Annotated in this window: 50 protein-coding genes and 1 pseudogene (2 of these 51 running past the window's edge); 30 read left to right on the forward strand and 21 right to left on the reverse strand. The window is 41.8% G+C overall.

The window, feature by feature from the left end; genetic code table 11:
* The 6 genes from QT327_RS08745 to QT327_RS08770 form a co-directional block, all read left to right on the forward strand.
* A protein-coding gene (locus QT327_RS08745) for an FAD-dependent monooxygenase (RefSeq protein ID WP_130857219.1) crosses the window boundary here: on the forward strand, nt 1-208 show its final stretch. Its footprint begins 938 nt before the window's first position; only the last 208 of its 1,146 coding nucleotides appear in the window; its start codon lies off the left edge, out of view; its stop codon occupies nt 206-208.
* Nucleotides 209-387: 179 nt separating this feature from the next.
* Nucleotides 388-1,119, forward strand: a complete 732-nt coding sequence (locus QT327_RS08750) for a class I SAM-dependent methyltransferase (protein ID WP_130857220.1) — start codon at nt 388-390, stop codon at nt 1,117-1,119.
* A gap of 37 nt (nt 1,120-1,156) precedes the next feature.
* Complete coding sequence (locus QT327_RS08755) at nt 1,157-1,540, forward strand: (deoxy)nucleoside triphosphate pyrophosphohydrolase (protein WP_130857221.1); 384 nt, start codon at nt 1,157-1,159, stop codon at nt 1,538-1,540.
* A gap of 202 nt (nt 1,541-1,742) precedes the next feature.
* Nucleotides 1,743-2,903 carry a COG1470 family protein gene (locus QT327_RS08760; protein ID WP_130857222.1) on the forward strand — a complete coding sequence of 387 codons (1,161 nt, stop codon included), beginning with the start codon at nt 1,743-1,745 and terminating at the stop codon, nt 2,901-2,903.
* Nucleotides 2,904-2,906: 3 nt separating this feature from the next.
* Nucleotides 2,907-3,863: an ABC transporter ATP-binding protein gene (locus QT327_RS08765; protein WP_130857223.1), complete on the forward strand. Its 957-nt coding sequence runs from the start codon at nt 2,907-2,909 to the stop codon at nt 3,861-3,863.
* Complete coding sequence (locus tag QT327_RS08770) at nt 3,838-4,860, forward strand: ABC transporter permease (protein ID WP_289552612.1); 1,023 nt, start codon at nt 3,838-3,840, stop codon at nt 4,858-4,860. The genes QT327_RS08765 and QT327_RS08770 overlap by 26 nt, the downstream gene beginning before the upstream one ends.
* A gap of 53 nt (nt 4,861-4,913) precedes the next feature.
* Here the strand turns inward: QT327_RS08770 and QT327_RS08775 are convergent, their stop codons facing one another.
* The 4 genes from QT327_RS08775 to QT327_RS08790 form a co-directional block, all read right to left on the reverse strand.
* Nucleotides 4,914-5,360: a pyridoxamine 5'-phosphate oxidase family protein gene (locus tag QT327_RS08775; protein ID WP_130857225.1), complete on the reverse strand. Its 447-nt coding sequence runs from the start codon at nt 5,358-5,360 to the stop codon at nt 4,914-4,916.
* 81 nt (nt 5,361-5,441) lie between these two features.
* Nucleotides 5,442-8,765: a c-type cytochrome biogenesis protein CcsB gene (ccsB, locus tag QT327_RS08780; RefSeq protein WP_289552613.1), complete on the reverse strand. Its 3,324-nt coding sequence runs from the start codon at nt 8,763-8,765 to the stop codon at nt 5,442-5,444.
* A 135-nt stretch (nt 8,766-8,900) separates the two neighbouring features.
* Entirely contained in the window at nt 8,901-9,803 is a 903-nt protein-coding gene (locus QT327_RS08785; RefSeq protein WP_130857227.1) for a hypothetical protein, read from the reverse strand.
* A gap of 107 nt (nt 9,804-9,910) precedes the next feature.
* Nucleotides 9,911-10,255 carry a hypothetical protein gene (locus QT327_RS08790; protein ID WP_130857228.1) on the reverse strand — a complete coding sequence of 115 codons (345 nt, stop codon included), beginning with the start codon at nt 10,253-10,255 and terminating at the stop codon, nt 9,911-9,913.
* Between the two features lie 23 nt (nt 10,256-10,278).
* On the opposite strand from QT327_RS08790, the gene QT327_RS08795 reads away from it, so the two are divergent.
* The gene (locus tag QT327_RS08795) at nt 10,279-10,887 is read left to right on the forward strand and encodes a DNA-3-methyladenine glycosylase (protein WP_130857229.1); all 609 of its coding nucleotides are present in this window, start codon (nt 10,279-10,281) and stop codon (nt 10,885-10,887) included.
* A gap of 21 nt (nt 10,888-10,908) precedes the next feature.
* Here QT327_RS08795 and QT327_RS08800 read toward each other — a convergent pair whose 3' ends face one another.
* A complete protein-coding gene (locus QT327_RS08800; protein ID WP_130857230.1) occupies nt 10,909-12,801 on the reverse strand; it encodes an AAA domain-containing protein in 1,893 nt (630 codons plus the stop codon).
* Between the two features lie 160 nt (nt 12,802-12,961).
* The gene (locus QT327_RS08805; protein WP_289552614.1) at nt 12,962-13,435 is read right to left on the reverse strand and encodes a Crp/Fnr family transcriptional regulator; all 474 of its coding nucleotides are present in this window, start codon (nt 13,433-13,435) and stop codon (nt 12,962-12,964) included.
* Between the two features lie 39 nt (nt 13,436-13,474).
* Between QT327_RS08805 and QT327_RS08810 the strand changes: the two genes are divergently transcribed.
* From QT327_RS08810 to QT327_RS08865, 12 genes are all read left to right on the forward strand, one after another.
* Nucleotides 13,475-14,116, forward strand: coding sequence for an NADPH-dependent FMN reductase (locus QT327_RS08810; protein ID WP_289552615.1), 642 nt, complete (start codon nt 13,475-13,477; stop codon nt 14,114-14,116).
* Between the two features lie 182 nt (nt 14,117-14,298).
* The gene (locus QT327_RS08815) at nt 14,299-15,072 is read left to right on the forward strand and encodes a DeoR/GlpR family DNA-binding transcription regulator (RefSeq protein ID WP_149105503.1); all 774 of its coding nucleotides are present in this window, start codon (nt 14,299-14,301) and stop codon (nt 15,070-15,072) included.
* Nucleotides 15,073-15,105: 33 nt separating this feature from the next.
* Nucleotides 15,106-16,524 carry an L-fucose/L-arabinose isomerase family protein gene (locus QT327_RS08820; RefSeq protein WP_149105504.1) on the forward strand — a complete coding sequence of 473 codons (1,419 nt, stop codon included), beginning with the start codon at nt 15,106-15,108 and terminating at the stop codon, nt 16,522-16,524.
* 11 nt (nt 16,525-16,535) lie between these two features.
* Nucleotides 16,536-17,345 (forward strand): transketolase, encoded by an 810-nt coding sequence (locus tag QT327_RS08825; RefSeq protein ID WP_130857132.1) that lies wholly within the window; start codon nt 16,536-16,538, stop codon nt 17,343-17,345.
* 5 nt (nt 17,346-17,350) lie between these two features.
* Complete coding sequence (locus QT327_RS08830; protein WP_013665888.1) at nt 17,351-18,325, forward strand: transketolase family protein; 975 nt, start codon at nt 17,351-17,353, stop codon at nt 18,323-18,325.
* 46 nt (nt 18,326-18,371) lie between these two features.
* The gene (locus QT327_RS08835) at nt 18,372-19,313 is read left to right on the forward strand and encodes a D-ribose ABC transporter substrate-binding protein (protein ID WP_149105505.1); all 942 of its coding nucleotides are present in this window, start codon (nt 18,372-18,374) and stop codon (nt 19,311-19,313) included.
* On the forward strand, nt 19,294-19,968 hold the full coding sequence (locus QT327_RS08840) for a DUF2291 family protein (protein ID WP_130857134.1): 675 nt from the start codon (nt 19,294-19,296) through the stop codon (nt 19,966-19,968). Before QT327_RS08835 ends, QT327_RS08840 begins: the two co-directional genes overlap by 20 nt.
* Nucleotides 19,952-20,641, forward strand: a complete 690-nt coding sequence (locus QT327_RS08845) for an ATP-binding cassette domain-containing protein (RefSeq protein WP_289552617.1) — start codon at nt 19,952-19,954, stop codon at nt 20,639-20,641. Before QT327_RS08840 ends, QT327_RS08845 begins: the two co-directional genes overlap by 17 nt.
* An 8-nt stretch (nt 20,642-20,649) precedes the next feature.
* Complete coding sequence (locus QT327_RS08850) at nt 20,650-21,456, forward strand: ATP-binding cassette domain-containing protein (protein WP_289552619.1); 807 nt, start codon at nt 20,650-20,652, stop codon at nt 21,454-21,456.
* A 15-nt stretch (nt 21,457-21,471) separates the two neighbouring features.
* Nucleotides 21,472-22,440 (forward strand): ABC transporter permease, encoded by a 969-nt coding sequence (locus tag QT327_RS08855; RefSeq protein WP_013665892.1) that lies wholly within the window; start codon nt 21,472-21,474, stop codon nt 22,438-22,440.
* A 1-nt stretch (nt 22,441) separates the two neighbouring features.
* Nucleotides 22,442-23,935 (forward strand): FGGY family carbohydrate kinase, encoded by a 1,494-nt coding sequence (locus QT327_RS08860; protein ID WP_130857136.1) that lies wholly within the window; start codon nt 22,442-22,444, stop codon nt 23,933-23,935.
* Between the two features lie 100 nt (nt 23,936-24,035).
* Entirely contained in the window at nt 24,036-24,821 is a 786-nt protein-coding gene (locus QT327_RS08865; protein ID WP_130857137.1) for a DUF1223 domain-containing protein, read from the forward strand.
* Between the two features lie 103 nt (nt 24,822-24,924).
* Here the strand turns inward: QT327_RS08865 and QT327_RS08870 are convergent, their stop codons facing one another.
* Nucleotides 24,925-25,521: an FMN-dependent NADH-azoreductase gene (locus QT327_RS08870; protein WP_130857138.1), complete on the reverse strand. Its 597-nt coding sequence runs from the start codon at nt 25,519-25,521 to the stop codon at nt 24,925-24,927.
* A 46-nt stretch (nt 25,522-25,567) separates the two neighbouring features.
* Here QT327_RS08870 and QT327_RS08875 point away from each other — a divergent pair, with 46 nt between their 5' ends.
* On the forward strand, nt 25,568-26,008 hold the full coding sequence (locus tag QT327_RS08875; protein WP_130857139.1) for a winged helix-turn-helix transcriptional regulator: 441 nt from the start codon (nt 25,568-25,570) through the stop codon (nt 26,006-26,008).
* Here QT327_RS08875 and QT327_RS08880 read toward each other — a convergent pair.
* The 10 genes and pseudogenes from QT327_RS08880 to QT327_RS08930 all read right to left on the reverse strand — a co-directional run bounded on the left by QT327_RS08880 (nt 26,005) and on the right by QT327_RS08930 (nt 38,474).
* A complete protein-coding gene (locus QT327_RS08880; protein ID WP_130857140.1) occupies nt 26,005-27,234 on the reverse strand; it encodes an MFS transporter in 1,230 nt (409 codons plus the stop codon). The genes QT327_RS08875 and QT327_RS08880 overlap by 4 nt on opposite strands.
* A gap of 5 nt (nt 27,235-27,239) precedes the next feature.
* Nucleotides 27,240-27,479, reverse strand: a complete 240-nt coding sequence (locus tag QT327_RS08885) for a hypothetical protein (RefSeq protein ID WP_130857141.1) — start codon at nt 27,477-27,479, stop codon at nt 27,240-27,242.
* An 11-nt stretch (nt 27,480-27,490) separates the two neighbouring features.
* The gene (locus tag QT327_RS08890) at nt 27,491-28,081 is read right to left on the reverse strand and encodes a TetR/AcrR family transcriptional regulator (protein WP_013665899.1); all 591 of its coding nucleotides are present in this window, start codon (nt 28,079-28,081) and stop codon (nt 27,491-27,493) included.
* Between the two features lie 152 nt (nt 28,082-28,233).
* The gene (locus QT327_RS08895; RefSeq protein WP_130857143.1) at nt 28,234-29,910 is read right to left on the reverse strand and encodes a RagB/SusD family nutrient uptake outer membrane protein; all 1,677 of its coding nucleotides are present in this window, start codon (nt 29,908-29,910) and stop codon (nt 28,234-28,236) included.
* A gap of 4 nt (nt 29,911-29,914) precedes the next feature.
* On the reverse strand, nt 29,915-33,013 hold the full coding sequence (locus tag QT327_RS08900) for a SusC/RagA family TonB-linked outer membrane protein (protein WP_149105506.1): 3,099 nt from the start codon (nt 33,011-33,013) through the stop codon (nt 29,915-29,917).
* A gap of 634 nt (nt 33,014-33,647) precedes the next feature.
* Nucleotides 33,648-34,327: pseudogene (locus QT327_RS08910) on the reverse strand (DUF6620 family protein).
* Between the two features lie 44 nt (nt 34,328-34,371).
* The gene (locus tag QT327_RS08915; protein WP_130857146.1) at nt 34,372-35,181 is read right to left on the reverse strand and encodes a hypothetical protein; all 810 of its coding nucleotides are present in this window, start codon (nt 35,179-35,181) and stop codon (nt 34,372-34,374) included.
* An 11-nt stretch (nt 35,182-35,192) separates the two neighbouring features.
* A complete protein-coding gene (locus QT327_RS08920) occupies nt 35,193-35,423 on the reverse strand; it encodes a hypothetical protein (RefSeq protein ID WP_130857147.1) in 231 nt (76 codons plus the stop codon).
* Nucleotides 35,424-35,436: 13 nt separating this feature from the next.
* On the reverse strand, nt 35,437-36,447 hold the full coding sequence (locus tag QT327_RS08925; RefSeq protein WP_013665905.1) for an SPFH domain-containing protein: 1,011 nt from the start codon (nt 36,445-36,447) through the stop codon (nt 35,437-35,439).
* 230 nt (nt 36,448-36,677) lie between these two features.
* Entirely contained in the window at nt 36,678-38,474 is a 1,797-nt protein-coding gene (locus tag QT327_RS08930; RefSeq protein WP_289552628.1) for a helix-turn-helix transcriptional regulator, read from the reverse strand.
* A 373-nt stretch (nt 38,475-38,847) separates the two neighbouring features.
* Here QT327_RS08930 and QT327_RS08935 point away from each other — a divergent pair, with 373 nt between their 5' ends.
* The 9 genes from QT327_RS08935 to QT327_RS08975 all read left to right on the forward strand — a co-directional run bounded on the left by QT327_RS08935 (nt 38,848) and on the right by QT327_RS08975 (nt 50,993).
* Nucleotides 38,848-39,750, forward strand: coding sequence for an alpha/beta hydrolase family protein (locus QT327_RS08935; RefSeq protein WP_013665907.1), 903 nt, complete (start codon nt 38,848-38,850; stop codon nt 39,748-39,750).
* Between the two features lie 390 nt (nt 39,751-40,140).
* The gene (locus QT327_RS08940; protein WP_130857150.1) at nt 40,141-41,247 is read left to right on the forward strand and encodes a bile acid:sodium symporter family protein; all 1,107 of its coding nucleotides are present in this window, start codon (nt 40,141-40,143) and stop codon (nt 41,245-41,247) included.
* A gap of 23 nt (nt 41,248-41,270) precedes the next feature.
* Nucleotides 41,271-42,224 (forward strand): RraA family protein, encoded by a 954-nt coding sequence (locus QT327_RS08945; protein ID WP_130857151.1) that lies wholly within the window; start codon nt 41,271-41,273, stop codon nt 42,222-42,224.
* 30 nt (nt 42,225-42,254) lie between these two features.
* On the forward strand, nt 42,255-42,935 hold the full coding sequence (locus QT327_RS08950; RefSeq protein ID WP_289552630.1) for an enolase-like domain-containing protein: 681 nt from the start codon (nt 42,255-42,257) through the stop codon (nt 42,933-42,935).
* Nucleotides 42,920-43,534: a mandelate racemase/muconate lactonizing enzyme family protein gene (locus QT327_RS08955; RefSeq protein ID WP_289552631.1), complete on the forward strand. Its 615-nt coding sequence runs from the start codon at nt 42,920-42,922 to the stop codon at nt 43,532-43,534. Before QT327_RS08950 ends, QT327_RS08955 begins: the two co-directional genes overlap by 16 nt.
* 21 nt (nt 43,535-43,555) lie before the next feature.
* Nucleotides 43,556-45,067 (forward strand): aldehyde dehydrogenase (NADP(+)), encoded by a 1,512-nt coding sequence (locus QT327_RS08960; protein WP_289552633.1) that lies wholly within the window; start codon nt 43,556-43,558, stop codon nt 45,065-45,067.
* 130 nt (nt 45,068-45,197) lie between these two features.
* On the forward strand, nt 45,198-46,052 hold the full coding sequence (locus tag QT327_RS08965; RefSeq protein ID WP_013665912.1) for a fumarylacetoacetate hydrolase family protein: 855 nt from the start codon (nt 45,198-45,200) through the stop codon (nt 46,050-46,052).
* A gap of 196 nt (nt 46,053-46,248) precedes the next feature.
* Nucleotides 46,249-49,449, forward strand: coding sequence for a SusC/RagA family TonB-linked outer membrane protein (locus QT327_RS08970; RefSeq protein WP_149105509.1), 3,201 nt, complete (start codon nt 46,249-46,251; stop codon nt 49,447-49,449).
* Between the two features lie 5 nt (nt 49,450-49,454).
* Nucleotides 49,455-50,993: a SusD/RagB family nutrient-binding outer membrane lipoprotein gene (locus QT327_RS08975; RefSeq protein ID WP_013665914.1), complete on the forward strand. Its 1,539-nt coding sequence runs from the start codon at nt 49,455-49,457 to the stop codon at nt 50,991-50,993.
* A gap of 54 nt (nt 50,994-51,047) precedes the next feature.
* Here QT327_RS08975 and QT327_RS08980 read toward each other — a convergent pair whose 3' ends face one another.
* From QT327_RS08980 to QT327_RS08995, 4 genes are read right to left on the reverse strand one after another with little or no spacing between them, the layout of a single operon-like run.
* On the reverse strand, nt 51,048-51,353 hold the full coding sequence (locus tag QT327_RS08980; RefSeq protein ID WP_289552635.1) for a helix-turn-helix transcriptional regulator: 306 nt from the start codon (nt 51,351-51,353) through the stop codon (nt 51,048-51,050).
* Between the two features lie 5 nt (nt 51,354-51,358).
* Nucleotides 51,359-52,147 (reverse strand): ATP-binding response regulator, encoded by a 789-nt coding sequence (locus QT327_RS08985; RefSeq protein ID WP_289552637.1) that lies wholly within the window; start codon nt 52,145-52,147, stop codon nt 51,359-51,361.
* Nucleotides 52,147-54,120 (reverse strand): sensor histidine kinase, encoded by a 1,974-nt coding sequence (locus QT327_RS08990; RefSeq protein ID WP_289552638.1) that lies wholly within the window; start codon nt 54,118-54,120, stop codon nt 52,147-52,149. The genes QT327_RS08985 and QT327_RS08990 overlap by 1 nt, the downstream gene beginning before the upstream one ends.
* Nucleotides 54,101-55,096 carry a ligand-binding sensor domain-containing protein gene (locus QT327_RS08995; RefSeq protein ID WP_289552639.1) on the reverse strand — a complete coding sequence of 332 codons (996 nt, stop codon included), beginning with the start codon at nt 55,094-55,096 and terminating at the stop codon, nt 54,101-54,103. The genes QT327_RS08990 and QT327_RS08995 overlap by 20 nt, the downstream gene beginning before the upstream one ends.
* Nucleotides 55,097-55,758: 662 nt before the next feature.
* Between QT327_RS08995 and QT327_RS09000 the strand changes: the two genes are divergently transcribed.
* On the forward strand, nt 55,759-57,671 hold the 5' portion of the coding sequence (locus QT327_RS09000; RefSeq protein WP_289552640.1) for a beta-galactosidase. Its footprint extends 178 nt past the window's final position; 1,913 of the gene's 2,091 nt are visible here — the first part of the coding sequence; the start codon lies at nt 55,759-55,761; its stop codon lies beyond the right edge, outside the window.

A 57,671-nucleotide genomic window follows, 5' to 3' on the forward strand; every position in this document is an offset into this window, starting at 1 on the left:
GCAAAGCGACCTCGCCACAGCACTTAAGCAATATGAAAAACGAAGAGTTAAAAGAACTAAACGCATCATATGGCAATCGAGGCTACTTGGCTGGATGGCGCATTGGGAAAGCCCATTTTGGTGTAGGTTTCGTAATGGTATATTACGGTCTGTGCCTAAGATTGTTACAAAAAAGCAGATTGCCTGGTTATTCAAAGTTGATTTCTAAAAAGCGCTTGACAAAATTATTACAACGCTTTCCTCTTAACTCAAATGTCAGCTTTTAGCTGAGCGGATGCGATCGCTTGCATTTTGTCTAATATCTTAAATCGCATAAATGTATTTTAGAATGGTTATAATTGCAAACATAAGCGCTCATTTTTACTTTTACAATACGGACGATTTACCATGAAAGAAAATAAGTATGATGATCCTAACTTCTTTGCGAGCTACGGTTTGATGCCACGTTCTACAGCCGGTCTTGAAGCTGCGGGTGAGTGGCCTGCTTTCCGAGCCTTGTTGCCGGATTTGGCTGACAAAACTGTGCTAGACTTAGGTTGTGGTTATGGATGGCACTGCCGCTATGCAATGGAACAGAAAGCGAAGCGGGTCACCGGAATAGATCTGTCTAAGAAAATGCTGGAAAAAGCGAAAGAACTGACGCAAGATCAGAATATCCAATACGAGTGCGTAGCCATTGAGGACATAACATTTAGCGAGGCTACCTTTGATGTCGTCATTAGTTCGCTCGCACTTCATTATGTGAGCGATTTTCAACAGGTTTGCGAGCATGTTTATCATTGTTTAGTACCTAGCGGTACTTTTGTTTTCTCTGTCGAACATCCTGTTTTTACTGCCATGGCTTCTCAAGATTGGTTTTACGATGAGCAGAAAAATCGGATGCACTGGCCCATCGATCATTACTTTAGTGAAGGGCTCAGGAAGACTAGGTTTTTAAATGAAGATGTTATAAAATACCATCGGACTGTTGAGACCTATTTATCAAATTTATTGGATGCTGGTTTTACAATTAATAGACTTTGCGAACCAAAACCATCAGTATCCGTGTTAAAAAATTATCCAGATATGGTTCACGAATTGAGGCGTCCGATTTTTCTTTTATTTTCGGTGTCTAAATAAAAATGCCTTAAGTTTTTACAATGGTTGAAATAGGGAGATGAAACATTATAAAGTTGTTGCGGCGGTCATAGAGCATAAAGGAGCTATTCTTTGCACGCAAAAAGGTGAACACAATTACCCTTATCTAAGCTATAAATATGAATTTCCCGGTGGAAAAGTAGAGCGCGGTGAGCGGGACGAAGATGCGCTGATTAGAGAAATAGATGAGGAGTTGGCATTATGTATTACGGTAAATAGAAAAATAGCTGTTGTTAATCATCAATATCCCGATTTTATGATCACACTAACTGCTTTTCACTGTAATTCAACTTCACGTGAGGTTACATTGGTGGAACACCTGCATGCAATATGGTTACCAAAAGAAAAACTAAAGACGTTAGCTTGGGCGGCTGCTGATCAGCCCATCTTGCAATATTTGTAGTGTCATTGGTACTATTTTCTTCAGCATTATAATTTTTTTATTTCAATTTATGAAAAATGTATCTTTTTAATAAATTAGCTGCCGCATTTCAAATCTGACTCATTTGGCAAGCTCGGCTAAATGGTTGGTCTAGCTCGGAGCCCACGATTTGAAAGCCTAACCACTTTGTACTGTTAGTGTTAAAAATTATAAATTTTTTTTTATGTTAGCGCGTGCAAAACGATTGTATTCATTTTTTACCATTTTATTTTTCCTGTTGGGGCTATTGCCTTATAGTTTTTATGAAAATTGCCTGGCCCAAGGTCTTTCATTGTATACGCCGTATCCGAAAATTTCAGTACCACCCGGAGAATCGATCGATTATTCGATTGATTTAATTAACAACAGCAATGCAATAAAAACCAGTGATATTTCAGTTGTCGGCTTGCCAAAAGATTGGAGCTATGAACTGAAATCCGGCAATTGGGATGTGGCGCAACTTTCTGTTCTTCCGAAGGAAAAGAAAAGCTTTAACTTAAAGGTTAATGTTCCGGTGAAGGTTAACAAAGGCGCTTTCCAATTTCGGGTGCAAGCTAAAGGATATGCTTCTTTGCCATTGACTGTGCTGGTATCGGAGCAGGGAGGCTATAAGACCGGGTTTTCGTCTGATCAAAGAAATATGGAGGGGGCAGCCAATTCAATGTTTACCTTTAATGCGACCTTAAGAAATCAAACCGCAGATAATCAAGTTTATGCCTTAACGGCGCAAGCACTTCCGGGATGGAATGTGTCCTTTAAGGCGAATGGCAAACAGGTTTCTTCGGTAGATATGGTAGCTAACCAAACCCAAAACATTACGGTTGAAATAGATCCGCCTGATGAAACGAAGGCAGGTTCCTACAAAGTGCCTGTTTTGGCGACTACAGCGAATACATCAGCTAATTTGGAATTCGAAGTAGTGATCAAGGGATCTTATAAAATGGAACTGACCACACCGACCGGCTTACTAAGCACCGATGTTACAGCCGGTGAAAGTAAAAGGGTGCAGCTCGCACTAAAAAACAGCGGTTCGGCTGATTTAAAAAATGTCGAAATGAAGTTTTCTGCTCCGGCAAACTGGGATGTCGTTTTCGAACCCGCAAAAATTCCTTTGCTAAGACCTGGGGCAACCGTAGACGTCTTCGCAACGATTAAAGCGGATAAGAAGGCCATTGCGGGTGATTATGTGACGGAATTGGAAGCAAAAACACCGGAGATATCTTCGAAAGCCTCGTTTCGTATATCCGTCGAAACTTCTTTACTGTGGGGATGGTTGGGCATTATGATCATTTTAGCGGCTATTGCTTGTGTATATTACCTAATTCGTAAGTACGGAAGGAGATAGGCGGTGGAAGAAGTTATCGAATTAAAAGGTGTTACAAAATGTTACGGTTCATTGAAGGCCGTTGATAACTTGGATCTCGCGGTTCGAAAGGGAGAAATATATGGCCTTTTAGGACCAAATGGTGCCGGTAAGTCGACGACAATTTTAATGATGCTGGGACTGACTGAGCCAAAGACAGGAACGATTAAAGTTTGCAATATCGATTCCACTGTCAATCCCATTGAAGTAAAAAGACGAGTCGGTTATCTACCGGATAATGTCGGGTTTTATGATAATCAAACCGGATTGGAGAATCTGATTTTCACCGCTAAACTTAATCGCGCAACGTGGACTGAAGCAAGAGACAGAGCTTTAGATCTGTTGAATCGAGTAGGGTTGATAGATGCGGCTAATAAAAAAGTTGGAACTTACTCTAGAGGAATGCGTCAGCGACTTGGCTTGGCAGATGTTTTGATTAAAAGACCGGAAGTAATTATTTTGGATGAACCGACACTCGGTATTGATCCGAGTGGTGTCAAAGCATTTTTAGACTTGATTGTTCAGTTAAGTAGAGAACAGGGACTTACTGTTTTGCTCTCATCTCATCACTTACATCAAGTACAACAGGTATGTGATCGGGTAGGGATCTTTGTTAATGGCAAATTGATTGCCAATGGCACTATACCCGAACTTTCAAAACAACTTTTTAGTAGCGAAGTGTTTACGGTAGAGGCAGGTATCGCTTGGCACGAGTTGGAAAAACCACATCAATTGATGAACGACCTGGGGAAGATCGATGGAATTAATAGCGTTAAGTATGAGCAAAATCGATTATTGATTGGGTGCTCAACGGATAAAACAGCTGCTATAGCACGTACAATTGTCCGTTCAGATATTGATCTGACACACTTGTATCAGCGACAATATGGTTTAGACGAAATTTATCAGCGTTATTTTGAAGGAGAACAGAAGTATGTATAAATTATTGAATTTGAACCTTATTTCTCCGAATCGGGAAGAGAGAAGACCTGCTCACCCTTTCAGAGTTTTGGTAGCCAAAGAGGTCAGTGACCATATTAGAAGTTGGCGCTTTATCATTTTACTTTCGCTTATTCTATTAACCTGTGTTAGTTCGTTATATACATCTATGAGCGGTATCAGTAAGGCTGTTGCTAAACCGGGTGACCCGGAAAGCGCCTTTCTGTTTTTAAAATTGTTCACACTTTCTGATGGATCTTTACCTCCCTTTCATGTATTTGTTGGTTTTTTGGGCCCTCTTTTGGGGATTAGTCTGGGTTTTGATGCCATTAATTCTGAACAGAATGCCGGCACTTTGAGTCGAGTTATGGCCCAGCCGATTCATCGCGATTATCTAATTAACGCGAAGTTTGCAGGGGCTTTGATCGTAATCAGTACACTTTTTTTTGCATTGGGTCTGGGAGTTATGGGCTTAGGGATCATTATTATTGGTATTCCGCCAACTCCTCAGGAACTCCTCAGAATCTTTCTTTTTCTTTTTCTCAGTATACTTTATGTGGCTTTTTGGCTAAATCTGGCCATATTTTTTTCCATACGATTTAGACAAGCTGCAACATCTGCATTGACCGCCATTGCCGTTTGGTTATTCTTCACTGTTTTTTATCAAATAATTATTAGTCTTATCGCTAAGGCAATTATACCTACCGCGGCAGCCGACACTTATCAAAGCCTAAGCTATCAAAAGCTGATCAGCGATTTACTGCGCATAGTACCTAGCCAACTCTACAGCGATGCAACAACGACGCTTTTGATGCCTTCTGTTCGGAGTTTGGGTCCATTAACAATGGAACAGGTTTACGGTGCAATACCAAGTCCCTTGCCGATCGGTGAAAGCCTCGCCATTGTGTGGCCACAACTTACCGGTTTAGTAGCTGTCACTATATTATGTTTTGCAGGTTCCTATTATTTATTTATGAGAAGGGAAATAAGATCGCGCTAATGCCAGATAGAGAAAATGAATACCCTTGTATTATTTCTTCTCAAGGTTGAATTTTAAAGCTTGTATGCTTTTATGGCGCTTTTTATTTGCTCTTCCTCTGTTGTGCCAGGATATAGGATGTAGCTGGGAGCGAATATCGGCTTAGTCTTTTCTATTTGGACAGAGATAATATTGTTTATTGGGAACTTTCCTTTGGTCATTTGAGTTAAGGGTTGCAGCAACAAATTAAAATGTAGATGACCTGAATCAATAATTGTGGCCTTTCCCTTTAATTGCCATCCCTTCTGTATCAAAATGTCAATAAAGCTGATGCAGACATTATCGTTTTCCATAATGTTTTTAATAGATTGGGGAGATGCAATATCAGCAATTAGCAGGTTTTGCCCATAATGAGTAAAGATCTCTTTCGGGGAAACATTAGGAACTCCTTCTCGTGAAGCCGTGGCAAGCCAACATAGGACGCTTTTATCAATATAGCGTTTTATTTCATCTGTAAGCATACGGTAAAGCTAACTATTTTTAACAATAAAGAGACCAACTAACGTTATAACAACTAAATACGACATGTGATATTGCTCTTGTCAGGCACGTTCAAACGCCGTTTTCCTTCCAACAGGGTGGCTTTCGTTGCTGCTTTTTCCAAATTGTTTATATCGAAAATAAGAAATGAAGGCAATCGCAAAAATTGATGTTACCGTGATGTATACCCACGATGGGATGGGAACGGGATCTCCTTTTGCATACGAATGTAAGCCCGAAAGGTAATAGTTAACCCCAAAATAGGTCATGATCACGCTCGAAAAGCTTAGCAAAGAGAGCAAATTAAACAAAAATTTACTTTTCAATCCAGGAATTAAACGAACATGCAAAACAAAAGCATATAATATAATGGAAATAAAAGCCCAAGTTTCCTTCGGGTCCCAGCTCCAATAGCGGCCCCAACTTTCATTTGCCCATATGCCGCCCAGGAATGTGCCTATAGTTAATAAGAACAGTCCGACAGTGAGGGACATTTCGTTTACAATTGTTAGTTCATTTAGAGATGCACTGACCTTCAAAGCTATTTTTTTGTTTTTTATAATATGCAAAATGAGCGTCACAAGACCAATTAGCGCGCTTAGGCCGAAAAATCCATAACTGGAAGTAATGATAGCGACATGTATCATTAGCCAATAGGATTTTAGAACGGGTACTAATGGTGTAATCTGAGGATTCATCTGTGAACCGCCGTGTGCAAAGCCCATTAATATCACAGCTATAAGACATCCCGCTGCCGGGATAAAGGCATTACTATTGCGATATAAGATAAGGCCGGAAAGTATCCCAATCCAACTAATAAACATAACCGCCTCGTAGCCATTACTCCAGGGCTCATGACCGGAGATGTACCATCGGATGCCTAGACCAAGTGCCTGTAAACTGGCCGCAATTGTTACAACGACGAGTAGAAAAGAAATTAATCGACTCACAAATCTGGCCTCCGAGAAAAGCTTAACAAAGGCTAACGCAAGAATTAGACTTCCCAATAAGGCGTAAGCAATCATAAGCTTAAAGAAGATATTCCATGAATTGTATCGGATTTCCCAGTTAATTTTTGCTTCCGATGGAATAATTTCTTTGCCTATTTCTTTTTGCAACGACTTTAATTTTTCTAACTGTTGATCGGCTTGCTGCCAATTTTGTGTGGTTTGTGTATAGATGACTTCTTTAAGATAGGCGGCGAAAGGATTTTTAACATCGGTATTATGATTTGCATGTTCACTACCCCAAGCAACCCAAGTATTGTTTGGATCATTCGGGATAGGTAACACCCGTAGATATTGCCCACTGATCAGATACTGCATAACCTGTAATTTATCATTCAGTTCAATAAGCTCTTTGTCATAGCTGTTTTGATCAGCAGGCTTTTTCGCGAATGCTTGTTGGTATTCATCTTCTAGAATGAAGGTCGCTTTATTATCCTTGAGCGTGATTAAGTTAAGTAGCGATGTATACCCCTTAGGGTCCGCTTTTACACGATTTAACAGCTCCGGCCCACCTTTTGCATTTACTTTAATTAACGGGACTTGTGCCCAATCAAAAGGTTGTGTTGATACAGACAAAAGGAATTGATTGGCATCTAATTCGTAAAACTGATCTTTGTGATGAAGTTTCCGCAAGATTTCCAGTGCCAAGGTATTGATGGGTTCTATTCTTCCGTCAAAATTTTGTACTAGAAGGCTTCCGAAATTAGCTGCATGTGATTTGCTTAGTTTTACTGACGCTGCGAATTGAGCAGGGTCTTGTATTTTGCTAGGTACAGGCATTGAAAGATCGGGCCGGTTTTCTGATTGGACAGCCGAATCATGCGTATGTACATGGTTATGCTGATGTTGATGCCCCTGTTCGTCGCTTTTCAATAGCTGATCTCCCCTGGACGGACCATGCATGTCTATTTCCTGTGCATAACTTGCGCCAAATGGCATAAACAAAAGGAGTAAAAGCGACGCCTTTTGCTTCGATAAAGCGCTTAACTGCTCATTTAGCTTAGAGAAGCGAGTTCCCTTCCAAAACAAAGTAACAAACATGGCTAGAAATAGAAATGTGTAACCTATATAGGTGGTGGTAGTGCCCCAAAAATCATGATTAACTGACAAAACGGTGCCTTTTTCGTCCGGGTCAAAACTTGATTGAAAGAAACGGTAACCTTGGTGATCCAACACATGGTTCATATAGATGGTATATGGTGTCTCTGACTGTTTTTCTACAATTGCTAAATCGGAGGAATAGGAGGCAGGACTATTACTTCCGGGGTATTTTTCCATTTTGAATTTGCGAAGTTTAAGTTCAAAGGGTGTGTAATATATTTTTGAGCCGTAGCCTATGGACACGGTTAGACCACCTATTTCTGACTGATGTTGAAAACTGGTGATACCTTTTCCTCCATAAAATGATACGGTATCGGTGGCATTATTGGTTGAGAGTTCCAGTTTAACCAGGTCAGCCTCGTTTTCATGCGTACGCTTATCGCCCTCAAAATGAATAATCTCACCTTTGGATGGTGCTTGAGGTATAACAAAAGTTAAACTTCCTAGCGTGTACAAACTACGAAGATGAAAAGGTTGTTTCCGTTCTGCTTGGAGTTCACCCTTTTCCTGTGACGCCATAATCATATAGCCACCACCTACCGGCGAATTGATAACTAGATTTCCAGCTTCTTCTTGAATGTTTACTGCCCCCGGTGTTTCCTTGTTATAACTGACTAGCATATTCTGGATCAGTTGTACACTACCCGAAGGGATATATTTGTTCTCTCTTTTACCTTCGATCAAGGTCACGAGATGTAGTATGTTCTTGCCTGTTGACGACGCTACCAGCGAATCTTGGGCTCTCGGTATGTAATCCAAGACACGCATTTTTAAACGTTGTCCCATAAAATCGTACTCTGCAGCATATTCCTTTTGAAAAGGCTTTAAGTAAAAGGGAACCTGACGAGATGTTAGAATGACCGGTACATCTTTATAGGCTAAGGCTTCTTCACCATTTGTAATTTGTACCTTAAAAAATGAAGCATCGGAAATAATTTCATTATTGGACTCCCCCTCACGGATATGCATAGAACCTTCAAAGCTGATATAACGGGTAATCGCTCCGCCGACGAAGATTAATATGAATGCCAGGTGGAAAACTAATAATGGCCACTTTTTCCGCTGGATTAATTGATAGCGTTTTATGTTTCCGATGAAATTAAGCACGAGTATGACCATAATCAACTCGAACCACCAACTGTTGTAAATGAGGGCTTTTGCCACAGGCGTGCCGTAATCATTTTCGACAAATGTAGCTACCGCCATCGAGAAAGCGTATAACAACAACATAAAACCCATGGTTCGGGTAGAGAAAAGTATCTTTCCGACGAAATTCATTAACAAATATTTATAGGTGAGTAGCAGACACTAAAAAATAATTCCTTATGGGGATTTGCGGCAAATATCTTGCTTTTTAGAGGGAGAAAAGTAAAACCAATATAATTTTTTTGTAAAAAAAGAATAGTGATTGGCCTAGAGCCATGGCTCGTTATAAATTTCTCCATAGTTGTTGGTTTCAATCAAGTTGATACCGATTCCTCGTAAAAATTGAATCTTACCAAGATTTCGGTCGTCCGGTTTTTCGTTTTTAGGAGCAATATACCAGGCCTTTTTTCTTCTGCCGGGAAATTTTCGGTAGTATTTTGCGCGTTCTATTAAAAGCCATCGGATGAAAATTTCATTTTCTTCCAACCCTAAACCGAAAATACATAACTGCTTATTAAAGAAGACTTGGAGCCATGTATTACCTCCACTCCAAATCTTTTGACTGTTATTGTTAAAGAGACTGCCTGTGCGACTTTTATAGATGTAATTTCTTGCTTTTTCAATGGATCCCATATAATGAGAAAGACCTAGACGAATGCTTCTATGGTAGCTGACAAGTCCATTAATAAACCATATTCCGAAACCTTTCAACGGATCTTTTAACTCGTGATCCGAGAAATAGGTTGACCAAGGATAAAAGTCAGTGAAAGACGTCGTTTTAAAACGGTATTGCTGCATGAAGGGCAGTGAAGATAATGTAAGATCAAAATTGGTGGTAAGAATAGGTGCTTCATGCTGCCTGGCCCACTGTACGAATGAAACATGATGATCGAACGGCTGCCAACCGCTCAGTAGACGACTTACTTCTTTCTGAATTTGAAATGGGCTGTTAGCGGTTTCTATGCTAGCTAAGTCTAGCAAATCATAAAATTCGGTGGTTGTAATGCCTTTCGGGACGAAGTTAAAGACGTCTGGAGAAAACTTATGCCATAGCTTAAGAAGTAATTCCTCCCAAGATAACGCTTTTGGATTGTTAGGATATCGATTGATGCCGTTGCCGATTACAAAGGCGATATCTTGTTCCTGTCGGATTAACTCCCTGAATTTCATCGTATATACTCAATGATGAGCGGAATATTTAGAGGGCAAGCTACAAAAAATATAACAAAAAGTGGATAGCAAACTAATGTTTAGCAAGTTGTATGCGCGTATTAATACTATAGGTCGCCAATAAAATCAACCCGATCCTGAAAAAACTCGATGAAAATGCCTTCGTTGTAATAATAGTAGGATACAATAAATACATCCCCATTGTAATATGAATCCCGATCGTCGGGTGGTCCCCAATATCGCTCAACCATATCTATTCGGTGCCCTACCTGGGGCCAATAGTTTTCAGGATTGTAATTATCTTTTTCGCAACTGAAAAAGGTGAAACTAATAACTATCAATAATAGGATCGCCAGACTAGCTCGTATAATGGAGTGAAATAAAAAAGCTCTGCTCTGCATAGAAATCAAAATTTGGTAACGCGCGGACAAATGTATAATTTTATCTTCCATTTTTCGATCGATATTGACTTTGGGTGAAGAACAATAAGCAATTACCAAAATATTTTTATCTGCAAGACGACGTGCAGTGGGTTGCGCAGCAACTCTTGGGAAAGGTTATCTACACTAATATTAATGGCCTTGTAACCGGTGGGATTATCGTAGAGACAGAAGCCTATAATGGTATAACAGATAAGGCCTCCCATGCTTATGGCAGACGTTTTACCGAAAGAACAAAAGTAATGTATGGGGAGGGAGGGGTATCGTATGTATATCTTTGTTATGGGATCCATTATCTCTTTAATGTTGTAACCGGTCCAATCGATGTTCCACAAGCTGTTTTAGTGAGAGGTATTGAGCCAATTGTGGGGCTCGATTATATGTTAAAGAGACGTAATATGGAGGTACTGACTCCACGGCTTTCTGCAGGCCCGGGAACGCTGACGCAAGCTTTAGGCATTGCAGGAAATTTCAACGGAAAAAGCTTATCCGGTGACGATATTTGGATAGAGGACGTTGGGATCTCGTTGGATGAGCAAGATATTGTTGTTTCGACAAGGATTGGTGTAGAATATGCAAAGGAAGATGCTTTATTGCCCTGGCGCTATTATATAAAGGGAAATCGTTTTGTAAGTCGAAAGTGAAAACATAGCAAGCCTGCTATGTTAATTGTTCAAATATTCCCAAGCGCTGTAGTAAGCATGTTCTTTTTCTGAATAGGTAATTAAATCGGCATAGAAAGGTAGCTTTGATAGGGTAAGGCTATCACCTACCATCACTAATTTCTTTTTTGCCCTTGTCATCGCGACATTCATGCGCCTAATATCGCTTAAGAAACCAATTTTTCTTTCTTGGTTACTTCGTGTAAGGCTGATAATAACAATGTCTCTTTCTTGACCTTGAAAGCCGTCGATGGTATTGATCGTAACTTTATCTTTATATATAGAAAGAGATCTGGCTTCCAATAACGCTTTGAGCTTATCGACTTGCGAAGCATAGGGAGAAATAATAGCGATACGAGGATAATTTTCGGGTGAATAATGTTGGCTAAGCGATGTACTCAACATTGAAAGGTAATGTAAAACAAAGGAAGCTTCTTCTAAATTGTATATGCTACCTTCATCGTCTCTTTCATCAAACCCACAGCCCACCGTATCGATAAATTGCAAGGGCTGATCATTAGGAAACAACAGGGTATTTGCAACGGAACTGTGTGCAATTAGCGAGCTTTGGTAAAATTTTTGGGAGGAAAAGGACATGATGGATGTATGCATTCGATACTGTTCCTGAAGCATAACACCTGATTGCGGATATAAATGAATGCATTTTTCCAGTAATGTTTCCTTAAGTCCCTGATTAGCGGCAGAAACGGATTTGATCGTTGGAGGCAACTGCTGATGATCGCCTGCTAATATTAATTTCTTTGCTTTTAATATGGGAATCCAACATGCGGGTTCTAGAGCCTGTGCGGCTTCATCGATTATGACTGCCTCAAAGCAAATGTTTTTTATTGAGTAATGGCCGGCTCCCACCAATGTTGCTGTAATTACCTGCGCATTTTTGATGACAGACTCTGTGGCATACTGCTCTAAAGCATCGGCTTCCTTTATAAGCTTTGCTGCTTCGGCAAATAATGTTTGTCGCTGGATTCGCTCTTCTTTGCCAAAGTTACGTTTATACTTTCGTGCCATTTCACGAAATTGATTTGCTCGCTTTCTGATTTTTTTTACTTCTTTTATTGACGAAGTTTGGCTGATCTGCTCATCTAATGTCGCATGTAGTAACTCAGGTGTTACACGAGAGGGGCTTCCGATTCGTGTAACATTGATTTGTGCTTTGAGAAGTTGATCTGTAAGAAGATCTACTGCAGTGTTGCTCGGTGCAACCACCAGTAACTGACAGTTTCTTTCTTTCAGTAAAACCTTGCAAGCTTCGATGATGGTTGTAGTTTTGCCGGTGCCCGGGGGACCATGAATGATGGCTATATCATTCGCAGATCGAATTTTTTCGATGGCTAGCTGCTGATTGGCATTCAACCTATCTAATGAAATAGGGGTAGCAGAAGAAAAGAATACAGGTTGCCTTTCTCCTATTAACACTTGAATAAGAGGATTTTTATTTGATTTCGAAGCTTCTAGCAGCGCATTTTGCATTTGCTTATAGCTATACTCATCAAATAATAAATCGATGCCAAGTTTACCATTGTGAATCCAGTCGGGAAGCTCATCAAGATGCAGCATAACTTTCATTTTGTTTTCAACAAGGTAGGACACTTGTCCCACAATGCGGTGATTAACCGAATCAAGATTAGAGAAAAGAGCAACTGACGCCCCGGATTTAAAATGATGTATTGTTTCTTGATCGTTTGAACGTTCAATTTCCAGAGCGATGTAGTCGCCTCTTTCGATAGTTATTTTTTTTATATGTATAGGAAACCAGGTGTTCCCATTTTTTTTTCGCTGTGTAATGGACAGGGTAGTTAGCGAGGTTTGAAAGGAATTCCTATCTTCTATTTGTTCTAATTTTAATAACGCTAACAAATTGCCAAAATAATCCATGCGGCAAAGATAAGAAGCATTTTAATTAAATTTTTTTTGTTATAAGGACGGGATGGCTGCGTAGTTAAGTATGCATAAGTAATAAAATAGGTAGATTAGTGTTGCCTGTGTGTGGGAGGAAAAAAAAACGGTTTGATTTCCAGTTTGTTGTAAAAAAAAGCTATTGTCCGGGGCGCGAAACATTTGGGGGAACGGGGGAAATTCGTACCTTTGCCATCCCGTTCGGGAGGCGGGCACTCCGCAAACGAAGGGATGCGGTTGTTTTTTGAGGTACGGAGGTGAACGGCAGGGAGGAGGGTCGGTGATTGAAATTTTTGGTAACAATCACTACCTGTGTCTCTTCCAACACATCAATGTTGAATGCTGCCGGCTCATGAAAATAAAAACTATTGCGATCACCAAGCCACCAATCTTCAGGAGCAAATTGGATCGTATGTTCCTTGCCCTGGCTGTCGAGCGTGTAGGCCCGAAGCAATCCACTGCATACAAAATAGCCAAGGCCTGTTGATTCCCCTTCCCTTAAAAGAATTTTTCCTTTTTGATAGGTTTTTTCTTTTAATTCCTGCTTCAAAACGCTAATTTGTTCTCCTGTTAGAGGCGTATGGCGTTTGAGATAATTTTCGAAAGCTTGCATGTGCCAATTTAGTAATTTTATACATCATCGAAAAAAGCCATGGCAAAAATTGTTCTCCTCTCAGCCAGTATCAGACAAGGTCGAAATAGTCACCGGGTTGCCCTCTATTTTAAAAATTATATCGAAAGCAATCAGTTGGCAGATGTAGAGATGGTCGATCTTGATATTTATGATTTTCCGCTGTTTGAAGAGCGTTTACGCTTCTTAAAGAATCCGTCCGAAAAGATTTTGGATTTTGCAGCAAAAATAAGGGAAGCAGAGGGCGTTTTGCTGGTTACTCCGGAGTATAATGGAGGATATCCGGCTAGTCTAAAGAACGTAATCGATCTGCTATATGATGAATGGCGTAAAAAACCTATTGCGCTAGCTACGGCATCGGCCGGTAATTTCGGCGGTGCACAGGTCATGACATCCCTGGTGTTCAGTCTATGGAAGATCGGCTCCATACTTGTACCAGCTATGTTTCCGGTTGCCAAAGTGCAGGAAGCTTTTAATGAACAGGGTGAACCGTTGGACAAAGCGCAAACAGATAAAAGAGCGCATACTTTCGTGAGCGAATTGCTGTGGTTTATCGAAGCAAAAAAAGAATGCATAACTAAGGAAGCGGAAAACATAAATCGCTTATTACAAGGTAAGATAAACTTTGCTTGCTACAAGCAGGCAAGGTTTTATTGTTATTAATGAAGTGTAGTTGTCCAATTGCTGCACTAGTATTGGCCATGACCTATAACCTATAACTGAAAGCCTACAACTCAAGCAATCTTTCGTTTTCGAAAATAAAAGCCTTTCAATTTTTATTATGATTTTTTATAATCTTTGTTTATTTTTGATTTCGAAAATAAAACAAAAATAAACGAAAGCATATGTCAGAAACGGTAATGCCTAACCAACGAAGGGAAAAGATAATCGAGTTGCTTAAGGAAGACGGTTTTGCCAAAGTGATTAATCTGGCAAAAATCTTCAAAGTAACCGAAGTTACGATTCGGCAGGATTTGGAGAAGCTTGAAAAAGAGGGCGCTCTGGTTCGGGAACATGGAGGGGCTTATTTGAAAAATATAGAAGATAAAGTAAGAACCTTATCACTTAGTAACCAAGACAACCTAGATAAAAAGGAAAAGATAGCGAGTAAATGTATTGAATATATTGAGAGTGGTGACAGCATTATTCTTGATTCCGGTTCAACCACAACGGAAATTGCCAAGAAGTTGAAGGGTTTTAAGAACCTTACCGTTATTACCAATGCCCTGAACATAGCCATGATGCTCGGGACCGAACCGGGTATTGACTTAATTGTTACAGGAGGTGAATTTAAACCACCTACCTTGTCGCTTACCGGACAAAAGGCGGCTGATTTTTTTCAGGGTATTTATGTGCAGAAACTTTTTCTTGCTACAGCCGGACTCTCGTTGAAGGCTGGTTTGACCTATCCCAGTATCAGCGATATTGTAGTGAAAAAAGCAATGATTGATGCCGCGGAAATAACGTATTTGGTGGCAGATTCAACAAAAATCGGAAAAAGCTCTTTTGCCAGCCTTGGTGCATTATCCTTAGTGGATTATGTCATTACAGACTCTGATATCAATGAGCGTGACAAGAATGTGTTTGAAGAAAATGATATCGAAATTCTACTTGCTTAAAGCATAAACTAAACTAACATATAAACATTCGATATGAATAATAAGGGGACTTTAGGCGTTATTATCGGAAACCGCGATTTTTTTCCGGATAAATTGGTTTCGGAAGCACGCCTTGAGATTATGGAACAGCTCGAAAGGTTGCACATAAATTACGTCGTGCTGGACGAATTTCAGACAAAATTAGGAGGCGTGGAAACTTTTAAAGATGCCCAACGATGCGCCGAACTGTTTAGGAGACATGCTTCGGAAATAGTGGGCATATTAGTGGTATTGCCTAATTTTGGTGATGAACGTGGTGTGGCCGAAACCCTAAAATTGGCTGGTTTGGATGTCCCTGTTTTAGTACAGGCCTATCCGGATGAATTGAACAAATTGGACCTTGCCAGGCGACGTGATTCATGGTGTGGGAAGATTTCGGTATGCAATAATCTATATCAATATGGAATAAAATACACCCTTACGAATCAACATGTGTTGCATCCAAAGGATCCCGCTTTTGCTCAGGAAGTGCTTGATTTTTTAGCCGTCTGTCGTGTGGTAGGTGGATTGAAACGTTTAAGGATTGGTGCTGTGGGAGCTAGGCCTGGCGGGTTCAATACGGTTCGGTATAGCGAAAAGCTTTTACAGCGCCATGGTATTTCAGTCATTACCGTCGACTTATCCGAGATCTTAGGTAGAGCCAATCGTTTGACTAAAGAGGATGCATCGGTAAAAGAGCATCTCGACAGAATTAACGCTTACGCTTCACAAGGGAAAACCCCTGATGAAGCAATGATACAGATTGCCAAGCTGGATGTGGTATTAAATCAGTTTATGGTAGAACATGATTTGGACGCTACAGCAATCCAGTGTTGGACGTCGCTTCAAACAAACTATGGCTGTAATGTATGTACCAGCATGAGCATCATGAGTGAAAACATGCTACCAAGTGCCTGTGAGGTGGACGTGACGGGAACATTAAGCATGTATGCGATGCAGTTGGCTTCGAGCTCGCCGAGTGCTTTGGTCGACTGGAATAATAACTATGCCGATGATGCCAATAAATGTGTGCTTTTCCATTGTGGTAATTGGGCAAAGTCATTCCTGCCTGACGTTGAAATTAGCAATGCCCCCATTTTAGGTACTTCCGTTGGTGTCGAAAATACGTATGGAGCGCTCGACGGTCGCACGCCGGCTTCTCCTTTGACGTATGGACGTATTAGTACGGATGATCCTAAAGGCATCATCAAAGCATATATTGGAGAAGGAACGCTTACAGACGACCCTTTGAATACTTTTGGAAATCGTGCGGTAGCACAGATTCCGGACTTACAGCGTTTGATGCAATACGTGTGTCGTAACGGTTTTGAGCATCATGTGGTTATGAATGCCTCCAACACGGCGGGCATCTTGAAAGAAGCCTTGGGGAATTATATGGGCTGGGAAGTTTATCAACACTGTCCCGAAAATTAAATCGTAAAGTTATGATAGTAAGTGAATTAATTGCGAAGTCAAAGGAGTATCGTCAAAAGATTTTAAAATATATAGTGGGCGCAAATGCCGGTCATACGGGAGGGAGCCTATCATGCATTGATATTCTAAATGTACTGTATAACGTGGTGTTAAATGTTAGTCCGGACAACTTTGAATCGCCTGATCGAGATCGCTATATTCAGAGTAAAGGGCATTGTGTAGAAGCCCTATTTGTAGTATTGGCCGATAAAGGTTTTTTTTCGGAAGGCGATTTAAATACACTATGCCGTTACCAATCACACTATATAGGACATCCTACCCGTAAGGTAAATGGCGTAGAACAAAATACGGGGGCACTTGGACACGGTTTGCCGATTAGTGTCGGCACTGCATTGGCAGCAAAAATGGATGAAAAAAATTACCGGGTATTTACCTTATTGGGTGATGGCGAATTGCCTGAGGGATCCAATTGGGAAGCAGCCCTGACGGCAGCACACTATAAGCTTGATAATCTATGTGCCATTCTAGATAAGAATAATTTACAAATTACCGGATCGACAGCGGACGTTTGTAACACCGATCCCGTGGATCTGAAATTCGAAAGCTTCGGTTGGGCGGTTAAACATGTGGATGGCCACGATTTAGCGGCAATAAAAGATGCATTGGAAAGTGTACCTTTTGAGGTAGGAAAGCCTAGTATGCTTATCGCTCATACGGTGAAAGGCAAAGGTGTGAGTTTCATGGAGCATAATATTAGCTGGCATCATGGTGTTCCGAATGAGGAGCAATATGCGCAAGCAGTAGCGGAACTAAGTGCATAAACATTATGGGAAATGTATTAACAGACGATTTGCAGGTTACCAAACCGAATTTGGAAGTGTTTTCTGCGACTTTGCAGCATTTGGCAACGGGCGACCGCAATGTCGTAGTGATTACCAGCGATTCCAGGGGGTCAGGTAAGCTTGTGCCTTTCGGTAAAAAATATCCGACCCAAATGGTAGAGGTCGGCATTGCTGAACAGAATTTGGTTGGGGTAGCTGCAGGTTTGGCTTCTACGGGTAAAAAGGCTTTTGCGGTGTCTCCCGCCTGCTTTCTAACGGCAAGAGCCTTGGAACAGATTAAAAATGATGTCGCATATTCGGATAATCCGGTGCGCCTCATCGGTATCAGTGCGGGTGTCAGTTATGGAGCTTTGGGCTCCACTCACCACAGCTTACACGATTTTGCAGCACTTAGAGCCATTAACAACTTGAAAATTGTGGCACCGGCTGATAATTATGAAACGGAACAAGCTATTTTGCAAGCTTATCACCTGGATCAGCCCATCTATCTGCGTTTTGGAAAGAAACCTATGCCTTTGCTGACAGAGGATTCAACTGACAGCTTCACTTTAGGAAAGGGTAGGGTTGTTAGAAGGGGACAAGATTTGGCTTTTATCGCTACGGGGGAAACTGTTTATCCGGCTTTAATGGCCGCGCAAAAACTGAAGAGCGAGCGGAACTTGGATATTGCCGTGGTAAGTATGCATACCATAAAGCCATTAGATACCGAATTGCTGCAATACTTTGCAGCAAATGCAAAGGCGATTGTGACGGTAGAAGAGCATAGTATAAACGGAGGACTTGGGGAAGCCTGCGCATCTTTTCTTCTACAACACGATTATCGAAAACCTTTTAAAATTGTTGGGATACCGGATGAATATACCGTTACCGGATCACAAATTGAGATTTTTAATCATTACGGTATTTCAGAAGTAGGTTTAGCGGATGCCGCTTTAACCCTACTGAACACGATGACATAAGAAACACCTTATACATCGGCATTTATAAACTAACACAAACCATTTTATGAACCATCTAAAAGTATGGGCCTTATTGCTGCTGCTATGTTTTGGTTGCGGTGGTAGGAATAAAGATAGCCAAAAGAAGCAAATCGCGATCGTAGTTTCTACGCTCAATAATCCATGGTTTGTCTTTTTGGCAGAATCTGCCGCGGAAAAAGCACAAGCTTTGGGTTATACCACTAAGATTTTCGATTCTCAAAATAATACAGCTTTAGAAACGGATCATTTTGAAAATGCAATAGCCGCCGGCTTTGATGCTATTTTGTTTAATCCCACGGATGCGGAAGGCTCTGTCGTAAATGCAACAAAGGCAATGGAAGCCAACATCCCGGTTTTTTGCATGGACCGGGAGATTAACTCGCGATCTGCAGCCACTTCACAGATCCTATCGGATAGCTATGCGGCCTGTGTACAATTGGGTGAATTATTTGCCAACGATTTGGAGCGACGGGGGAATTATGCGGAAATATTGGGTATTGTTTCGGATAACAATACCTGGAATCGCTCCAAAGGTTTCCATAGCGTAGTGGATAATTTCCCCAATTTGAAAATGGTAGCTCAACAGAGCGCTGATTTTGACCGCAATAAAGCCATGGAAGTAATGGAATCTATTTTACAGGGACATCCGGATATTAAGGGTGTTTTTTGTGGAAATGATGCCATGGCAATGGGCGCTTATCAAGCAACGGTCGCAGCGGGAAAGCAAGATCAGATAAAAATATATGGCTTCGACGGTGCCGAAGATGCCGTACATGCAGTTGCAGATGGCCGTATACAGGCTACCGCCATGCAATTTCCTAAAGTAATCGCTGAGAAAGCGGCTAAGTTTGCAGATGCTTACTTCAAAGGAGAGCGGACATTTCGTAAGAAGCTACCGATTGCAGTGGATGTTGTGACGCAGGAAAATATCAACCAATATATTGCTTATGGCAAAAAAACTAAGTAATATGATGAAGCGCGGACTTAAATATGTATTCATGGCCCTTATAGGTGCCACTTTGATTTACCATTCTGTTTACTTCAAAAGCCTTCAGAGGGTTAAGGCAAGTGTCAAGGATCTTAATATTGATAGTTATGCTAAGAATTACTTGTTTAAGCTTATTCCTAACGCCAAGTCTGAATTTGTGGATATTACTCTGCTTCGTAGGGCGCTGGTGGAAAATGCTTCGCAAGCCTTTGCAAGCTATTCTCATGCAGTAAGCGATGGAGACCTTCGCTATTTTATGGTGACAGGCGCCGGTGTGGTTGTGCAAACGGACTCCGATTATATATGGAGCCGAAGTGACACAAAGCCAGCCATTAAGCTAGCGACAAAATACATATACGGAACGGCAGCAAGAGACGCAGCTGGCTTGATAGCGGTAGACTCTTTTGATAATACGATGGTGTTCAATGAGCTCTCTGAAAAGATTAATGAGTTAGTTCGTAAGGAGATAGTGCCTATCTCGGAGAACTTCAAGCCCGGCGATAGCCTTCGATTTACAGGTGCCCTTGGTTTAAGCACAAAAGCTCCGCAACTAACAGAAGCAACTATTATTCCTCTACAGCTGGAACGATTGGAAACTAACGATAAAAAGGATCAAGATGTTAGAGACCGTTAATATTACCAAGAGATTTGCAGGAGTAACTGCGCTTAATAATGTTAACCTTCAGTTGATGCCGGGGAAAGTTACTGCACTTATCGGTGAAAATGGAGCTGGGAAGTCGACGCTTATGAAAATACTGTCAGGTGTATATACCTCCTACGAGGGGCAGGTTGTATACAAGGGGCGTGAAATGCATTTTGCAAATCCAAAGGAAGCGCAGAATAGCGGCATCGCTATCATTCATCAAGAACTTAATTTGATTCCGGACCTTTCGATTTTCGAAAATATTTATTTGGGAAGAGAGCTTATCGACACTTGGGGGTTTGTTGATCGGAAGACCATGCGTAAGCAAACCCAAAGTCTACTGCAAAGATTGAAACTTGATCTTAGTGTGGATTGCCTCATACGCGATTTGAAGGTTGGACAACAACAAGTGGTAGAAATTGCCAAAGCTTTACTGACAGATGCCGATGTCTTGATTATGGATGAACCAACCTCGGCTATCAGTGAACAGGAAGTGGACGTGCTTTTTGATATTATTGAAAGACTTCGAAGTGAAGGTAAAACGATTGTCTATATCTCTCATAAATTGGATGAATTGTTCAAAATAGCAGATGCTTACATCGTGTTACGTGACGGTTGTGTGGTTGAAAGTGGCGATATATGTAACGTGATCATGATGTATTGATCAGTAAAATGGTGGGTAGGGATATTCAATTATTGAAAGTAGGAACCAGGGCCCTGGCTGAAGAGGTAGTGTTAAAAGTTGATAATCTGTGTTTGTATGATGTCCATTCGAAACAACGCCTCGTCGTCGATCATGCTTCTTTTCAAGTTCATCGGGGTGAAATATTAGGTCTGTTCGGTTTAATGGGAGCAGGTAGAACGGAACTGCTGGAAACTATCATCGGTATGCATGACACCCGTAAAAGCGGCGAGATTCTGATGGACGGGCAGACGCTTCGTTTAAAATCTCCTCAGCAAGCCATACAGGCAGGGATCGTTTTAGTACCCGAAGATCGGAAGAAAAATGGTTTGGTTTTAGGTCTTGACATTAAAACAAATGTCAGTCTCAGTCGACTGCAGGAAGTGAGCGAGTTCGGCTTTATCAATAAGAGAAAGGACTTAAGTCTGGCACAGCACTATGTCGATTCCTTAAAGATCAAGTGTTCTTCGCCCACCCAACAAACAAAAAATCTCAGCGGAGGGAATCAACAAAAAGTGGTGCTAGCCCGATGCCTTGTAACTAAACCCCGTGTATTGTTATTAGATGAGCCCACACGAGGTATTGACCCCCACGCTAAAAACGAAATATATAAACTGATCTTAAGTTTAGCCGAACAAGGGATGGCCATTGTGGTTGTCTCCTCTGAACTACCGGAAATTCTGTGTCTATCAGATCGAGTGATGGTAATGAGCGAAGGCCGATTAACTGCCACTTTTCAAGCCGCGGAAGCTAATGAAGATAATATATTAAAGGCAGCCATTCCGAAAACTATCTAATTTAAAAAGAGAAAAATGATTCACCAGCGTATCAAAATCGCCAAATTTCAATCGCTTATTGCACTGGTACTAATGTGTGTAATATTGTCTTTCCTCTCCGATAAATTTCTTACACCTGCCAATGGATGGAATGTGCTGCGACAAATTTCAGTTAATATTTGTATTTCTGTAGGAATGACCCTGATAATTTTAACAGCCGGTATTGATCTATCCGTGGGTTCAATTTTAGCTTTTAGCGGCGCAGTTGTAGCCGGTCTGTTGAAGTTTGGAATAGAAATGCCTTCTTATGATCTCTATGTGGGATTTACACTTTTAGGTGGCGTATTATCCGGGTTGTTGGTGGGAGCTGCCTTAGGGGCTTTTAACGGCTTGGTAATTACGAAATTCAAAGTACCACCTTTTGTAGCGACCTTGGCTATGTTAACTATTGCAAGGGGCTTTACCATGCTTTGGACCAAGGGGTATCCAATTTCTTCTTTGGGTAAGGAATTTGCCTATATCGGTACCGGTTGGTTTTTAGGTGTGCCCGTTCTTGTTTGGATTGCAGCACTGATTGTGATTGGAGCGATCATATTGACGAACCGAACGGCCTTTGGTAAATACATTTATGCCATTGGCGGTAATGAGAATGCTGCGAGGTTATCGGGAATTAATATCAACAGGGTGAAAATTTGGGTGTACACCTTGGCTGGAATTTTAGCAGCGATAGGAGGTATTATGGTGACGTCGCGTTTAAATTCGGCCCAACCGAATGCCGGCTTAAGTTATGAGCTGGATTCCATTGCAGCTGTAGTCATTGGTGGTACTTCGCTCGCCGGAGGAAGGGGCACGATCGCAGGGACGGTACTGGGAGCGATGATAATCGGTATATTGAATAATGGCTTGGTACTGATGGATGTTTCGCCCTTTTGGCAACAAGTCGTAAAAGGCGCAGTTATCCTCTTAGCAGTTATGATTGACAAAGCAAATCATAAAGAAGAATAACATGACAGCAAGTTCTTGTATTTTAGCGATCGATCAAGGCACTAGCGGTACGAAGTCGCTTGTTTTTGACAGTAAAGGGAACATTTGTGCAGAAGCAACAATCCCCTTAAAAACAAGTTATTTTGGCGAGGGCTTTGTAGAGCAGCATCCGGAAGATATTTATAAAAATGTTTTACAGTCTGTTCGTGCTTGTTTGCAGCAGTATCAATCTACCGGTGCCTCTTTGTCGGCGATCGTTTCCTGTGGCATTTCCAATCAACGCGAAACCTTTCTTCTTTGGGACGAATTTGGTTCACCTTTGTGCAACGCGGTGGTATGGCAATGTAAGCGATCGGTTGATGTTTGTTATGAGATGCAAAGTCTGGATTTAGGTAATGTTATACATGATAAAACGGGTTTATTCATCGATCCTTATTTTTCAGGCACTAAACTGATTTGGTTATACCGTAATAATCCCGAAATCCAAAAGGCTATTAAGGCGGGTAAAGCTTATTTTGGGACGGTTGATACATGGTTGCTCTATCGTTTAACTAAAGGAGAGGCTTATCTTACCGATTATACCAATGCTTCGCGTACCTTGTTATTTAACTTAAATACACTGAGCTGGGATCGGGAATTAATCGCTCTTTTTGGCTTGGAGGGCATCCGATTGCCAGAGGTTAAACCTTCGTCCTATGCATTCGGATCGAGTCATTTTGAAGGATTGTTCAAACGAGCACTTCCTGTCCAGGCAATGATTGGTGATTCGCATGCCGCCGCTTTTGGAGAGGCATGCATCTATCCGGGTACCGCCAAAGCCACTTTAGGTACAGGTTGTTCGATTCTATTCAACGTAGGAACCGAGCGCCGAAATTCTAATTCCGGAATGGTTTCAACCATCTGCTGGAGTACGGAGGATCGGGTGGACTATGCGTTGGAGGGTATTATCGTATCCTGCGCCTCACCTTTGGCATGGTTAAAAACGGAACTTGGGTTGCTTACTGATTTCGCGGAGGCGGAAAACATGGCAACATCGGTAACTGACAACAATGGCGTTTACCTAATACCCGCTTTTAGCGGTTTAGGCGCTCCTTTCTGGGATATGAACAGAAAAGCCTCTTTGGAAGGTTTAACGTTTTCGAGCAATAAGAACCATATCGTGCGTGCAGCGTTGGAGTCCATTGCCTACCAAATACAAGATGTGTTATCTGCCATGAAACAAGACACGGGTATTCCTATTCAAGAACTTATGGTGAACGGAGGTGCAAGTAGCAATAACTTCGTTGTGCAGTTTTTAAGTGATTTACTGGAGGCAAAAGTCATCAGGAACGAAAATAAAAATGTATCCGCTTTCGGTGCCGGTTTTCTGGCAGGCCTCAAGGCGAACATTTTTCCTGACCTGGATAGCGTTCAATCTCTTTATCATCGGCATCCTATTGCGAAGACTACGCAAGTAGCAAAGGTAGCCGAAGCTTATCGTGGATGGCAACGATTTATACATGCGACAAAGTCCTGATTTTGTCTAGTTCATCGTTGACTTTGTCCAATTCACGAGATTCGTTCTTATCTCAGTTGCTAACATTATCTACTTTTAACCTATATCAAAAATATAGGTTATGAACACATTAAAAATAATTGCTTCTGCCGCGGGCTTGGCAGTTTTATTGGTGACAACTGCCGCATTTATCGACTTCAGGTATGAAAAGGAAATAAAAAAAATACAATCGCCCAAAAATGAAGGAGGTTTTGCCGTTGTTGAGCTATTTACTTCTGAAGGTTGTTCAAGTTGCCCTCCCGCCGATGAATTGATGGAAAAAATCCAAGCGGAAAATGAAAACAAACAGCTATACATTTTAGCTTTTCATGTGGATTATTGGGATCATCAAGGTTGGAAAGACCGATTTAGCGATCATGAATTTTCACTTAGGCAAAAGCAATATGCCAATTGGATGAAGCTCCAAACTATTTATACCCCACAGGTGATTGTGAATGGCTCAGAGGAAATGATCGGCTCGGAAGCAGGTGCCGTATTCAATGCAATCAAACGGCAATTAGCACAAAAGGCTTCATCGTCCCTTCGTTTAAGTTGCAAAATACAAAATAAAAAGGCGGTAATACATTATCAAGGTGTCGCTGACCAAGAAGAGGCCGAATTGGTACTTACACTTGTTCAACAATCAACAGCCAGTAGTGTAAAAGCTGGCGAGAATGCAGGTCGAAACCTGACACATGTACAGGTAGTAAGGAAATTAGCACGTAAAAGCTTAAATGGAAAAAAAGAGATTGTATTTTATTTACCTGACGATTTCAATGAAAAAGGATGGGAACTGGTTGGATTTGTGCAAAACCTCCGGAACGGTCATATTTCACAAGCAGCGCGTTTTGATTTAGATGAGAAATGAAAAAATTGTCACACCATTAAAATAATGACAAAGTAAAGCCGGCCATTTCTTTGATGAAACAGCTGGCTTTGTTTTTTGGGTTTTTGAACCTCGAAAAAATAACTCAGATTGCTAATGTATCTACGGCCTTTTCAAAAGCATTTTCTTGTATACCAGGAATAGCAACACCCTCAACACGATAAGTGGTGATGTCATCTAGGCCAATAAAATTGAGCGCCTTCGTGAGGTAGGGCTCGGTAAAATCAAAAGACCGCATCGGTCCTTCAGCATATATGCCACCGGAAGAAATGGCTAAATAGACTTTTTTACCTATTAGCAATCCTTCAGGCCCTTCAGCTCCGTATTTGAAGGTAACACCTGCGCGCATAACATGGTCGAGCCAAGCTTTTAAAGTGGAATGTATACCAAAATTATACATAGGAGCGCCTATAACGATGATGTCGGCTTTTTGCAGCTCGGCAATGGCCTCATCCGAATGTTTGATTGCAGTGGCCTGTGCTTCGGTCCTTTTGGACGGCTCGGTCATGAAGGCATGGAGATGCGCCTCTTCTAAATGTGGAAAGTGCGTCTCTGTTAAGTTATGTACTTTTACATTGCTGCCCGGATACTTAGCAGAAAGCCTTGTCACAATTTCATTTCCAAGTTTGATACTGAAAGAGTCCTTGCCTCTAGGACTAGAGATAATATGTAATATATTCATCGTTTTAAATTTTTTCAAAAGTAAGCAGTGGTACTTTCAAAAAGATATGACTATACCAAAGGATAGTGCTATCCTTTGGTATAGTCGCAATTGCTATCTTTGTTTTATGGAAGATCACGTATACACTAAACAAACGTGCACTGAAAATATTCAGGCAGTTAGAGATGCTTTATATGTACTGAATGGAAAGTGGAAATTGTTGGTGATTATTGCGCTGACGGAGGGGGCTACACGCTTTACAGAAATCGAAAAGTCAATCGGTGAAATTACGCCAAAGGTACTTTCGAAAGAATTAAGAGAGCTGGAACTGAATGAGTTTATAGAAAGAAAGGTGCTGAATACCGTACCTGTGCAAATCCACTACGAGTTGACATCACACAGTGATTCATTGAAAGAAGTAATTAACTCCCTAGCTATTTGGGGTAAACAGCACAGGGAATACATACAAAATAAAAGAAAGCTCATGCAATCGAATAAGAGCGTCTAGCTGCTTTTACGCATCACGATGCGTTTAACTAGATAAAGCAATAGCAACGATATGCAACTAACACAGGCAACGACGATTCCTACATAATTGTATCCTGCCAATACACTATCTTTACCTGCCTGGCTTACCAACATGCCTGCGATGGTGGCGCCAACGCCACCTGCGATCTGCTGCAAGGAAGAGTTTATGCTCATAAAGGCACCGCGATCTTTCTGCTCAGGTACGGCACTAACAAGTGCGGTAGAGGGTACCATACGGCCTATTACGGTAGTAGTGATGAGCACGTTGAAGACAAGCACCACCCAAAATGGTGTGGGGCCAAGTTGCGTATAAAAGATACTCATGAACATCAGACCAATACTGGCGATCGCAAATAACTTGTATTTATCAATCCGGTCACTTAATTTTCCTAAAGCAGGCATCATCACCAGCGAAAAGCAGCCCGAAACCATGAAAAGGACAGGAAGTTGTTCGTGCGAAATACCTAGATTATTAACTGCAAAAACAGTGGCGTAGGGCATCAGCATAAAGCCACCTATCGACAGCAGTGCCGTAGCTGCCATGCCAATACGATAATCTCCATTGGCAATTGTTCGGTAAAGGTGCACGAGTGAGTTTTCCTTGCTCTGCAAGGCAAGGTGTTCAGTAACCGGCCGCAGCCAGCAGGCAATGGCAATAACGATAAGTATGGCCAATACGGAGATCATAAAGAAAGGCATTTCCCAGCCCCACCTATTTGCTATGAACAGGCCGATGGGAATACCCAACACTTGACTGGCACCGAAACCCATTTGTACAACTCCCATGACACGACCACGTTTCTCCAAGGTAAAAAGGTCCGTAATAATAGCCATGGAAATGGCACCAATAACACCGCCAAATAAACCGGTAATAACACGCGCGGCTACTAAGGTGAAGAGTGTATTGGCTAAACCACAAAGGAGTGTTCCGATGACAAAACCAATGTAGAAAAACAGCAGTAGCTTTTTACGATCGTATTTATCAGCAAATCCTGCCGTGAGAAGGCCTGATGCGCCTGCGCTAAAAGCATAGGCCGAGACAGCCAGTGCAAAGGAATTGGCTCTAATGTCCATGGCTTTGATCAACATATCGCCTAGAGGCGACATGACCATAAAATCGAGTATAATGGTGAACTGTGTAAAAGCCAGTATTAAGATTACCAATCGTTCGTAGGGTGTAAAGGGTGCTTTTTTTTCCGTTTGCATTTGTGCTAGCTTAGTATTTCGCATTCAAAACCACATCCATGTACCAACTCCATAATATCGTCGGAGGAAAGGGTAGGACTCACTACCCGTAAGACATAATCTTCGTCGCTTAAATCAACCGACCAAGTTTCTATGGTTCCTAGCTGATCAAGCACTCGAGCAACTTTATGCTTGCAGTTGCTATCTTCAATGCTTGTTTTGAATATAAGTACGTGTTCAAATTTTTGCATAATGATATCACTCATATTTGGGAAGTCTATTTTTTAAATGCCTTCACTACCAATTCAAAAGCTTGCCAGAGCATTTCCTCTTTTAAAGTAAAGGGACGACCGTTTAAACTTACACCATCATTATGGAATTTCACGAGCCCATATAAAGGACCAAAGGCGACCGACCAATAGACTTCCAGCGGAAGATTTGGAATGTCTCCTCGATCGACAGCATGCTGAACGAAGGCGCCCAAAATAGGCTCGGCTTTCTCTGTGAAAGCTCCCATGAAACGGTTATAATACAAAGTACTTCTAATTTGTTCGAAAAATAAGCTAAGGGTCTGATTATTGAGCATTTGCCGATAGCGATTCGCCCATTGTGTCCTCAAGCCTTGCTCAAAAGGAGCGTCCGGATCCAAGCCCCGTACAAGATCGTCGGCCATTGTCTCGCCCTGTTCCGCCGCTAGTCTGCTGATCAGATCATCTTTATCCTTATAGTAGATGTAAATAGTAGCGACAGAAATCTTACACTCCTTCGCCAGCTTATTTATACTAAAGTAATCCAATCCGCCCTTTCCGATCAGTTCTATTGCTTTTTGCTTTACCAGTTGCTCTTTTTCTATATCCCTATTTCTCATGTGGTATACATAATGGCTGCAAATATAAGTGAATATTCATTTATTTATAAATTTTATTTTGGTTGTTTTGAGATTAGGATAATGAAAGCAATAGACGGGATTGATGTAAAAAAGGGCAATACAGACCCATAAGGTCCGTATTGCCCTTTTTTTTAATTATAGCCGGGGTTTTGAGGAAAACTGGATGATCCACCTTCTGTTCGATCTATCTGATCTTGTGGAATGGGGCGTAAAACATGATAGTCCTTGATGTTTTTTCCGCCGTCGGGGTTGTAAGCTTGTACCCGTGTTACCAATTGATGCGTTCTTACCAAATCATACCAGCGAAGTTGCTCACCCAGCAATTCTCTGCCACGTTCTTCCAGTATGAAATCAATATTCAGGTCGGCGGCGGTAATTAGCATTGCTTGACGATGGGTTGCATCCTCGGCTTCATCCGTGCTATTGTACGCGGCCCTTGCTCGGACCATATTCATGTAAGTAACCGCCTTATCCATGTCTCCACTGTACATAAAAGCTTCCGCCGCGATCAAGCAGGTTTCAGCAAGCCGAAATGCTAGAAAGTCGCGAGAGCCGAACTCATAATTAATATCCGGGCGTTGTGGATCTAAAAATTTAGTTAATGTCGGGTATAGTTTCTTGGTATACGACTGTGGCTCGATAACCATGAAGTTTTTCGAGGCCTTTACCACAGGATCCAGCTGGTAGCCTGGTAGCCAGATAGCGGTATCTCCCAAGGCGTAAGTTACTTGTTTCCCGTTTACATTATAGGTGCCTGGTTTACTGCAATAGAATACATCCTTAAAGCTTTTTTTATAGCGTGTGTCATTCACGCGATCGGCAAACAAAACATCAAGTGTGTAATTAGTTGGCATAAAGCGTTTCCAAGGTTGCCCATCCTGTATATTCCTGTTCATTCCCGGTAAAACGTCATATTCCATGAGGAAATACCGGTGTGCGGAATTTCCTGTTCCGTCGGCGTCCGCATCTGCACCATTCGTGATGGCATTTTTAGTATATTGAACCGCCCATATGACTTCCTCATTTCGCTCGCCGGCTCCTTGCTCAAAAACAGCAGCAAAATCTTCCAGTAAGTGAAAATTATAGCCAGTAATTACTTGTTCAGCCAGGACGGCCGCATCTCGGTAATCACTGTCTTTTGCTGCTTCAGAGCTTGCTCGGGTAAGTAATACCCGAGCAAGCAAATGTTCGGCAGCGGGTTTTGTAGCTCGACCATAATCGGTTTGTTCGGCCGGCAGATTTTGAATAGCAGCTCTTAGATCATCTTCTATCAATTGATAAATATCAGTGAGCGGAGCACGTGATGCCGTTGTTGTTGCTTCTTTCGTTTCGCTGGTTGTAAGATGGACGGAACCGTACTGTTGCACCAATGTGAAATAATAGTAGGCCCTGAGAAATTGTGCTTCACTCCTGCGGATATTACGTTGTTCTTCCGGCATATCCGCAACATCGGGGGCGCGATCAATTACGGCATTACAGGTATTGATACCGACATATAAATTGTTCCATAAGTCGCGCACGTAGGTCGTACGGGGGTCAAATTGGGATGTATACTCATTGATGAATTTGTAAGAGCCGTCAGAACCCATCGTATAGGTATCCGTTCCGAAAACAGTCATTGTCATGCCCAGCTCATTAGCGTGGAAAGTCCGAAGGGTAGAATAAGCCGCTTTAACGCCGTCTTCAAGCCCTTCGGGTGTTGAAAGGTATTCATCGCTAACTTGCGAACGGATTTCCTCATCCAGCATGCGCTTGCAAGAGGTACATAGGGCAAGCGTCAATATAGATAGCATTAATATTGTTCTCATGTTGTTAAAATTTAACGTTTAAACCAAAAAGCCAAGTACGAGTAGGGGGGGTGTCAACGGGTAGATTTTCAGTATCTGCATTGAAATCGATTCCTTCCGGATCAACCCCTTGATGTTTATTGATATAAGAAGAGAAAATCAAAGGTTGCTGAGCACTTACATAAAGGCGAAGTGATTCGGCACCAATTTTAGACGCCCAGCTTTTTGGAAAGTTATAACCAAGATTGATATTCCTTATTTTGAGAAATGAACCGCTAAAGTAGGCCATACTTGTATTATAAACGGGTCGCTCTTGGTTTTGGTTGGGCCTTGGATAAGCATTTGTCGGATTATTGGGCGTCCAATAATCTACGTTTAAGTTGTTATACCTGCCAAACAACGTGTTATGTACTTCATGAAAGGTACTATAGATCATATTACCTAAATTAAAATAAAGGAAGACGGATAGATCAAAACCGTGGTAGGCGAAACGATTGGTCAAGCCGCCTGTAAGCGTGGGTCTATTATTCCCTAAGATAATACGGTCTGAATCATTGATCACGCCATCCCCATTTTGATCCTTGACTTTAATCTCTCCCGGTACCCTTCCGTATCGGGCGGCCTCATCCACTTCATTGCTTTGCCAAATGCCAATTTTTTCAAAATCATAGTAAACTTGTATAGGATGGCCAATAAACCAACGGTTTCCAACATCATCTTGCTTCCCGCCGTACAGTTCGGTGATACTTTCTTTATTCGTAGCGAAGTTCAGGTCGGTGTTCCAGCTAAAACCTTTCTCATCCTTGGGTTTGATGTTCACGGAAGATATACTAAATTCGAAACCGGTGTTTTTTGTTGACCCGACATTTTCCATAATGGATCCATAGCCGGATGTAAAGGGAAGCTGTCTTTCCATCAATAGATCACGCGTCTGCTGCGTATAGAATTCAGCTGCTCCGGTGATACGGCCACCCAGCACGGCATAATCTAAACCAATATTGAACTGACGGGTGGTCTCCCATTTCAGGTTGTCATTTCTCAATTGGTTTGGTCTGAAACCAAAACCGGCCGTCTCATCAAAAGCGTAAGTCGTCCGTTGCAAGAGCCCTTGTGTTCCATACGGATCTATACCTGTATTACCTGTTTCGCCATAGGAGGTCCTAAGTTTTAGTAAATCGAAAACGTTATTACCTTCCATGAAGGACTCATTGCTTATTGTCCAACCCAAAGCGACAGAAGGGAAGAAACCGTAACGGTGATTTCTTCCGAAACGAGACGACCCATCTATACGAGCGGTTACAGTGGCCAAAAATCGATCATCGAATATATAATTGACGCGTCCCATGTAGGATACAATGTCCCAGCGTTGGAAATCACTTCCCGTACCCAAGATTTCTTCCGCTGCACCGAAATTAAAATATTGCATTTCCTCCACCGGAATACCTCTTACACTGATATCGGTTGCTTCGAATTGCCGATGTTGCAAGCCAAATAAGCCTGTAAGTTCCAGTGCGTGTTTTTCGGCAAATGTTTTATTGTATTTCAAAATGTTCTCCAGCGTATAGTTGAAAACCAGGTCCTCATTTCCTTGTGCGGCAGCAGTACCTCCCAGACGGGCATTCGTATACCTTCCTTGAAAATCGCCGACCCGATTTTGAATAAGATCCGGGCCAAAGTTCAAACGGAAAGTAAGTCCTTCAGCTAAGGTTGCTTCTCCGTAAATGCTGCTAAAAAGACGCATGCGTTTGTTTTTGTTGAGTAGGGCCCCCGGTACCAATTCACTCAAAGGATTACTCCGTAATCCATCTGTTGTTGGCCGAAAGATCAGGTTGCCTTGATCATCATAGGGAACACCTAAGGGGTTTTCCAGTAACGCATCGTCATACGGATTTAAATCTTGTCCGTTGGTAATACTGTAGTTACCGAGCATCGAAGTACCAATACGTATCCTATCACTGATCTGGTGATCTAAGTTCACCCGCATCGCATAGCGGTTAAAATCTTGTATAGGTATAATTCCCTTGTCTTTCATGTAATTGAAGCTGACATTGAAGCGCGTCTTCTCCGAGCCTCCTAGAATACTTAAAGAATGATTCATGCTATGGCCTGTCTGCAACATGAGATCTTGATAATCGGTGCTCCGTCCCTGTGCAATAGACGCCAGCTCCACGGCGTCGAATAAACCGGGTGTATTTTGATCGGCGTTTGGATCACTGTCATCGTAGTTCCCGGTTGCCCGTCGTGATTCTCTTTTAAATTCAGCAAACTGTTCGCCGTTCATCATGTCGATCTGCTTATACGCACTGGAAAAGCCAAACCAATTATCGTAGCTTACTGTCGTTTTTCCCACTGTTCCCCGCTTTGTGGTTATAATTACCACACCATTGGCTCCCCGGGAACCGTAGATAGCAGTAGCAGAGGCATCCTTTAGCACTTCCATCGAAGCGATATCCTGGGGTGGAATATCCTCCAAACCTCCGGTAATGGGAATTCCATCGATGACATATAGCGGATCGTTACCGGCAGAAAATGAACGGTTTCCACGGATACGAACCGTAGCAGCACCCCCAGGCTTATTGTTTGTATTGGTTACAAAAACACCTGCAGCCCTTCCTTGCAAAGCCTGTGACGGTTGTGTTACGGGCACTTCGGCAATGGACTGTGCACTGACTGAAGACACCGCTCCGGTTACGTCCTGTTTTCGTTGGCTACCATATCCAACTACGACCACTTCGTCCAAGGCTGTGTCGTCATCTGGCTTGAGTGTAATTATAATTTGTTCTGCTTGTCCCTCCCGAAGCATTTGTTCTGTCGGTTCATAACCTATAAAGGAGACCACCAATACATCAGACGCTGCACTGGATTGGATAACAAATGCACCGTTTTCATTCGTAGAGACTTTTTTGGTACTTCCTTTGATGGCAACAGTAGCGCCTGGAAGCGGTTTCTTGTTTTCATCGAGCACACGGCCCTTAATTTCCCGTTCTTGGAAGTCTTTCGAAAGGGCGAGTATTTCCGATGTTTTGGCTACTGTGATCGAACTTGGCAGTAACCACGGGGAATACAGCAGAGACATGAGTAAAACTCCCCGCCTCAGTTGTGTTTTAGCTAAACTGTTTTTCATTGAATCATTTGTTTTTGTTTATAATCGTTTGGCTTCTTCAGTTGCCTGACAGGCATAGCAATACAGCCAGGTGATCGAATAACCTTTACATGTGCACTATATAGAGAATAAACTCCTCGGAAAGAAACTTAACTCTTCTGTGATCGGTTCTATAACAGGTAAGACCTGTTAGCGTGGTTCTTTGGAGTGATATCGAACAATACAGAGCAAGATACATCTTCAATAATCGATTCAACGACTTTACGGCTCATAATTAATCTATTTAAGTTACATTTAAGATTGGTAGTAATCAGTTATAATCCGAGCGAAGCCTGGCTTCATCAGAACTACTTATTGATAATCAACGGCAAAATACGGTGAATATGTTTTGAATGAAGGGCAAAACGGCCTGTTTTTTTACGATAACGTTATCGTAAAAAATAAGCAGATAAAAAGTAGCGGTTTAAATGAATGCCCTGGCAAGAAGTAAAAAACCAGGTAGGTTGAAGGCTATAATTTATCTTCCGGATCTAACAAAAAGTTAGATCCGGAAGATAGAAGTTCTAGAACTTAATGTCGTCTACAATGCCGTTTGCGCCTGATTCACTCGAAAATCGTTCACTGTATTCCTTCTTTTTTTGGTCTTGATAATCTATCATTGAGCCATAATATTAAAATCGTTCATCCATTGTGTACCTGCACTGTTAACTTGTGATACCGTTAGACCGAGTTCATCAATGAGCCATTGGGCACCGTCTATTCCATTGTCGTAGGCTGCCTGCATAGCCCCTTGAATTTCAAAAAATAATACTTGTCCGTTTCCAGACGTTGAAGATTAGCCTTCGCAGTTTCTGATTCCACTTGTGTAGCGGGCGCGTTATCAGGCTGAAGTACGCCAAGTTTCTCATGTTCTTTTACCATACCAAAATATTTGGAATAAACACTAACTACGTTAAAGGATTTGTCATCTCGCATCCGATTATTCCAAGTGACTTGTGCCTCATCCCACATGGGTCTTTCTATGCCAAGGGCACGACAAATCTGTTCTTCGGTACAACCCTCTCCGAGCTTTGCGGCACCTACGGCATAGTCGAATATCGTAACGCCATGCACGGGTTGTAGTTGCGGATCATTCGGGTCTTCTGTTGCGGTGTTCATGGTTGAATAACCCGCCGAAGCCGCGCCTGTGTCAAAAGCTTTCTGATAATTGCCTTGCATATACGCATCAAACAAGTCTTTGTTATTATTGGTGTTTGAATTTTGCTGTTCTGTCACCGCTTTCTTCGCCATATCTTCCAGATTGTCGGTGAGTCCTTTGAAAAGTTTCTTAAACATGGTTATTGAATTTTGATAATTAAAAATTGTTTGATTATCTACTGTTATCTAAATTGCTCGAAGCGCTCATAATCGCTTAATAGGCGATCATAAAAATTCTGATGTTGAGCAGTTAGGCCGGGTAGTATACGATTCATTTCATCTATAAGCGCCTGAAGATATAGTTGATACTTCTCTTTGGCGCTGTCTGTACCAAATGCACGACGATGCTCTTGATAACGCTCATAGAGCTCATTGCAACGCAGCTCAGCTAATGGGCGCGCTAAATGTTCCACCAAACGAACTTGGGTGCCTGGATCAAAGGTGTTTTGTGTTCGACAATAGGGGCAAGCGATATAGGTTGCTGTAAAATAGAATGTTGAAATTTCCAATTTACCTCCGCATTGTTTGCAATGAAAATGATCTTTATAATGTGTATATGTTTTCATGATATCAGCATACTCTTTTTCCAGATCGCGTTCGCTTATCTGGTCAAAGGCGGAAGTCATCATGTTCAGAACGCCAACGTGCCAGTCGTTAAAAATCTGGGAGATTTTGACCAATTCCATAGTTGACACTTTGGGTATAACCTCCTCTTGATAGGTATTAGACCCTTTTTGTATAATGGCGGTGAATTGGGCTATCATACCCGCCTTAAATTGTAAAAAGCTTCTTTTAAAAGGATCTTTGTCTGCATCAGCAATGCGTTGTCCGGATACCTGTATTTCCGAATGCATTTCTTCTGCTCTTTGGTATAGTTTACCCAAAAATGTTTGTAACCTTTGAACTAAGGATGTGTCGGCGTCAACGTCATTTGCGGTATTTGTGTTGGTAGTACTACTTTTGTTCTTTTTATAAAGATTGAAAAAGTTCATCACAGTCTTGTTTATTTTGAATTGTCGTGATCCTTTAGATGAATCCCATTACTTAGTTTTTGCGTTAAAAATTCAAATCCACAGTAGGCACATCGGGTAAGACCATCCTCTTTGGCCCTTCCGCTTCCACAATTCGGGCAGATAATAATTGTTACGCCTGCCTCTTTTTCAGTAAATTTTTCCCGTTTCTGTTGAAGGGCAAGTTGTTCCATGCGTTCAACAATTGATAGCGGTTTCTCCATATAGAATTGTTGTTTACAACTTGGATAGTATTTCTGCTTTTTTTGCTTTATACTCGTCTTCGTCAATTAAGCCACTTTCGAAAAGAGTTTTAATCTTTTTCAATTTCACGACCGATTCATCTTGCGTTTCGGAAGAGTTTACGGTGTTGTCTTGTGAGTTTATTTTCGAATTTGTTTGATTTTGCTGCGTTGCCTGCATTTGTCCCATTAATATGCCCATTGCAATTCCCTGTTGTGCCCCTTGCTGAGCAGGGCTGCTTTCTTGGCTAATAGCAATCGCGGTATTGAATTTTTGGAATCGATCTACGTCACCGCTTACCATATTCATACCCGTTACTTTATCATAATATTGGGTAACTTCATCGGGCAAGGTAGCGGACGTAACGGTAAATTGAGTGATTTCAATACCAAAAGTTTCAAAATATGGCTGAATCAGTGGGGCGATTTTTTTATTGAGTAAGGAAATATTGCCAGCAATGTCTAATACAGAAATATTAGAAAGTGCTAAAGCTTCACCAAACTGGGGAGCAATAAAATCACGGAGTTGTCGCTCAAACTCAAAGACCGTAAGCTGGTGATAAGTACCTGCATATTCTTTAAAGAATCTTGTAATGTCTGTAATACGTACATTATATGTGCCAAAGGCGCGAATTCGTACCTGCCCGAACTGCGCATCGCGTAGCATGATAGGCGCTGGAGTACCCCATTTTAGATTCACAAATTGTTTGACAGAGAAATAATAAACATCCGCTTTGAAGGGGCTCTCGAATCCATATTTCCACCCTTTAAGGCGTGATAACACAGGAACGTTTTGCGTATGGAGTGTATAAGTGCCCGGCATAAAAACATCAGCAATAGTCCCCTCGTTTATGAATAAAACTGACTGACTTTCGCGTACAAGTAGCTTAGCGCCATTTTTTATTTCTTTGTCTCCATCAGCAATCTTCCACATCATCATATTGGGATCCTGTTCGGCCCATTCAACGATTTCTAAGAAGGGTAATTTTGACGTTGGATTGCTCATTTTCTGTTTTATTTAAAAGGTCTATTGGTTTTCACCATTTTAATCCAGTGTTTTTTAACGGGGCGATACCAAAGCTACCGCTGACAACCCTATTTCAAAAGTTAAGAACGTTGCAAAGTAACTACATGTTGCAAAAGTAGCGACTACAAAGTGACTACAAGGTTAATTGTCTTTGCGTTAAATGATTGGTAATAAGGATGATGTGTTTGTTTCTTGCCAAACAATAGCACCTAGCTCAATTCTTGTAAGAAGCGATCTAGATCGGTGTCTTTGTCCAATCCGATTTTTTGTTTGATGCGGTATTTGCTCACGCGTACGCTTTTAGGTTCAATATAAAAAGCCGCGGCAATTTCTTTCGTGTTTAGTTGGAGCCGTAAGTATGCGCAATGTTTCAGTTCAAGAGGGGTGAGCTTATCATTGGACATTTCTTTTAGTTTACTAAAAAACGCAGGGTTGATGCTTTCAAACTCTTTGGCAGATCGCTCAACAGTTTCCTCCAAGCGCATCTCTTCCTTGATGATTTTTTCTACATAACCCCTGTTTTGTTCCGTTTCCAGTTTTTGTAGCTTATCTTTCATTTGAAGGAGGAGGCGGTTTTTGCGCTCAATTTGCAATGCATCAGCCATGGCTTCTTTCTGCATCTGGTCTTTTTGTAATAATAAGAGTTGCTGTTCGGCTTGTAAACGCGCTTGCTCTTCTGCCTGCATTTTCAATCCGAGCTCGGCATTACGCTCGGCCTCCTGTTTTTCTTGTTGTAGACGTCGAGATTTTTCTTCCTGTAGTTTTGTTTTGCTTTTAAAGGAGTTTACCAATAAGCAGATACTAATCACTAAAAGAAGACAAATACCAGTTAATAAAAGGTTTTGTGTCCTCTGACTGTCCGCCTTCTGAGCGGCTATTTTTATATCCTCTGATAGTTTACTGTTCTCATACTGCGCCTCCAGTTTTTTTGCTTGGAGCATCTTTCGCTCATCAAAGATTTTGTTAGTAAAAACTTCTTTTTTCTTTTGATAGAATAAGGCTTTTTTGAAATCTCCTCTTTTAGCGTATAAATCACTGAGTCCTTGTGCTACATTGGAAAACGTATAATACGAAGGAGTTGCCGCTTTTGTGAGCTGGGTATAAGAATCCATTAAATAAGTCTCAGCGAGTCGGCTTTTACCTTGTAAACTGGCTATTTCTGCCAAAAGACCGTTTACATTGCCGGTAATCGTGTAGTTTTTATCAGAAGCTTTTGCAAGCTTTTTGGCAATATCTGCATAAAAAAGAATACTGTCCTGAGTAGATTGCTTATGGAGCGGCTGGTATTCAAAGAAATAATTAGCCAGATTAATATTAGCTATCGAATAAGTACGGACACCTACCTGCTCCGGCGATTTTTTATAAACGCTTGCCGATTTATGAAGATACAACTTCATGCTATCCAAATATTGGCGCTTCTTTGTCTTTTCATAATGAAATTGCATCGCTGTAGCATAGGCAGTATATGCATTGGCAAGCATCTCATTGTCGGCATTTTCCCTTGCCGTAAGAATGGTAAGTTGTGCATACTTTTTACTCAATACCTCATCATCCCAACTGGAATAAACACCATATAAGATGTAATAAGCTCGGGATTTTAGCGAGTAATCCCAATTTTTAGCTAGTTTTAGGGCTATTTGGGCATTACTTACGGCCAAGTCCCCGATGTCGAGGTAATTATAATAGGTTGCAATTGCAAGATACCCGTAAGCTTCTACCGTTCTATTCTTGATGCGTTGGCCGAGCTGTAAGCATTTATTTGCATACTCCTTAGCCTTACTATAGTCGGCATTCACAAGATATTGCTTGCTAAGTTCTGTATTAAGTTTAGCTAACAGAACCGGATCCTGTGGATGTCCTTTCAGTTGTTCGGCTTCTTTTAAGGTGCTAAGATTCAGATCGTAATTGGCCTTTAAACGAGCTGTATACGCTTTTTTTAAATACTCGGCGAGCGAATTTTCCTGCGCGGATAGACTAAGTAAAAAGCTGCAAAGCAATGTCCACAAAAAAATGCATCGTTTTATCATTTAGGGCTATCTTCTCTATTAGAATAACTGAGTTTTTGAAACAAATTGGCATTGCCATTAATTGAAATCGAGCTCTGCCGCGTTTAAATATAAACAAACTTAGATAAATTGCTCAAATATGCAATATAGCCTTGCATATTAAAGCGATTTGACAATTCGTTAAAAAAGACCGCTTATTGATCTTAAATTAAACATTTTTGCTAAAGGTTTAAACAATACTCGCCAAAGTGCTCAATCACCATTGTTATCTTTAGCTAGCTAATACGTGACCTTGATAAAGAGGCCTTTGTATAGGATGAAATTTTAAGTTGAGCAAGCAACAATTACCATTATAATATAAATAAACTAAAGTATGAAACAATTAAAAAAAATGTGGACAATGATCGTGGTGTTAGCCATCTTTAGCACGGCGAAAACATCTTTTTGTCAAGTAATCAATATAAGAACTGTCGAACAGGGGGGGACAGGAAGGTATAGCGCAGTGATGATTACAGAAGCGTCGTTGCCAACGCATACCATCTTTAGACCGAAAGATATGCGTATATTTAATGAAAGGAATAAATTGCCGATCATTGTTTGGGGTAACGGTGCCTGTTACGATTCTCCTTGGGAACATATAAACTTTTTAAATGAAATCGCTTCCCATGGCTTTTTAGTTATTGCCATTGGTACCATGCCCAAAGAAACAGGGGAACAGGTAAAGCGTAGTTCACAATCATCAAAACTATTGGATGCGATTGACTGGGCCATTACGCAAAACGATAAGGAGAAGAGCCCTTATTATAATAAATTGGATACAACCGAAATAGCTGTAAGTGGTATGTCGTGTGGAGGTCTGCAAGCATTAGAGGTTGCTGACGATCAGCGTGTTACTACACTAGTTGTCTGCAATAGCGGTATTTTTGACGATCCGAAGAAAGGGATGCCCGTGCTTCCGGTGTTAAGTAAAGATCAGCTTAAGAAAATACATACGCCCACTCTCTACTTGTTAGGTGGTGAATCAGACATCGCTTATCAGAACGGAATGGATGATTTTAAGCAAATCAATCATGTACCTGTTTTTGTTGCAAACATGGACGTCGGACATGGCGGAACGTATAGCCGACCTCATGGCGGCGAATTCGCATGGGTGGCAACCAATTGGTTCAAATGGCAGTTAAAAGACGACCGTGAAGCAGCCAGGTTATTTACGGGCAATCCATCAGGGCTTTCTAAATCACCTGCCTGGACAATAGACAAGAAGAATATGCCTTAATTGTTAAGGAATAATTTTGTTTCCTTCTTTTACAACAAAACAATTTCTTGCGATTTGAATACAATGGTTTTAATCGTGCCTTTTAAGCCTGTTTAAGCGATTCTTTTATTTTAATTGTTTGATTTACAATTATTTGATTTTTATGTAACATTTAAAGGCCTTTTTGTAACATAAATTTTCAGCCTTTTCTTTTTTCTTAAGTACAATTGCCTAACAATTATAGCTGAATGCCATAAATTACAGCAAGGGTATTCTTTTCCTAATTATAAACCAATATCAAGGAGGTACTATGGGACCATAAGTAACGCTTTCATTTAAGAAGGTGCACCGATATGAATAATGCTCGTGTGCCTTAACTAGCTATTTATCATGACAATCAATTAAAATCACATGACAAAAAAAGGCATACCCATCGTGTTCTTTATTATAGGATGTCTCTTCCTATCAGCATTTCTTATTGCAACCCTGAAAGGGTCTCATAGCTTCGGCGGCTGGCTGCTGATGGGTTTTTTTCTCTCAGTCGCTTTTGGACTGCGTTATTATTCCTTGTTAAAAGGCTATTCTTTTACCGTAATGATATTTGCTGCAGTGAGCGTATCGATGTATTATCCGCAATTTTTTATCCGTGTAGGAGATTTTCGTCTTTCAGCGCTTATCGTGCCGCTCATGCAGATTATTATGTTTGGAATGGGGACAGGGTTGAGTGTAAAAGACTTTGTCGGTGTTGTTAAAATGCCTAAAGGTGTAATTGTAGGAGTACTATGTCATTACATGGTAATGCCCCCGGTAGCTTTTGCCATTACCCGTATCTTCAATTTCCCCGCAGAAATAGCGGCCGGAATCATTTTGATTGGCAGCTGTCCAAACGGATTAGCTTCTAATGTGATGACCTATTTAGCGCGCGCAAACCTCGCGCTTTCCGTGACGCTCACCGCTGTCTCGACGCTGTTGGCGCCCCTAATGACACCCTTATTTATGCAGTTGCTTGCGGGGCAGTATGTATCGATTGATTTTTGGGATATGGCTTGGGATATTACCAAAATTGTCATCATACCTGTATTGGCTGGATTGTTATTTAATCGATTTCTACACGGGAAAGCGAAGTGGTTAGATGATATTATGCCTGTATTATCCATGGCTGGTATTGCACTGATCATCATTGTGATTACCGCTGCTGGCCAAAAGGACCTGTTGATTGTCGGGCCTGCCTTGGTGTTGGCGATGCTCTTGCATAACACGAGTGGGTATGTGCTTGGTTATTGGCTTGCGCGTTTGTTGCGGATGGATGAAAAGGACTGTCGCACAATTGCAATCGAAGTTGGTTTGCAAAATGCGGGCTTAGGGTCGAGTTTAGCCTTGGCAATGGGTAAGTTATCTACGGTTGGCTTAGCATCTGCCGTATTCTCACCAATTATGAATATTACGGGCTCGTCACTTGCCTTATGGTGGCGTTCACGCCCCCTGAAGAATCGGCGTACCGAAATTGACAATCAATAACAAACCTTTAAACAAAACAGTTTATGAAGCACTTTAGCATATTAATACTGACAGTTTGTGTGAGCATCTTTCAGGGACATTCCATCTTTGGACAGCAAATCAGCAAAGGGGAACTAATCTTTTTAACACCGGAATGGCAAGGCGAGCGTTTTGAGGACGGACGTCCAAAAGTTTCCGACGAACTTTTAGATCGCATGAAATTGGTTACCCTAGAAGAAGCTTGGGCTGTATTACGCAATGAAAACTATAACTACCAGTACGAGGACGGTTGGTTGAGCATCAATCCGGATAGCGTGTTGGTTGGTAGAGCGGTGACTGCCGTTTTTGTTCCGGGACGACCGGATATCCATCGTGCGATTGATGAACGTGGACATAATCAGGATGGTCGGATAAAATCGCAAAACTCCTGGACAATAGACCTACTTACTAAGCGAGATGTGTATGTGGTTGATCAATTTGGTGCCCATATTGATGGCCCAACAGTAGGAGACAACTTAGGTAACTCCATTTATGCAAAAACCGGAAATGGTGTAGTGTATGATGGCGCGCTACGTGATATCGGAGGTTTAAAAGAGATCGGTGCTTTTACCTCATTCTACCGATCATATCACCCTTCTCATCACCTTAATGATCCAAAGGGGCGATTAAATACCACCTTAGTGGGAATAAACATACCTACTCGGATTGGTAAAGCAACCGTTATGCCTGGAGATGTGGTGCTGGGTAGGGATGGAGGAGTTATATTTATTCCACCCCACTTGGCCGAGAAGGTTGTCCGTACTTCTGAAGTGGTTCGTTTACGTGATATGTTTGGTCATCAACGCTTACGCGAGCAGAAATATACCCCTGGTGAGATTGATACGCGTTGGTCGGACGAAATAGAAAAGGATTTTTGGCAGTGGCTTGATGCGAATGCTGATAAACTTCCCGTACCTAAAGAACAGATAAATGAACTACTCAAACAGCGCACTTGGTAGGCGCCTTATTCACCTTAATTTTAAATAACGATGTCAAATAAAACAAGAAGAGCTTTTTTTAAAAAAGCCATGGTAATGGGAGCTGCCTTAAGCCCTTTATCGGATACTTTCGGAAGTGCACTCCTGCAATCGGCGGAACGATCGTCAAGAGAATCGGCGCCCTCCTCCCTTAAAATTACCGGAGTAGCATGCGCCTTTATAAGGTATGGTTCCGGGCTTTTTGTCAAAATAAAAACGGATCAAGGTATTTATGGTTGCGGAGAAGGGGTTGATGCGGTGCCAGGGACCTATCATTTCGTAAAATTGCTCGAGCGCAGACTCGTTGGGAAAAACCCACTTAATGTACACAGGATTTTTGAGGATCTGCGGAAATCAGGCATCTTTCAGGGTGCTCAGGCAGGGATGTACATCGCTGTTTTATCTGCCATTGAAACAGCACTCTGGGACATTACTGGAAAGGCGCTCGGCGTGCCGGTATATCAATTGCTTGGTGGCAAATTCCGAGATAAAATACGTGTGTATTGCGATACGGCGCTTTATCAGCAAAATTTACCAACACCGCAAGATTTTGCGAACGCAGCTTCCAAAGCTAAAGAAATGGGTTTCACAGCGATTAAATTTGATCTTGATCAAGGAAATGATCCCAATAAATACGATCAGTATAACTGGACAGCTAGTCCTAAAGAGTTACAACGATGGTCGATCAGGTGACCGCGGCTCGTGAAGCTGTTGGTCCGGATATTGATATCTGCTGTGATATGCATGGACGTTACGATTTGGTTACCGGGCAGCAAGTGGCAAAACGTTTGGAACATTTAAATCTCATGTGGCTGGAAGAGCCTATACCTGCCGAAAATGCGGAGGCTTATAAGCTTATTGCCGATAGTACATCGACTCCTATCTGTGCGGGTGAAAATCTCTATCTGGCTTATGGTTTTAGGCGCTTACTTGAGCTGGGTGCAGCGGATATCATTATGCCGGACCTTCAAAAAGCAGGGGGGCTTGGAGAAGGTCAACGAATTGCTAACTTGGCCAATCTTTATTACGTTCCATTTGCTCCGCATATGGTGGCGTCTTTCTTGGGGGCAATGGCCTCATGCCATGTCTGCGCATCGGTACCGAATTTTATGATTTTGGAATGGCAGAGCTACTTTCATACCGACCCAATGTTTAAGGATATTGTCACTTTTGACGGATCGATGGTAGAAGATGGCTTTATCAAACTTCGGGAGGTTCCCGGTATCGGTGTAGATATCAACGAGGAAGGGATGAAAAAATATGCCACGCCCGATTATCCCTTTTTTACTTAGTATAAAAAAACCGATTGTATTATGGATACATTAGATGCTGTTAATCATTACAGACCAAAGGACTGGGCAGCAGTAGAACAGGATATCGAAAAAGCGGCTTCCGCATTTGAGGTTTACCGATGTTTGTCAAATCAGTCGAGAGAGGGTTTCCTTCGACAGATCGCCATAGAACTTGCTAATGACCGCGAGAAGTTAATAGAAACCTGTAGTCGGGAATCTCATCTTCCTGAGGTTAGGCTCCACGGTGAATTGGATCGGACCTTATTTCAAATTCAGCTGTTTGCAGATCTGCTAAAAGAAGGATCTTGGGTCAATGCTATTATCGATACGGCTATTCCCGATAGGACGCCTGTTGCAAAACCGGATATTCGACAGATGCAGGTTCCGCTAGGACCGGTTTGCGTTTACGGGGCAAGTAATTTTCCTTTCGCATTCTCAGTAGCAGGTGGCGACACGATCTCGTCACTTGCTGCAGGTTGCCCGGTGCTCTATAAAGTTCATCCAAATCAACCGCAAACCGCGCAGCTAACCGCTGCATGTATCGCAAAAGCAGCACATAAGACAGGAATGCCTGACGGTGTTTTTGCCTCTTTATGGCTTACATCGCAAGCTATTGGAATAAAGATCGTGAGCCATCCTTCAGTCAAAGCAGTCGGTTTCACGGGTTCTTATACAGGTGGTATGGCTTTATACGAAGCTGCTACGCGCCGCGCTGCTCCGATCCCTGTTTACGCAGAAATGAGTAGTATTAATCCTGTGTTTCTATTACCGGGTCGATTAGCTGAACAGGGTGAAAAAACAGCGGCGATGCTGGCCGCATCCAATCTGCTTGGAGCTGGGCAATTTTGTACGAATCCCGGATTGCTCGTGTTGATTGATTCGGAAGATACGGCGAAATTTTTGAAATTTTATGCTGAGGAGCTTCAAGGACAATCGTTGCATCGTATGTTGAGTGCTGGCATTTATCAAGCTTATTGCGAGGGTATAGCACAGTTGAAAGCTGCAAAAGGAGCTTTTGTACTTGCTGGTGGAAACGCAGAAGTAACGGATACCGAACAACCGGTGCCAACTGCGGTCCAAGTCAGTGGTAGCAATTTCCTTTCACAGGCTTTATTCAGCAAGGAGTACTTTGGCCCGGCATCCATATTGGTAATTGCAGCAAACGAAGAAGAATTTCTACAAATTGCCGCTTTGTTAAGCGGACAGCTAACAGTTAGCGTATGGTGCACGGAGGAGGATACCAAAAACTTTAATAGACTTTTTCAGGTGTTGGAACAAAAGGCTGGCCGACTGATTATCAATGGTGCTCCAACGGGTGTGGAAGTGTGCCATGCTATGGTACACGGGGGGCCATTTCCAGCCACCACGGACGGCCGGAGTACCTCGGTTGGCACACAGGCAATTTACCGGTTTACACGGCCTGTTTCCTATCAAAATTATCCGCAATCTTTGTTGCCGACAGCGTTGCAAAACAAAAACCTGGAGTCTATTTGGCGCCATGTAAACGGACAGCTAACGAAAGCCGACATTTAATGTTGATAACACGTATTGCTTATGAAATATCCATGTGGCACAGCTTACTCGAATACCGGTGAAAATAAAGTGGATATTCCACCTGCCTGCCGGTAGGCAGGTATGGCCTTTAAAAGATAAATATTTACATATGAACCTCTATAAAACGAAAACAGAAAACATATTGAAGGTAGACAATAGTTATCATGTCATACCTGGCAACTGGGATCAGTTGATCAATAGACAGAATCTCTATGGCTATTTGAAATCACAGCTTAACACCGCACCCGCAATAGCAGAAGGAAAGGCTAAAAACTTATTGGAGGAAGGTGTTTTGCCTCCAATAGGTTCGCAGGAAGTCTGGGCAGCGGGTGTCACTTATTTAAGAAGTATGGAAGCACGGATGGAAGAAGCGAAGGATTCCGGTGGGGCCGACCTGTATGATCGGGTATATCATGCCGAACGACCTGAGCTGTTTTTTAAAGCCTTCCCGCACAAAGTCTCCGGACATAAGGGAGCTGTCAGCATCAGGAAGGACTCCGTATGGAACGTTCCCGAGCCCGAACTGACCTTGTTTATTAATTCATATGGAACTATAGAAGGTTACACTGTTGGGAATGATATGAGCTCGCGTAGCATTGAGGGAGAAAATGCTCTGTACCTGCCACAGGCAAAGGTTTATGACCGAAGTGCTGCACTGGGGCCTTGTCTGTATGTTCCTGCTTCACCGTTAGACCCCGGTACATTAATCGAAATGGATATCTTAAGGGAAGGAAAACTGATGTTCCGCGATTCGGTGGCAATAAGCCGAATAAAACGCCCCTTGACGGAGCTCGTGTCCTATCTTTACAGGGAATCTACATTCAAGGACGGCAGTTTTCTCATGACAGGTACCTGTTTAGTGCCCCCAAGTGATTTTACACTACTTCCGGAAGACGAAATTCTTATTACAATTGAACCGATTGGAACGTTGCGTAATACGGTTGCGTATAACCCATCCGTTTAGCACATAGTATCTTATTATTTTACTTAGGCAATTCGTGGTTTCTGATTTTATAAGTGTCAAAACGATACTTAATAAAACGACCACCTGCCTCCGTAATTAGCAAAGCATAAACCTCATTGAATCAATCTTAAAGGATCTCCTCTTTTTGTTTGTCCTTCTAGGTTAAACCTCCACAATATTATAAACCAATTTAAAAATGATGAATAACAGTAACATTAAACAAAGAAACCGACTTCCTATAGGGGATAGGGTGTTGGTTTTTCTCAAGGTGCTCACCATGGTGGGCATGATGGGAATTATTCCTGCCTTTTTGCAGGGACAAGAAAAACCGGTACGCGGTCAGGTAAGGGATTCTGAAAGTACACCCTTGGAAGGAGTTACCGTACAGGTTAAGGGCACCCGAACCGCAACGGCGACCAATGCAAATGGCAATTTCAGTATCAACGCATCCAATGGCGATATTTTGGTGTTTTCATTGATCGGATACCAGCCACGGGAATTAACGCTGCAGAACCAAATGGTAGTTAACATACAATTAACCGCCGAATCAAGGAGCATGGAGGAGGTTGTCGTTACAGCGCTTGGGATTAAGAAAGAATCAAAGAAACTGGGTTATTCGGCGGAGACGGTTAAACGCCAGGATTTGCTACAGAACAGAACAGTCAATGTAATGGAGTCTTTGGAAGGCAAGGTTGCTGGATTGGATATATCTCCGCCAGCTGCCGGTGCCGGATCCAGTACTAAAATACGCTTACGGGGGCAATCAGCGTTTGCGGGTGCTGCAAACTCTCCTCTCATTGTGATCAATGGACTACCGATGGATCAGGGAGCCCGTAGTTCGAACGGATGGCAACCAGCTTACGATCTCGGCGATAACATGCAGCAGATTAACCCGGACGATATTGAAAGTATGACTGTCTTGAAAGGTGCTACGGCTGCAGCGATATACGGCTCTCGAGCTGCTAACGGTGCAATTATTATTACCACGAAAAATGGTCAACGTGATCAAGGGATAGGTATCGAATATACGTCAAATTTCACGGTTAATAGCGTGTTGGACTTTACTGATTTTCAACAGGAATTCGGCCAGGGACAGGGTGGACAGCGACCTACGGATGTGGGTAGCGCTATTTCAACAGGTATGTTAGGCTGGGGGAGTAGGATGGACGGAGAGCCAATTGTCAATTTTGATGGGGTTATGCGTCCGTACGCACCAAACCCAAATCGCATCAAAGAGTTCTACAGGGATGGTACAGTGTTCACTAATACCGTTGCGTTGTCAGGGGGGAGTGATAAAGGTAATTTCAGAGCATCTTTTTCCAATTCAGGCGCAAAAGGCATTACCCCCGCACCCGATAATCGGTATACGAAACGCATCTTCAATTTGGGTCTAAATCACGATCTAACTAAAAAGCTGCATTTCTCCTTCAACGCGAATTACACAAAAGAGAATAATGAGAATCCACCACAAGTCGGGGCACAGGGGCCGGGAGCACCCAACTTTCTCACCCGAATGTCTACATCTATCCCGCTTGCAGCCTTTCGGGAGAGCGCAGTTGCCGAAAATGGAACCGAGCGACAGACGTCCGGATTTCAAGGCACCTTATTGAACCCCTATTTTGCCAAAGGCAGGGAGTTTATCCTAAACGATCGGGATCGCTTTCTCGGAACAGCAACCTTGAGATATGATGTTATGGATTGGTTATATGTGCAAGGAAGATATAATTACGATTATTCCGTTTCTAAGCTTGAATTTAATACGCCTACCGGAAGAGGAACTTCTACACCATTTAACAATAACGGGCAAGGACCAGGTTTTAATGGGATGTATCATATTGAGCAGGCGAAAGGTACCGAAATAAATACAGACTTTCTTGTAGGTGCAAGTAAGGAATTCGGCGATTTTTCAATTGATTTAAGCGTCGGGGGAAATATTTTTAAACGCGATGTCGGAACTTTTATTGATGAAGTAGAGGATTTTACGGTTAGGGACCTCTATTCTATTCAAAACGGCATTAATAAAACGATTAATAACTATACCATCTTTCGTGATCAAACCAATTCGCTCTACGCATTTGCAGAATTCGGGTATAAAGGCATGCTATACGTTAATTTGACAGGTCGGCAGGATTGGTTTTCCGTGTTGAACCCAGAGGCGAACAGCGAGTTTTATCCATCGGTATCCGGTAGTTTCATTTTTTCTGAACTAATGAAGGAGCAGTCGTGGCTTTCTTATGGTAAGCTAAGAGGATCATGGGCCCAAGTAGGTAGTGCTAATGGAATCCCTCCTTTTTCCAACCATCTTTTTTATGATATATTACCTAATCAGTTACATGGAAGGACATTGGGTACCATATTAGGTACGCGCTCGCCGAATGCGTTATTGAGACCTTTCAGTGTCGAAGAACGAGAACTTGGTCTTGAGTTGAGGTTCTTTGATAGCCGGTTAAGTTTTGATATCGCTGCTTATGAAAAAGTGACAACCGATCAGATTTTACCCGTACAAATTTCGAATGCCTCAGGTTATACAGATACGCAGCAAAATGTCGGTTCGCTGCAAAATCGGGGTATGGAGTTTATGTTAGAAGTAATCCCTGTGAAGCGGGATAATTTCCGATGGACAAGTTCCTTCAACGCATCATTAAATACTACGAAGGTGCTGTCTATCGCTCCCGGTACTGACCGATTTGTAGCTCAACGTTTCGAAGGAAATGAATTTATTGGAGCCTTGGTGTATGAGGTAGGATTACCCTTGAATCAGCTGTCAGCCAATACCTATCTAAGAAACGAAAATGGGGAAATACTTTTGAATGATAACGGACGTCTGCTTCAGGGACCGGTTGTAAATTTTGGAAGCGCCCTTCCAAAATGGGTTGGTGGTTGGACCAACACCTTTACCTATAAGAACCTGAGTCTTTCCATGCACTTCGATTTCAAAGCGGGAGGAAAGGTTTTGTCCTCAAGCGCCTTGAACGGCTTGCGACAAGGGCACACCAAGGCATCACTGATTGGTCGCCGCGAAGGCGAAAATGGTGTTGTATTTGATGGTGTGTACCGGAATGGCGAAAAAAATACAATTGCAGTTAACCCTCAAGACTTTTATACGGATTATCGCAACCTACAGATTGCAGATCCTTTTATTTTCAAATCTGACTTTATTAAGTTCAGAAACATTGCGCTAACCTATAACTTAAGTGACTATGTGAAAAATAAATTCGGTTTCATCAAAGGTCTTACGTTGACGGCTTCGTGTCGAAATGTCGCACTTTTATATAAGGACTTACCAGACTATGATCCCGAGGCGTTCGCCTCTTCGGGCGACAATCGAGTGGGGTATGAGCAAGCAACCGTGCCCACGACACGAAATTATGCTTTCAACTTAAACATTATATTCTAACCATCATGAAAAAGATAAAATATTTAACCCTTTTAGGAACGATATGTTGGGCGTTAAGCGGGTGCGATAAGAATTTTGAAACAGTAAATACCAACGAATATGGAGTAACCAATATCGATCCGGCCCTGTTGTTTTCCAATGCCGAAAGGTTAACTCATGTTGGCGCTTGGGAAGGCGAGCAAACCATTGTTCAACAGTTTGTGAATGCATATAACCTGGGCGCCACAGCAGGTTTCAATTTCAATGAAGACAATAACAATTTCAATATCCCAAAGTGGAATAGTTGTTATGAGAATGCGGTTAAATTGTTAGTTGAAGCCATTCAAATAGCGCAAGAGATGCCAGCGCGAGTCAATTTGATGAGCATGATGCGCATATGGAAAGCTTATGTATTTATGACCTTGGTGGATACTTATGGGGATGTACCATATAGCGAGGCCGGAAAAGCCTATCAGCAGATTATTTTTTACCCAATTTACGATGACGACAGGGCAATCTATGAAGACCTTTATAATGAATTGAAATCCGCTATTGCGAGTATGGACCCGGCAGCTGATTACGTTACTGAAGATTTTTTCTATGGAGCCACGGGCTCAGCTGCAGCACAAGTTGCAAAATGGCAACGTTTGGGAAACTCGTTATTGTTGCGACTTGGAATGCGCTATACAAAAGTTGATCCGGAAAAAGCCCGCTCAATCGTGCAAGAGGCGGTTGATGGTGGTGTGATGCAATCGAATGAGGATGATGCCTATATGGTCTTTACAAATGCCTACAACAGTACACTTAACGATGGGCCGGTTGTGAATGCCTACTATTATTACTTGGCGGAACCCTTCGTCAATCAATTAAAGTCCACCGAAGATCCCCGCGCTAAGTATATTGCGGGTAAATATGCGGACCCGAATGCCGTACTTAGTTCGGTACCCGACGTAACGCTTGCTAACCAGTTCGGATTTCCTGTCGGTTATGATCAAAATAACGTGGCTCAACATCCAAATTTCCGTGGTCGGGCAGGTACAGGCTTTAATTATTCACAGCTTAATTATGCTATTATCGGCAATCCATTCGCGCCTCTTTTTTATATCACGCATTCGCAAACAAAATTGTTGATGGCCGAAGCGGCCCATCGTAATTGGATAAATGGTTCGGCACAAGCCTATTATGAAGAAGGGATTCGTGCCAGCATGGATCAGTGGTCGCTCTATCCAAACACACCTGATAACGCGATTAGCGAGCAGGAAAAGGAGAGCTATATTAATCATCCGCAAGTTGTATTTAACACAGCTAATGCATTGGAACTTATCAATACGCAATATTGGATCTCCAATATAGGAAATGGAACCGAATCCTTTGCAAACTTTCGAAGGAGTGGTTTTCCAGCATTGACACCTAATCGATATAATAATAACCTTAACGGTGGTTTTGTAAGGCGCATGGCTTATCCAGACGATGAAATGTCAGAGAATCCAACGAATTATCAAGCTGCGGTTGCTGCCATGGGAGGCGATAATTTATCGGTTCGCGTATTCTGGGACATCGAATAAAAATATACGTCATCAGACTTGCAGCGTTTATGCGAAGTCTGATGACGTTACATATTACGTATTTTTCTGCATGGCAAACTCCTTGGGTACGAGGCCATAAAGCGTCTTAAAGGCAAGCGAGAAACTATTAACATCGTTGTATCCAACGGCATAGGCTACTTCAGATACCGTTAGTTTTTTAGAGCTTAGTAAAGCGGCTGCCTGTTTCAGACGGATGCTTTTTATCAGGTCTTTGGTTGTTAAATGTGTAAGTTCTTTCAATTTTCGATGTAGGTGCACTCGGCTAATGCCAATTTCAGATGCAATCATTTCCACACTTAAAGAAGGATTAGCGATGTGCTCTTCAATTAGTTGGTGCACTTTCTCTAATAATTTCTCATCGAGCTCTTCAGATTGACTTTTGAAATATAGGTGCCTTGCAAATGTGCCTCACGTTCATTAACACGAACAATCTCCCGGTTTCTAAGTAAACTCTTAATGTTTTCAGTCAGAACATCCATATTAAATGGTTTAACGATATAGAGGTCTGCCCCCAGTCCCAAACCCTGTAATTGGTGATTGTCTTCGCCTTTTGCTGTCAGAAGTACAATCGGTACATGATGCGTCAGCGGATTTTCACGTATTTTTTTGCAAAGGATCATTCCATCCATAATAGGCATCATAACATCGCTGATTACCAAGTCAGGAACCGCATTTAACATACTTTTATAAGCGTCTTCGCCATTGGCATAGGTGTTAACCAAATAAGCCGGAGAAAGCTCTCGTCTCAAAAACTCACGGATATCAATATCATCATCTACAACAAGGATCCGTTTAGCAGTTTTAGCTATCTTTCTTCTTTTTCCGAAGGGCGAAGTTAATACAAATGGTTGTGGGCGATTGCCAGGCGTATGTTCTTTAATATGTACGGTACTTTCTTGATCCGAATCGAGTGGGATTTCAATGACAAAGGCATAACCCCAATCCGCGATGTTTTCTACACGGATACTCCCTTTATGCATTTCCACCAGCTGCCGTGTTAAGTGCAATCCGATGCCCGTACTATATCCCTGATAAGTTTTTGAATTTTCCGCTTGATAGAAGCAGTTGAAGATACGTTCAAATTCATCATCGTTTAATAGCTGACCTGAGTCAGCGATCTCAATGCGAAGCATTATGGTATATCCGGCACAGCGCTATGTTTTTTTGTTATAGTCATTCGGATTTTGCCATCATTCGGTGTAAATTTACAAGCATTTGATAGGAGGTTAATCAACACTTTATCAAAATTGCGCGTGTCAACTTGCGCATATATCTTATTAGACTGATTGAATACTTGAAATTTTATCCCTTTAATTGTAAATTCCTCATTGAATAAGGAAGATACAGATTTAACAAAACCGACCATTTCCACACGGGTAATGTTTAAATTCATTTGACCGTTTTCAATTTTTCGAATATCCATTAGTTGGTTGACCAGGTCCAACATCCTTTGAATATTATGGTCGATAATCCGATACAGACCATCATGATTGCTCACCTCTGTTCGGGCTAAAAGTTTCTTTAGCGGGTTTATAACTAATGTTAAAGGAGTTCTGATTTCGTGTGCAATATGTATGAAAAACTGAAGTTTTGCCTCATTGATTTCTTCGGCATGACGATGGGCCAACATTTGTTTTTTAAACCGTTGCCGATTTTGCAACGTTTTAAAAATCCACAAGGCACTAAGTATGGTGAACAATGCGTACAGGATTTTAGCAGGAAAAGATAGAAACCACACTGGATTTATTATAATTTGAGCTTGCTGTATAGGTGAATAAGTTTCATTAACTTTTGCTCGATAGCGCAAGAGATGTTTACCTGTTTCTAAGTGGTCAAAAGTAACACGATTCAAGCCTGGTCTCAGTGTGATCCAATCATTATCATTTATCTGATATTCAAATTGTACGCGTTCGGACTGGCTGAAATCCATGGTTGAAAACTCAACGGTGAAAGAGTTGTCGTTATGTGCTAAATTAAATACCGTAGCCTTTGTAATCACTGTATCAATTATTTGGTATCTACCCGATTTCATCCCTTTTTTTACTGCTTTGTCATGGATGTAAAAATCTACAATATTGACAGACAGTGATTTTGGGCGCACCTCAATTTCCAACGGATTGAAATAAGATATACCGTTTATTCCACCAAAATATAACTCTCCAGCTGTAGAACGTAAGGAGGCCCCTCTTGTAAATTCATTGCCTTGCAGCCCGTCATCTGAATAGAAATTGATGAAACGGTTATCGTGGATGTCCATTTTGGCTAATCCACGATTTGTGCTTAACCAGAGATTACCTTGTGAGTCTATTTCAATCGCATAAACGGTATTACTAGGGAGTCCATGGTCAATCTGATAGTGGCGAGTTTTTCCGGTCTCCATATCTAAACGCATTAGGCCCTTTGAAGTTCCGACCCATAAATTACCTCGTTGATCATCCAACAATGAATATACGACACTACCGGCAAAGAGTTTGTCGGTGCCGAAAGTGGAAATAAAGCTTTCATCACTGAGATCTAAACAGGCCAATCCGTCATAGGTACCAATATATAACTTGTCTGATGGCGCAATAAGTAAGCAATTGATCCAGTTGTTGGGCAGATAACCTTTTCCTAGATAGGGAGTTTTAGACTTGACGAAGCAGAGGTTTTTTATAGCACCGGATTTTTTTTCCAGGCAAAACAATCCTGCACCCATACTTCCGATCCACAATCGGCGCCGTTTATCTTCACAAATGCTGTGAATCAGCTCCACATGATCCCCATTTTTATCCGTTAATCCGGGTATCGCTCGGCAAATACCGGTTCGGCGATTTAAATTGATAAGCCCTTCCTTACTTCCACCTAACCAAAAATCGCCGTCGCTGTCTTCAAATATCGCCATAATAGACGAAGGAGGTTGGCACTGGCTGATGGCTTTATACCGTGTACTTTTCGTACGGTTGCGGTCTAATAGATATAAACCATCGCGATCGGTTCCTACCCATAAGCGTCCTGATCGTTCCTCAAGGATGGATGTGACCGCATGATCGCCAATGAAATCTTGTTTGCTGGAACGGCTTCCTATGTAGCTGAATCGGTTTTTATATCTATGTAAAAAAAAACACACCTTTCTGAGAGACGCCTATCCATAGATTGCCTGCTTGGTCTTCCAAGATAGCATTCGTCTTAGTAGTAGAAAGACTAAACGTTGTGAACGCCGGATTTAGATCAATCAAGGTATTTGTTTCCGGATGATAGATTTTCATTCCATAGCCCTCTGTTCCTACATAGATGTGATTATCTGCTCCCACATAAAGATCTAAAACGGTCGAGTTTGATAGGTCGGATGAAGGAATCTGATCAAATGTATTGGTTGACTCATTGTAGCGGTGTAGACCACCATTTAATTTACCCACCAATAGTGTACCGTATTTATCCTCACAAATGCTCATAACTACATTTTTTTGACCTTTTTTGTTGGCGAAATAACATTGTCTTTCCTGACCGGAAAATTTGAATAGTCCACGATTTTCCGTTGCAATCCAAAGCTCTTGTCGGTTGTTTTCAAAAAGACGGACAATGAAATTGCTGGGTTCAAAATTTATCAATCGTAAACCATAGGGTTGACCGTTTTTACTACGATGTATTTCAAAGATTCCGTAACCAGAGGTACCAACCAATAATTGTCCGTTTTTCCGTTGCAAAATACATGTTACATGAGGCTCCGAAAGTTTCCCTTTATCGGTCCAAAGTGGTACAGTAAAGAAAGAATCACTTGCTTCATGATAGTACTGCAGTCCGTTCAAGTATCCCACATACATAACACCCGTTGCGTCTGCTCCTAATGTCGTTACCATATCACTTAAGACCGAACCGGGTACGTTTTTGTCGACCCTGTACAACGTGTTCTTAGCACCATCGAAACGATTTAATCCATCCTCTGTAGCTACCCACACAAATCCATTACGGGATTGATGGATGTCAGTTACCATGCTGCTGGATAAACCGGATTCAACTGTAAATAATTTGCCCGATTGCGCTCCAACATTGTTTATCGCTGTAATCAGTATATATATAAGCAGAATTAAATTTTTGATTTTCATCACAATAAAGGGTTATTAGCACTTCCCGGAAAGCTGTCGCCAACGGTCAGCAAGGTGTGATCCGAAAATTTATATAATTGGTTATTTATTCGCTAGTTTGTGGGAAGGTAGTTTCTCCGGTTTGTTTTCTATTCTTCCTATTATCGTACTAACAAAGCTAATAAAGATAGATTTAAAGGGCGAGTAAATTTGTTTAAAATGATAGTAAGTATGTTGAATAGGAATGGTGATCTATTATAGGGGGTGTTGCATATACGTACTAGCCTTTGGAATATTTGTGCAGCATAACCCATGTTAAGTAAAATAAATTCCGTTTAATCCTTCTTTCATTCAGATAGTTTCCTTTTTAAGTAAACGGCCAAGGAAATGTCGATAAAGTGCAATTTTTTATCGAAAATGAACACACATTGCCTACTATCCAATGAGTACATTTGTTTTCACGTAAGTTAAACCATCTAATAAACCATGGAAATACAGAGAAATCGGCAAAACAGGTATGAAAGCATCTAACCTAAGTTATGGTGCGTCTTCTTTAGGGAGGCATTCTTTAAAAGAAAAAAAGGAGATCAATTCAGTAATATTGCCCATCACGGGTTATAAAATTGAATGGTGCGGCCGCGTGGTTTAATAATAAGGATTTCAAAACAAAAAACAAACTTACTATGGTAAAGAAGACTATAACACTAGTCATATTAACAATATTTGTATCGACATTAAATGTAAAATCGCAGGAAGTCAATCGTTTTTTTCCTGAAAAGGATTTGATCACCATTGGAATATACTACTATCCCGAACACTGGAAGGAAAGCCAATGGGAACGAGATATCAAGAAGATTGCTGATATGGAGTATGAGTTTGTTCATCTGGCTGAATTTGCCTGGTTTAAGATGGAGCCAGAAGAAGGGAAATTTGATTTTGCCTGGCTTGATAAAGTGCTCGCCCTTTGCGTGAAATACAAACTTAAAGTAGTGATGTGTACACCATCGGCAACTACACCTGCCTGGATGCGGGTAAATTATCCCGAAACCTTTATAATGGATGGGCATTATATCCGTGCCGAACACGGAACACGGGGGCTCGGTTCAATCGTTAATTCCAAATATCGCCTGTTCGTTGAAAAGATTGTAACCGAAATGGCCAGGCGCTATGGGCAAAATAAAAATGTGATTGGATGGCAGCTAGATAATGAGCCCGATGCTAAACCCGATTATAGTCCATCCTCTCAAGATGCCTTCAGGCAATGGCTAAAAAACAAATACAAAACGGTTGAAGCGTTAAATGAGGCCTGGGGTACTGCTTTCTGGAGCCAATGGTATAACGATTTCAACCAGATTACGATCCATAACACCAATCTGGTAGGTTGGTGGGGAAATAATCCACATGCTTTGCTTGATTTTAAACGCTATTGTGCAGATGCGCAGGCAGAATTCCTTGACTTTCAGGCCGGCATTTTGCGGAGTCATATTTCAAAGGATCAATATATCACCACGAATTATACAGCTGTTTCTCCCGGGGCTGACCCGCAGCGAACCCAAAAACTCGATTTTGCGGCTTATACGGCCTATCCTAATGGCGGTAGCGATAATATTGGCGAACTTGGATTCAGGTTGGGCGATAGCAGAGTAATCCTTTTTGCGTCAGCATATTTTAAACATTTGGGAGGCGTATCTGGCGTAATGGAAATTCAGCCAGGACCTGTAAACTGGGGCAGCTACAACCCACTTCTATTACCAGGAACAGTGCGCATGTGGTTGTACCATACATTTGCTGCGGGCGGAAAATTGGCCTGTTCTTATCGGTTCAGGCAAATTATATATAGCTCAGAACAGTACCATGCGGGCATTATACAAACAGATGGGGTAACACCTTCGCCCGGTGGTGAAGACTATACGCAGTTCATGAAAGAAATAAAGGAGCTGCGGAAGCAGTATAAACAGGGCGTTAAGATGCCGGAAAAATTGGCGGCGCGTTCAACGGCCATTCTCTGGAACCTCGAAAATTACTGGACGATAGACAGGCAAAAGCAGACCGCCCAATGGGAAACATGGAATTACCCGGTTAAGTTCATGGAGACGGCCAAGTCTTTAGGAGCCCCGGTTGATGTGATACCGGAGACCAGCGATTTGTCGAAATATAAGGTGGTCATTATTCCTGCATACGAAATGGTGGATTCGGCTTTAGTAAAGAAATGGAATAATTATGTAACCAATGGCGGACAGTTGATTATTACCTGCCGTACAGCAACTAAAAATCGAATGGGACACTTCTGGGAGGGTAAGTTGGCAGCGCCTATTTCGGGTCTTATAGGAGCGCAGGTTACGGCAACAGACATGCTTTCGGCTTATGGCAAAGGAGACGTTCAAATGGGATCCACCCACTATGCTTGGAATAACTGGGCGGATCTGCTAAAGCCCTATCAAAATACGGAAGTGCTTGCAAGCTATGAAAACCAGTTTTATAAGGGAGCAGCGGCTGTTGTAAAACAGAAAATTGGTAAAGGATCTGTTACTTACATAGGTGTAGCTACGGACGATTTTAAGCTCGAAAAGGATTTGTTGCGTAACATTTATACGCA

Source organism: Olivibacter sp. 47 (assembly GCF_030372825.1).
Lineage (GTDB): Bacteria > Bacteroidota > Bacteroidia > Sphingobacteriales > Sphingobacteriaceae > Olivibacter > Olivibacter oleidegradans.

Excerpts from the sequence above, each read along its gene's own strand:
- QT327_RS08750 (WP_130857220.1), top strand. The coding sequence starts at position 388 with ATGAAAGAAAATAAGTATGATGATCCTAACTTCTTTGCGAGCTACGGT.
- QT327_RS08755 (WP_130857221.1), top strand. The coding sequence starts at position 1,157 with ATGAAACATTATAAAGTTGTTGCGGCGGTCATAGAGCATAAAGGAGCT.
- QT327_RS08760 (WP_130857222.1), top strand. The coding sequence starts at position 1,743 with ATGTTAGCGCGTGCAAAACGATTGTATTCATTTTTTACCATTTTATTT.
- QT327_RS08775 (WP_130857225.1), bottom strand. The coding sequence starts at position 5,360 with ATGCTTACAGATGAAATAAAACGCTATATTGATAAAAGCGTCCTATGT.
- ccsB (WP_289552613.1), bottom strand. The coding sequence starts at position 8,765 with ATGAATTTCGTCGGAAAGATACTTTTCTCTACCCGAACCATGGGTTTT.
- QT327_RS08785 (WP_130857227.1), bottom strand. The coding sequence starts at position 9,803 with ATGAAATTCAGGGAGTTAATCCGACAGGAACAAGATATCGCCTTTGTA.
- QT327_RS08790 (WP_130857228.1), bottom strand. The coding sequence starts at position 10,255 with ATGGAAGATAAAATTATACATTTGTCCGCGCGTTACCAAATTTTGATT.
- QT327_RS08800 (WP_130857230.1), bottom strand. The coding sequence starts at position 12,801 with ATGGATTATTTTGGCAATTTGTTAGCGTTATTAAAATTAGAACAAATA.
- QT327_RS08805 (WP_289552614.1), bottom strand. The coding sequence starts at position 13,435 with ATGCAAGCTTTCGAAAATTATCTCAAACGCCATACGCCTCTAACAGGA.
- QT327_RS08810 (WP_289552615.1), top strand. The coding sequence starts at position 13,475 with ATGGCAAAAATTGTTCTCCTCTCAGCCAGTATCAGACAAGGTCGAAAT.
- QT327_RS08815 (WP_149105503.1), top strand. The coding sequence starts at position 14,299 with ATGTCAGAAACGGTAATGCCTAACCAACGAAGGGAAAAGATAATCGAG.
- QT327_RS08820 (WP_149105504.1), top strand. The coding sequence starts at position 15,106 with ATGAATAATAAGGGGACTTTAGGCGTTATTATCGGAAACCGCGATTTT.
- QT327_RS08825 (WP_130857132.1), top strand. The coding sequence starts at position 16,536 with ATGATAGTAAGTGAATTAATTGCGAAGTCAAAGGAGTATCGTCAAAAG.
- QT327_RS08830 (WP_013665888.1), top strand. The coding sequence starts at position 17,351 with ATGGGAAATGTATTAACAGACGATTTGCAGGTTACCAAACCGAATTTG.
- QT327_RS08835 (WP_149105505.1), top strand. The coding sequence starts at position 18,372 with ATGAACCATCTAAAAGTATGGGCCTTATTGCTGCTGCTATGTTTTGGT.
- QT327_RS08840 (WP_130857134.1), top strand. The coding sequence starts at position 19,294 with ATGGCAAAAAAACTAAGTAATATGATGAAGCGCGGACTTAAATATGTA.
- QT327_RS08845 (WP_289552617.1), top strand. The coding sequence starts at position 19,952 with ATGTTAGAGACCGTTAATATTACCAAGAGATTTGCAGGAGTAACTGCG.
- QT327_RS08850 (WP_289552619.1), top strand. The coding sequence starts at position 20,650 with ATGGTGGGTAGGGATATTCAATTATTGAAAGTAGGAACCAGGGCCCTG.
- QT327_RS08855 (WP_013665892.1), top strand. The coding sequence starts at position 21,472 with ATGATTCACCAGCGTATCAAAATCGCCAAATTTCAATCGCTTATTGCA.
- QT327_RS08860 (WP_130857136.1), top strand. The coding sequence starts at position 22,442 with ATGACAGCAAGTTCTTGTATTTTAGCGATCGATCAAGGCACTAGCGGT.
- QT327_RS08865 (WP_130857137.1), top strand. The coding sequence starts at position 24,036 with ATGAACACATTAAAAATAATTGCTTCTGCCGCGGGCTTGGCAGTTTTA.
- QT327_RS08870 (WP_130857138.1), bottom strand. The coding sequence starts at position 25,521 with ATGAATATATTACATATTATCTCTAGTCCTAGAGGCAAGGACTCTTTC.
- QT327_RS08875 (WP_130857139.1), top strand. The coding sequence starts at position 25,568 with ATGACTATACCAAAGGATAGTGCTATCCTTTGGTATAGTCGCAATTGC.
- QT327_RS08880 (WP_130857140.1), bottom strand. The coding sequence starts at position 27,234 with ATGCAAACGGAAAAAAAAGCACCCTTTACACCCTACGAACGATTGGTA.
- QT327_RS08885 (WP_130857141.1), bottom strand. The coding sequence starts at position 27,479 with ATGAGTGATATCATTATGCAAAAATTTGAACACGTACTTATATTCAAA.
- QT327_RS08890 (WP_013665899.1), bottom strand. The coding sequence starts at position 28,081 with ATGAGAAATAGGGATATAGAAAAAGAGCAACTGGTAAAGCAAAAAGCA.
- QT327_RS08895 (WP_130857143.1), bottom strand. The coding sequence starts at position 29,910 with ATGAGAACAATATTAATGCTATCTATATTGACGCTTGCCCTATGTACC.
- QT327_RS08900 (WP_149105506.1), bottom strand. The coding sequence starts at position 33,013 with ATGAAAAACAGTTTAGCTAAAACACAACTGAGGCGGGGAGTTTTACTC.
- QT327_RS08915 (WP_130857146.1), bottom strand. The coding sequence starts at position 35,181 with ATGAACTTTTTCAATCTTTATAAAAAGAACAAAAGTAGTACTACCAAC.
- QT327_RS08920 (WP_130857147.1), bottom strand. The coding sequence starts at position 35,423 with ATGGAGAAACCGCTATCAATTGTTGAACGCATGGAACAACTTGCCCTT.
- QT327_RS08925 (WP_013665905.1), bottom strand. The coding sequence starts at position 36,447 with ATGAGCAATCCAACGTCAAAATTACCCTTCTTAGAAATCGTTGAATGG.
- QT327_RS08935 (WP_013665907.1), top strand. The coding sequence starts at position 38,848 with ATGAAACAATTAAAAAAAATGTGGACAATGATCGTGGTGTTAGCCATC.
- QT327_RS08940 (WP_130857150.1), top strand. The coding sequence starts at position 40,141 with ATGACAAAAAAAGGCATACCCATCGTGTTCTTTATTATAGGATGTCTC.
- QT327_RS08945 (WP_130857151.1), top strand. The coding sequence starts at position 41,271 with ATGAAGCACTTTAGCATATTAATACTGACAGTTTGTGTGAGCATCTTT.
- QT327_RS08950 (WP_289552630.1), top strand. The coding sequence starts at position 42,255 with ATGTCAAATAAAACAAGAAGAGCTTTTTTTAAAAAAGCCATGGTAATG.
- QT327_RS08955 (WP_289552631.1), top strand. The coding sequence starts at position 42,920 with ATGGTCGATCAGGTGACCGCGGCTCGTGAAGCTGTTGGTCCGGATATT.
- QT327_RS08960 (WP_289552633.1), top strand. The coding sequence starts at position 43,556 with ATGGATACATTAGATGCTGTTAATCATTACAGACCAAAGGACTGGGCA.
- QT327_RS08965 (WP_013665912.1), top strand. The coding sequence starts at position 45,198 with ATGAACCTCTATAAAACGAAAACAGAAAACATATTGAAGGTAGACAAT.
- QT327_RS08970 (WP_149105509.1), top strand. The coding sequence starts at position 46,249 with ATGATGAATAACAGTAACATTAAACAAAGAAACCGACTTCCTATAGGG.
- QT327_RS08975 (WP_013665914.1), top strand. The coding sequence starts at position 49,455 with ATGAAAAAGATAAAATATTTAACCCTTTTAGGAACGATATGTTGGGCG.
- QT327_RS08985 (WP_289552637.1), bottom strand. The coding sequence starts at position 52,147 with ATGCTTCGCATTGAGATCGCTGACTCAGGTCAGCTATTAAACGATGAT.
- QT327_RS08995 (WP_289552639.1), bottom strand. The coding sequence starts at position 55,096 with ATGAAAATCAAAAATTTAATTCTGCTTATATATATACTGATTACAGCG.